General features: G+C 66.7%; 51 protein-coding genes and 2 pseudogenes (2 of these 53 only partly in view). 16 read left to right on the top strand and 37 right to left on the bottom strand.

Translation table 11 applies throughout. The features are described 5' to 3' along the window. Positions 1-710, bottom strand: the 5' portion of a protein-coding gene (locus tag BBJ41_RS03235) for a polyamine ABC transporter substrate-binding protein (protein ID WP_069745291.1). It extends 385 nt beyond the left edge of the window; 710 of the gene's 1,095 nt are visible here — the first part of the coding sequence; it begins with the start codon at positions 708-710; its stop codon lies beyond the left edge, outside the window. Between the two features lie 523 nt (positions 711-1,233). On the opposite strand from BBJ41_RS03235, the gene BBJ41_RS03230 reads away from it, so the two are divergent. The 4 genes and pseudogenes from BBJ41_RS03230 (at position 1,234) to BBJ41_RS03215 (ending at position 6,086) form a co-directional block, all read left to right on the top strand. Beyond that, positions 1,234-1,437, top strand: a complete 204-nt coding sequence (locus BBJ41_RS03230) for a DUF1289 domain-containing protein (protein WP_069745290.1) — start codon at positions 1,234-1,236, stop codon at positions 1,435-1,437. A gap of 719 nt (positions 1,438-2,156) precedes the next feature. After that, a complete protein-coding gene (locus BBJ41_RS03225; protein ID WP_236872050.1) occupies positions 2,157-2,735 on the top strand; it encodes a DUF1120 domain-containing protein in 579 nt (192 codons plus the stop codon). 115 nt (positions 2,736-2,850) lie between these two features. Then, positions 2,851-3,590: pseudogene (locus tag BBJ41_RS03220) on the top strand (fimbria/pilus chaperone family protein). Beyond that, entirely contained in the window at positions 3,591-6,086 is a 2,496-nt protein-coding gene (locus BBJ41_RS03215) for a fimbria/pilus outer membrane usher protein (RefSeq protein WP_083281790.1), read from the top strand. It abuts the pseudogene before it with no gap. Between the two features lie 62 nt (positions 6,087-6,148). Here BBJ41_RS03215 and BBJ41_RS03210 read toward each other — a convergent pair whose 3' ends face one another. The 3 genes from BBJ41_RS03210 to BBJ41_RS03200 all read right to left on the bottom strand — a co-directional run bounded on the left by BBJ41_RS03210 (position 6,149) and on the right by BBJ41_RS03200 (position 9,606). Next, entirely contained in the window at positions 6,149-6,790 is a 642-nt protein-coding gene (locus BBJ41_RS03210; RefSeq protein ID WP_069745288.1) for an OmpW/AlkL family protein, read from the bottom strand. Positions 6,791-6,855: 65 nt separating this feature from the next. Continuing rightward, complete coding sequence (locus BBJ41_RS03205; protein ID WP_069745287.1) at positions 6,856-8,046, bottom strand: NAD(P)H-dependent flavin oxidoreductase; 1,191 nt, start codon at positions 8,044-8,046, stop codon at positions 6,856-6,858. 123 nt (positions 8,047-8,169) lie between these two features. Continuing rightward, the gene (locus BBJ41_RS03200) at positions 8,170-9,606 is read right to left on the bottom strand and encodes an aldehyde dehydrogenase family protein (RefSeq protein WP_069745286.1); all 1,437 of its coding nucleotides are present in this window, start codon (positions 9,604-9,606) and stop codon (positions 8,170-8,172) included. Between the two features lie 207 nt (positions 9,607-9,813). Here BBJ41_RS03200 and BBJ41_RS03195 point away from each other — a divergent pair, with 207 nt between their 5' ends. Continuing rightward, complete coding sequence (locus BBJ41_RS03195) at positions 9,814-10,179, top strand: hypothetical protein (RefSeq protein WP_069745285.1); 366 nt, start codon at positions 9,814-9,816, stop codon at positions 10,177-10,179. A 211-nt stretch (positions 10,180-10,390) separates the two neighbouring features. On the opposite strand, the gene BBJ41_RS03190 is transcribed toward BBJ41_RS03195, so the two are convergent. Continuing rightward, positions 10,391-10,867 (bottom strand): YjjA family protein, encoded by a 477-nt coding sequence (locus tag BBJ41_RS03190; RefSeq protein ID WP_069745284.1) that lies wholly within the window; start codon positions 10,865-10,867, stop codon positions 10,391-10,393. Positions 10,868-11,151: 284 nt separating this feature from the next. Between BBJ41_RS03190 and BBJ41_RS03185 the strand changes: the two genes are divergently transcribed. Together BBJ41_RS03185 and BBJ41_RS03180 are read left to right on the top strand one after the other, a co-directional pair. After that, positions 11,152-11,703 (top strand): hypothetical protein, encoded by a 552-nt coding sequence (locus tag BBJ41_RS03185; protein ID WP_069747553.1) that lies wholly within the window; start codon positions 11,152-11,154, stop codon positions 11,701-11,703. A gap of 84 nt (positions 11,704-11,787) precedes the next feature. After that, positions 11,788-12,363, top strand: coding sequence for a polysaccharide deacetylase family protein (locus tag BBJ41_RS03180; RefSeq protein ID WP_069745283.1), 576 nt, complete (start codon positions 11,788-11,790; stop codon positions 12,361-12,363). Positions 12,364-12,374: 11 nt separating this feature from the next. On the opposite strand, the gene BBJ41_RS03175 is transcribed toward BBJ41_RS03180, so the two are convergent. Then, a complete protein-coding gene (locus BBJ41_RS03175; protein ID WP_175972664.1) occupies positions 12,375-13,376 on the bottom strand; it encodes a phosphotransferase in 1,002 nt (333 codons plus the stop codon). Between BBJ41_RS03175 and BBJ41_RS03170 the strand changes: the two genes are divergently transcribed. After that, on the top strand, positions 13,375-14,064 hold the full coding sequence (locus tag BBJ41_RS03170) for a cephalosporin hydroxylase family protein (RefSeq protein ID WP_069745281.1): 690 nt from the start codon (positions 13,375-13,377) through the stop codon (positions 14,062-14,064). The genes BBJ41_RS03175 and BBJ41_RS03170 overlap by 2 nt on opposite strands. On the opposite strand, the pseudogene BBJ41_RS03165 reads toward BBJ41_RS03170, so the two are convergent. The 6 genes and pseudogenes from BBJ41_RS03165 to BBJ41_RS03140 all read right to left on the bottom strand — a co-directional run bounded on the left by BBJ41_RS03165 (position 14,021) and on the right by BBJ41_RS03140 (position 20,769). Continuing rightward, positions 14,021-15,225 (bottom strand): annotated as a pseudogene (locus BBJ41_RS03165) (glycosyltransferase). The gene BBJ41_RS03170 and the pseudogene BBJ41_RS03165 overlap by 44 nt on opposite strands. 7 nt (positions 15,226-15,232) lie before the next feature. Further along, positions 15,233-16,285 (bottom strand): asparagine synthase-related protein, encoded by a 1,053-nt coding sequence (locus BBJ41_RS03160; protein ID WP_069745280.1) that lies wholly within the window; start codon positions 16,283-16,285, stop codon positions 15,233-15,235. Further along, a complete protein-coding gene (locus BBJ41_RS03155; RefSeq protein WP_069745279.1) occupies positions 16,282-17,160 on the bottom strand; it encodes a radical SAM protein in 879 nt (292 codons plus the stop codon). Before BBJ41_RS03155 ends, BBJ41_RS03160 begins: the two co-directional genes overlap by 4 nt. A gap of 12 nt (positions 17,161-17,172) precedes the next feature. Then, positions 17,173-18,183, bottom strand: a complete 1,011-nt coding sequence (locus BBJ41_RS03150; protein WP_069745278.1) for a phosphotransferase enzyme family protein — start codon at positions 18,181-18,183, stop codon at positions 17,173-17,175. Then, the gene (locus BBJ41_RS03145; RefSeq protein ID WP_069745277.1) at positions 18,184-18,933 is read right to left on the bottom strand and encodes an FkbM family methyltransferase; all 750 of its coding nucleotides are present in this window, start codon (positions 18,931-18,933) and stop codon (positions 18,184-18,186) included. A 243-nt stretch (positions 18,934-19,176) separates the two neighbouring features. After that, complete coding sequence (locus BBJ41_RS03140; RefSeq protein WP_069745276.1) at positions 19,177-20,769, bottom strand: ABC-F family ATPase; 1,593 nt, start codon at positions 20,767-20,769, stop codon at positions 19,177-19,179. 160 nt (positions 20,770-20,929) lie between these two features. On the opposite strand from BBJ41_RS03140, the gene BBJ41_RS03135 reads away from it, so the two are divergent. Then, complete coding sequence (locus BBJ41_RS03135) at positions 20,930-21,382, top strand: lipocalin-like domain-containing protein (RefSeq protein WP_069745275.1); 453 nt, start codon at positions 20,930-20,932, stop codon at positions 21,380-21,382. 6 nt (positions 21,383-21,388) lie between these two features. Here the strand turns inward: BBJ41_RS03135 and BBJ41_RS03130 are convergent, their stop codons facing one another. After that, positions 21,389-23,668: an AsmA family protein gene (locus BBJ41_RS03130; RefSeq protein ID WP_069745274.1), complete on the bottom strand. Its 2,280-nt coding sequence runs from the start codon at positions 23,666-23,668 to the stop codon at positions 21,389-21,391. 152 nt (positions 23,669-23,820) lie between these two features. Between BBJ41_RS03130 and BBJ41_RS03125 the strand changes: the two genes are divergently transcribed. Together BBJ41_RS03125 and BBJ41_RS03120 are read left to right on the top strand one after the other, a co-directional pair. Further along, positions 23,821-24,522 (top strand): ABC transporter ATP-binding protein, encoded by a 702-nt coding sequence (locus tag BBJ41_RS03125; protein ID WP_069745273.1) that lies wholly within the window; start codon positions 23,821-23,823, stop codon positions 24,520-24,522. Next, the gene (locus BBJ41_RS03120) at positions 24,519-25,322 is read left to right on the top strand and encodes an ABC transporter permease (RefSeq protein ID WP_069745272.1); all 804 of its coding nucleotides are present in this window, start codon (positions 24,519-24,521) and stop codon (positions 25,320-25,322) included. Before BBJ41_RS03125 ends, BBJ41_RS03120 begins: the two co-directional genes overlap by 4 nt. A gap of 27 nt (positions 25,323-25,349) precedes the next feature. Here BBJ41_RS03120 and BBJ41_RS03115 read toward each other — a convergent pair whose 3' ends face one another. The 3 genes from BBJ41_RS03115 to BBJ41_RS03105 form a co-directional block, all read right to left on the bottom strand. Then, the gene (locus BBJ41_RS03115) at positions 25,350-25,823 is read right to left on the bottom strand and encodes a PliI family lysozyme inhibitor of I-type lysozyme (protein WP_069745271.1); all 474 of its coding nucleotides are present in this window, start codon (positions 25,821-25,823) and stop codon (positions 25,350-25,352) included. Positions 25,824-26,070: 247 nt separating this feature from the next. Continuing rightward, complete coding sequence (locus BBJ41_RS03110) at positions 26,071-26,622, bottom strand: DUF6013 family protein (protein WP_069747552.1); 552 nt, start codon at positions 26,620-26,622, stop codon at positions 26,071-26,073. A 159-nt stretch (positions 26,623-26,781) separates the two neighbouring features. Next, the gene (locus tag BBJ41_RS03105) at positions 26,782-27,798 is read right to left on the bottom strand and encodes a zinc-binding alcohol dehydrogenase family protein (RefSeq protein ID WP_069745270.1); all 1,017 of its coding nucleotides are present in this window, start codon (positions 27,796-27,798) and stop codon (positions 26,782-26,784) included. Positions 27,799-27,922: 124 nt separating this feature from the next. Here BBJ41_RS03105 and BBJ41_RS03100 point away from each other — a divergent pair, with 124 nt between their 5' ends. Then, positions 27,923-28,864 carry a LysR family transcriptional regulator gene (locus BBJ41_RS03100; protein ID WP_069745269.1) on the top strand — a complete coding sequence of 314 codons (942 nt, stop codon included), beginning with the start codon at positions 27,923-27,925 and terminating at the stop codon, positions 28,862-28,864. 203 nt (positions 28,865-29,067) lie between these two features. Then, complete coding sequence (gene serB, locus BBJ41_RS03095; protein ID WP_069745268.1) at positions 29,068-29,913, top strand: phosphoserine phosphatase SerB; 846 nt, start codon at positions 29,068-29,070, stop codon at positions 29,911-29,913. An 80-nt stretch (positions 29,914-29,993) separates the two neighbouring features. On the opposite strand, the gene BBJ41_RS03090 is transcribed toward serB, so the two are convergent. The 5 genes from BBJ41_RS03090 to rimO form a co-directional block, all read right to left on the bottom strand. Beyond that, positions 29,994-31,175, bottom strand: a complete 1,182-nt coding sequence (locus BBJ41_RS03090; protein WP_069745267.1) for a cystathionine beta-lyase — start codon at positions 31,173-31,175, stop codon at positions 29,994-29,996. A 112-nt stretch (positions 31,176-31,287) separates the two neighbouring features. After that, positions 31,288-31,830, bottom strand: a complete 543-nt coding sequence (locus BBJ41_RS03085; protein ID WP_069745266.1) for a hypothetical protein — start codon at positions 31,828-31,830, stop codon at positions 31,288-31,290. Between the two features lie 18 nt (positions 31,831-31,848). Further along, positions 31,849-33,039 carry a beta-ketothiolase BktB gene (gene bktB / locus BBJ41_RS03080; RefSeq protein ID WP_069745265.1) on the bottom strand — a complete coding sequence of 397 codons (1,191 nt, stop codon included), beginning with the start codon at positions 33,037-33,039 and terminating at the stop codon, positions 31,849-31,851. Between the two features lie 69 nt (positions 33,040-33,108). Further along, on the bottom strand, positions 33,109-34,035 hold the full coding sequence (locus tag BBJ41_RS03075; protein WP_069745264.1) for a sugar kinase: 927 nt from the start codon (positions 34,033-34,035) through the stop codon (positions 33,109-33,111). A 3-nt stretch (positions 34,036-34,038) separates the two neighbouring features. Beyond that, positions 34,039-35,400 (bottom strand): 30S ribosomal protein S12 methylthiotransferase RimO, encoded by a 1,362-nt coding sequence (rimO, locus tag BBJ41_RS03070; RefSeq protein ID WP_069745263.1) that lies wholly within the window; start codon positions 35,398-35,400, stop codon positions 34,039-34,041. A gap of 310 nt (positions 35,401-35,710) precedes the next feature. Between rimO and BBJ41_RS03065 the strand changes: the two genes are divergently transcribed. After that, a complete protein-coding gene (locus BBJ41_RS03065; protein ID WP_069745262.1) occupies positions 35,711-35,965 on the top strand; it encodes a hypothetical protein in 255 nt (84 codons plus the stop codon). 71 nt (positions 35,966-36,036) lie between these two features. On the opposite strand, the gene BBJ41_RS03060 is transcribed toward BBJ41_RS03065, so the two are convergent. The 7 genes from BBJ41_RS03060 to BBJ41_RS03030 all read right to left on the bottom strand — a co-directional run bounded on the left by BBJ41_RS03060 (position 36,037) and on the right by BBJ41_RS03030 (position 44,386). Further along, on the bottom strand, positions 36,037-37,026 hold the full coding sequence (locus BBJ41_RS03060; protein ID WP_236872048.1) for a lysozyme inhibitor LprI family protein: 990 nt from the start codon (positions 37,024-37,026) through the stop codon (positions 36,037-36,039). Between the two features lie 259 nt (positions 37,027-37,285). Continuing rightward, positions 37,286-37,852: a polyhydroxyalkanoate synthesis repressor PhaR gene (gene phaR, locus BBJ41_RS03055; RefSeq protein WP_011549704.1), complete on the bottom strand. Its 567-nt coding sequence runs from the start codon at positions 37,850-37,852 to the stop codon at positions 37,286-37,288. A 119-nt stretch (positions 37,853-37,971) separates the two neighbouring features. Next, complete coding sequence (locus BBJ41_RS03050; protein ID WP_011352240.1) at positions 37,972-38,712, bottom strand: 3-ketoacyl-ACP reductase; 741 nt, start codon at positions 38,710-38,712, stop codon at positions 37,972-37,974. Positions 38,713-38,832: 120 nt separating this feature from the next. Continuing rightward, complete coding sequence (locus BBJ41_RS03045; RefSeq protein ID WP_069745260.1) at positions 38,833-40,014, bottom strand: acetyl-CoA C-acetyltransferase; 1,182 nt, start codon at positions 40,012-40,014, stop codon at positions 38,833-38,835. Between the two features lie 99 nt (positions 40,015-40,113). Further along, positions 40,114-41,976, bottom strand: a complete 1,863-nt coding sequence (gene phaC, locus BBJ41_RS03040; RefSeq protein ID WP_069745259.1) for a class I poly(R)-hydroxyalkanoic acid synthase — start codon at positions 41,974-41,976, stop codon at positions 40,114-40,116. 361 nt (positions 41,977-42,337) lie between these two features. Beyond that, complete coding sequence (gene pgeF, locus BBJ41_RS03035; RefSeq protein ID WP_069745258.1) at positions 42,338-43,171, bottom strand: peptidoglycan editing factor PgeF; 834 nt, start codon at positions 43,169-43,171, stop codon at positions 42,338-42,340. Positions 43,172-43,177: 6 nt separating this feature from the next. Further along, positions 43,178-44,386 (bottom strand): RluA family pseudouridine synthase, encoded by a 1,209-nt coding sequence (locus tag BBJ41_RS03030; protein ID WP_069745257.1) that lies wholly within the window; start codon positions 44,384-44,386, stop codon positions 43,178-43,180. Between the two features lie 41 nt (positions 44,387-44,427). Between BBJ41_RS03030 and BBJ41_RS03025 the strand changes: the two genes are divergently transcribed. Further along, a complete protein-coding gene (locus tag BBJ41_RS03025; protein ID WP_069745256.1) occupies positions 44,428-45,252 on the top strand; it encodes an outer membrane protein assembly factor BamD in 825 nt (274 codons plus the stop codon). Between the two features lie 107 nt (positions 45,253-45,359). Here the strand turns inward: BBJ41_RS03025 and BBJ41_RS03020 are convergent, their stop codons facing one another. From BBJ41_RS03020 to BBJ41_RS03010, 3 genes are all read right to left on the bottom strand, one after another. Further along, positions 45,360-47,603 (bottom strand): ATP-dependent DNA helicase, encoded by a 2,244-nt coding sequence (locus BBJ41_RS03020; RefSeq protein WP_069745255.1) that lies wholly within the window; start codon positions 47,601-47,603, stop codon positions 45,360-45,362. A 55-nt stretch (positions 47,604-47,658) separates the two neighbouring features. Beyond that, positions 47,659-47,874 (bottom strand): YdcH family protein, encoded by a 216-nt coding sequence (locus BBJ41_RS03015; RefSeq protein WP_006478692.1) that lies wholly within the window; start codon positions 47,872-47,874, stop codon positions 47,659-47,661. Between the two features lie 76 nt (positions 47,875-47,950). Beyond that, the gene (locus BBJ41_RS03010) at positions 47,951-48,706 is read right to left on the bottom strand and encodes a hypothetical protein (RefSeq protein WP_069745254.1); all 756 of its coding nucleotides are present in this window, start codon (positions 48,704-48,706) and stop codon (positions 47,951-47,953) included. Between the two features lie 160 nt (positions 48,707-48,866). Between BBJ41_RS03010 and BBJ41_RS03005 the strand changes: the two genes are divergently transcribed. Then, a complete protein-coding gene (locus tag BBJ41_RS03005) occupies positions 48,867-51,194 on the top strand; it encodes a Tex family protein (protein WP_069745253.1) in 2,328 nt (775 codons plus the stop codon). 96 nt (positions 51,195-51,290) lie between these two features. On the opposite strand, the gene BBJ41_RS03000 is transcribed toward BBJ41_RS03005, so the two are convergent. The 6 genes from BBJ41_RS03000 to hflC all read right to left on the bottom strand — a co-directional run. After that, positions 51,291-53,207, bottom strand: a complete 1,917-nt coding sequence (locus BBJ41_RS03000; protein WP_069745252.1) for a potassium transporter Kup — start codon at positions 53,205-53,207, stop codon at positions 51,291-51,293. 275 nt (positions 53,208-53,482) lie between these two features. Next, positions 53,483-54,079 (bottom strand): phosphoribosyltransferase, encoded by a 597-nt coding sequence (locus BBJ41_RS02995; RefSeq protein WP_069745251.1) that lies wholly within the window; start codon positions 54,077-54,079, stop codon positions 53,483-53,485. A 7-nt stretch (positions 54,080-54,086) separates the two neighbouring features. Next, on the bottom strand, positions 54,087-55,433 hold the full coding sequence (locus tag BBJ41_RS02990) for an adenylosuccinate synthase (RefSeq protein ID WP_069745250.1): 1,347 nt from the start codon (positions 55,431-55,433) through the stop codon (positions 54,087-54,089). Between the two features lie 113 nt (positions 55,434-55,546). Continuing rightward, positions 55,547-56,695 carry an ATP phosphoribosyltransferase regulatory subunit gene (locus BBJ41_RS02985; RefSeq protein WP_069745249.1) on the bottom strand — a complete coding sequence of 383 codons (1,149 nt, stop codon included), beginning with the start codon at positions 56,693-56,695 and terminating at the stop codon, positions 55,547-55,549. A 102-nt stretch (positions 56,696-56,797) separates the two neighbouring features. After that, the gene (locus tag BBJ41_RS02980; protein ID WP_009687995.1) at positions 56,798-56,989 is read right to left on the bottom strand and encodes a DUF2065 domain-containing protein; all 192 of its coding nucleotides are present in this window, start codon (positions 56,987-56,989) and stop codon (positions 56,798-56,800) included. Positions 56,990-57,025: 36 nt separating this feature from the next. Beyond that, a protein-coding gene (hflC, locus tag BBJ41_RS02975) for a protease modulator HflC (RefSeq protein WP_069745248.1) crosses the window boundary here: on the bottom strand, positions 57,026-57,234 show its 3' portion. Its footprint extends 691 nt past the window's final position; the window shows 209 of its 900 coding nt (coding positions 692-900); its start codon lies beyond the right edge, outside the window; its stop codon occupies positions 57,026-57,028.

Below are 57,234 nucleotides of genomic sequence, written 5' to 3'. Positions count from 1 at the left end.
CCGAACGCGAAGCAGATGTCGCCGCCGACCAGGTCGTTGATGTAGCCCGACGAGTTGAATTGCGTGATGTACGGGCGGATCTTCTTCAGCACTTCCATCGCGGCCTTGTAGTCGGCCGGGTTCGTGCTCATCGGATCCTTGCCGATGTAGTGCAGCGTCGCCGCGAACATCTGGTCGGGCGCGTCGAGCACCGACACGCCGCAGGTCTTCAGCTTCGAGATGTTTTCCGGCTTGAACAAGATGTCCCAGTTGTCGAGCGGGACCTTGCCGAGCGCCTGCTGCGCCTTGGTGAGGTTGTACGCGAGACCGGTCGTGCCGTATGCCCAGGGCACCGAGAACTTGTTGCCCGGGTCTGCGCCGGCGACGAGCGCCATCAGTTGCGGATCGAGGTACTTGAGGTTCGGCAGCTTCGACTTGTCGAGCGGCGCGAAGATGCCGGCGGCGATCTGCTTGCCCGCGTAGTTGCTGGTCGGCACCACGATGTCGTAGCCCGAGCTGCCGGTCAGCAGCTTCGCCTGCAGCGTGTCGTCGCTGTCGTAGTTGTCGTAGCGGACCTTGACGCCGCTCTGCTTCTCGAAGTTCGGGATCGTGTCCTTCGCAATGTAGTCCGACCAGTTGTAGATATTAAGCTGCGTATCCTTCGCCGCTGCCGCCGACGCACCCACGCACAGCGCGAGCGCTGCGAACCGGCCCACTACCTTTGCTTTCATCCCGTTCTCCCTCCGGCCGGACCGTGTGTCCGGCTGCCGTCTTGCCTCGTCACGGCGGCGCATTCTGGCGCTCCGCCCCTCGAAAACCCCGAAAACTACCATCATTCGCGTTCCGTCACAAAAAAATCATGCCGGTGTCGCGCAAACGGAACAGATTCCCTCCGACGGCCGGTCCAGCCGCCCGTGCAGCGGGCATTCCGGGGGAAATTCTATCGGGTAATCGGCGGCTGTCCACCGGGAAAAACAGGTGGCGGCGAAACGGCCGTCGGACATCGGCCGGGTGACATACCCGGCGGTCGCGCACGCCGCCGTTTTCACCGGTGAAATCGCGACGCTCGGCGGGCATCGCGCACCGGAGCCGGCCGCCATGGCCGCACCGTCACCGGCCGTGGCCCGTCATCGATCGCCGGTCCATACTGTCGCCACAACGCACCGGTACAGCACGCCGGCCGCACCCGCCCGACCACCCGGCGCCGATGCATTAAAATGACGGCCTGACGATTCAACTGCGCGAACCCTTCCGATGGCCTCCAATCTCCACGACCTGCCCGACAGCCCCTGTATCGGCGTGTGCTCGACCCTCTTCGACGAAGTCTGCAAGGGCTGCGGCCGCACGGCCGCCGAAGTGTCGAACTGGGTGTTCCTGAGCGACGACGAAAAACGCGCGGTGTGGGAGCGCATCACGCGCGAAGGCGTCGCGATGCGCTTCCAGTACGACAAGCTGTAATGCTTCCTGCGTCGGCGCATGCCGACGCGATGCACATCGGCGGGCTCGCCTGCCCGCGTGCGGGTCGCCCGTCGGCGACCGAACACCGCCGAGCGCGTGTGGCCACTCCCCAAGCGTTGGCCACGCCCCGCCTGCCTCTCTCCTTCCCTGCCTCCTGCGCTGACGCGACACACGCGGCGACATCCGTTTTCCTTCCGCCTTCCCGCCGCCCGCGAACGCCGGGGCAGGAATGACGCGATGCGTCTGCCGTCCCGATCGGCGATTAACGACCGACACGTCACGGCTCATCACTTTCGGTCTTCGATATCGTCCATCGAGATCCAACCCATACCGCTTTATCGTTATTGAAGTTGAAAAATATTGCATCTGACATTCGTAACGATCAAAACACCATTCATTCCAAGATAAGCCCAATTATTTTCATTAATAGAAAGAACGTAATTCGATAAAAATAATCCCGTAATTTTGTACATGTCCGATGTCAATTCCGCATTTCAATTGATAAATTCCAATCCGCTCACCAGAAACAGCGGCGAGCGAATTTCCTTCCATTAGTCAAAAAGCCGGATAATCGAATCCGTTTCGGCATTCCGGCTTGTTACCTGGAACTCGATCAAATGAAATTCATTAAGATGGCGAACCGTACGTCCGGCCTCCTGATTGCAGGTCTGCTCGCGATGGGCAGCACATCCGCGTTCGCCGACTCGTTCAACGTCAAGGTGATCGGCAAGATCAAGCCCGCCGCCTGCACACCGACCCTCGCCGGCGGCGGCACGTTCGATTACGGACTCATCGGCACCGCAGAACTCAATCCGACCGACCACACGCTGCTCGCGGTCCGTTCCGATTCGCTCACGATCACCTGCGATGCAGCCGCCCGCGTCGCACTGACGACGGCCGACAATCGCGCCGGCACCGGCGCATTCTCCGGCAATATCAATTTCTTCGACACGTCGTCTCCGGTCGCATGGCAATTCGGGCTCGGTACGGCTTCCGGAAAAAATATCGGTGCCTTTGCAATCCGGTTCAGAAAAAACACGTTCCAGGCAGATGGCGTGGCCGTCGAATCGATTTTTTCGAACACCGGCGGCGCCACCTGGGCCATATCCAACGGAATCACCGACAATACCGGCGGCTATGAATCCTGGGCAAAGAAGGGCCAACTCGTGCCGGTCGCAGCAAAGGTCTTCACCGGCACGCTCGACGTGCAGGCCGCCATCGACAAGACGTCGAATCTCGATCTGAGCCAGGAAATCAATCTCGACGGTCTCGCGACCGTATCGCTCGTGTACCTGTAATTCCGGTACGTCTGTTCCCGACGATTGTCCTTAGCGCCTCACCGGCGCTAACTGCGCCGCCGCTTCGGTAAAGCGGCGGCGCAACGCGTGCCCGCGCCAACAGGTAGCCGATTCCATGAACTCCTCTGTGATCCATTCCCTGCGTTTGTCGTTGTTCGTCCCTCTCCTCGGTTGCCTGATCGGCACGAACGCCGCACACGCGATGGGCGTCGTGCCCGATACATCCGTGGTGATCGTCGACGAGGCCGATGGCGAAGGAACGGTCTCGGTCAAAAACACCGACGATCAGCCGACGCTCCTTCATACGACGATCGAGCCGATCCCCGAAGACCAGACCGAGCTCGTCATCGTGACGCCCCGATCGCGCGCGTCGAAGGCGGCGCGGCGCAACTCGTCCGGTTCGTGCTCGCCGGAAACGAGCCGCTCGCAACGCAGCGCCTCGCCCGCGTGTCGTTCTCGGGCATTCCGCCGAAGCGCCAGGGCAGGAACGAGATCCGGACGATCCTGCGCCAGAACCTGCCCGTGCTCATTCAGCCGCGCGACCTTGCCCCCAACGATGCGCCGTGGACGTTGCTGAAGTGGTCGATCGAGGGCGGCGAACTGGTCGTGCGCAACGACAGCCGCTACGTGGTGCGTCTCGAACAGAAAGTACAGTTGCTGCCGACGCAACAGGTCGTGTCGCTGCCGGCGCCTTATGTGCTGGCCGGGCAGGCACGCAGGATCGCGCTCGCCGGCGGCGCCGGCGCGACGCCCGAGCGCGTCCGCCTGTTTCCCGCCACGGTCTACGGCTACTCGGTCGATCACTACGACGCGCCGCTCGCAACCGGTGCGGCCGATGCGGTCACACACCGGTAAGTGCCGCGCGCCGCTTCCGGGCCGGCGGTCGCGGGCACCGCTCGCAACCGGGACGTCCTGCTCGCGTTCGGGCTGTACCTCGTCGCAGGCAGCACACCGTGCTCGGCAACCTCCAACGCCGGCGGCATCGCGCCCGACACGCTCGAATTCGATACGGGCGCGCTGCGCGAGCACGGCATCGACGCCACGGCTGCCCGCTACTTCGAGCATGCGCCACGCTTTGTTCCCGGTACCGCATCCGTCCGGCTGACGGTCAACGGCCGGCGCGCGGGCCGCGCCGACGCGCGGTTCGACGACGGCGGCAACCTGTGCGCCACGCCGGCCCTGCTCGATGCGGCCGGCCTCGTCGTCCCCGATGCTTTCCGCGACGCCACCGTGCCGGCCACTGCCCCCGACGCCGCGCCGTGCGACGACTTTCGGCGCGTCTATCCGCAAGCGCTCGTCATGCTGCGTCCGGCCGACGGCGCCATCGACCTCGTCGTGCCGGCCGACGCGCTCGCGAAGGCCCGGCGCACGCCGGATACGTTCGAGCACGGCGGCTTCGCCGCGCTCGTCAACTACGATCTGCTCGCGATGACGACGCGCAGTCCGGCCGGCACGACGCAATACGGGCAGGTCACGACCGAAGCCGGGTTCAACGTGTCGGACTGGATCGTCCGCAGCAGCCAGATCGTCACGGCCGCGGACGGGCACGTCGCCATCGACCATCAAGTCGCCTACGCGCAGCGCACGTTCGCATCGCACGGCACGACATGGCAGGCGGGCCAGATCGTCCCGCGCTCGACGCTGTTCGCAACCGGCCGGCTGTTCGGCCTGCAGATGTTTCCGGACGAAGCGCTGGCCGCCTCGCCCGGGACTGCCGCGCGAGTAACCGGTATCGCACGCACACAGGCGCGCGTCGAGGTGCGCCAGCTCGGCGTGCTGATTCATGCGTCGCAGTTGCCGCCCGGCCCTTTTGTACTGGGCGATCTGCCGCTCGTCAGCGGCACGGCCGATCTCGATGTGACGGTCGTCGAGGCAACCGGCGACGCGCAGCATTTCATCGTGCCGGGCTCGTCGCTGTCCGGCGCGGGGCTCGCCGCCGCACAAGGGCTCTCGATCGCGGTCGGCCGCCTGCAGAACGAGGGATACGCGCAAGCGCCGTGGCTCGCGACCGCCACCCGCGGCTGGCAGATCCGCCAGCGCGCCCGGTTGAACGCCGGCGTCCTGGTGTCGTCGCCCTTGCAGTCGGCCGCGGCGAGCGTCGAATTCGCCCCGCTTGCCGGCGTCGATGCAGCCGTCGGCATCGACGTCAGCCGCACCGCCGGTGAGCGCGGCGCCCAGACCCGTGTCGCCCTGGCCAGCAACCAGGGCACGCCGTTGAGCGCCAGCGTGTCGTTTGCGCGGCGTACGGCCGGATACCGGGAGCTGACCGATGCCGTCCGTGCGCCGGACGCATTCACGTCGCCCTCGCACACGCAATTCGCTGCGGCGCTCGGCTGGCACGATCGCACGGTCGGCATGCTGTCGCTCAACTACTCGCGCGTCGGGATAGTCGACGGCCCCGACATGCAGCGGGTCGCCGGCACATGGGTCCGTCCGTTCGGGCGCGGATCGGTTTCGCTGAACGTGAACCGCACGCTTGGCGCCCGCGGCGCGGGCGGCACCCAGGTCTACGTGAGCATGACCGTGCCGATCGGCCAGCGCAGTGTCAGCGCTTACGCGAACGTCACCGGCGACGCGTTGCGCTCAGGCGCGCGCTATGCCGACACGTTCGGCCGCACCGGCAACTACAGCGTCTCGGCCGACTACGACACCGCGATCCGTTCGCCGTCGATACGCACGACGCTCAGCGCCACGCCGAATCATGTGCGCGCGACCCTGAACGCGAGCCTCGACGGCCCCGGCCGCTCCACGATCGGCGTCAACCTGCGCGGCGCGCTCGCGCTGCTCGAGGGTGTCGGCATGCTGTCGCCGTACGAGATTCGCGACACGCTTGCGCTCGCCAGCGTCGGCAATCGCGCCGGCATCGAACTCGCGACGCCGTCCGGCCCGGTCTGGACCGATCGGCACGGCCGCGCCGTCATCGCATCGCTGCCCGCCTATGCGCAGACGTTCATTCGGGTCAACACGAAAAGCCTGCCGCGCAATCTCGACCTGAAGAACGGCCTGCAGCGCATCGAAGCCGGGCGCGGCTCGGTCAGCCGCGTCGAATTCGCCGTCGAACAAACGCGGCGCGTGCTGCTCACCGTGACGCAAGCCAACGGCGCGTTGCTGCCGACACTGTCGACCGTCATCGACGACGGCGACCGGTTCGTGACCGTCAGCGGCGGCGAAGGCAAGCTGCTGCTCACGGGCGACCAGGCGACGAAGCCGCTGCGAATCGTATTGCCGGACGGCAAGCACTGTCGCCTGACGTTCGCGCTGCCGGACGTGCCGCCCGCCACGACGCGCTATTACGAACGGATCGATGCACGCTGCGAGTCATGGCTCGTCACCGCCGCGAGCGCCGGATAAAAAAAAGCGACATGCCGACCGGCATGCCGCCAACCCCAACTCTGTTCTTTTCCCGCTACGCGTCAGAACTTCATCCCGACGCCCACGCCGACGATCAGCGGATCGATATGCAACGTGCCGATGCCCTTGTCGCCGAGCGTCGCATCGGTGCTCATCCAGATCTTCTTCACGTCGACGTTCATGAACACCTTCTTCGTCACCTGCACGTCCACGCCGAACTGCAGTGCCGGGCCGAAGCTGCTCTTGTTGATCGACACGCCCTGCCCGCCGACGTTGAGCCCGTTGTTGTAGAAGTACGTGTAGTTCAGCCCCGCGCCGACGTACGGGCGCACCTTGCCCGCATGGTTGAAGTGGTACTGCAGCAGCAATGTAGGCGGCAGCACGCCCACGCCGCCGAGATTGCCGAGGCTCGACGTCAACTGATGCCGCGACGTGCCGAGGATCAGCTCGACGCCGAGGTAATCGCGGATCATGTACGTGAAATCGAGCTCGGGCACGATCGCGTTGTTCACGCCGACGTTGAGTGCGCCCAGCGTGTCGCTCGCGCGCTCGTTCGGCTGGATGCTGATCGCGCGCAGCCGGACCAGCACGTCACCCTGGTTGATGCCGTCGCCCGGCGACGCAGCGTGCGATACCGCCGGCATCGCGATGACGCTTGCCGCGACGGCGGCAGCGGTGACACAAGTTCGAATCGTTTTATGCATGGTACGGACCCCCAAAGAATGGTTTCCATTCTCCCTGCAGGGTCTTTTCGTCATCTTGATATCCGTCAAGCCAGCGTAAACGTGGGACGGTTTGCCGCAGGCTCGGCCGCACATCCCGTCAGCAGCAGGTCGAGCAAATCGCGCACGCTGCGGATCGCGCGGCCGAACGGCAACGCTTCGCGGCCGCGAAAGAACAGCCCGTTCGCGACGTCGCCGCGCAGCGCGGCCGCGAGCCGCGTGTCGATGCAGAAATGGCCGAACTTCTCGATGCCGTCGCGCAAGCCGCAGACACTCAGGCATTCGAGCGCGGTCGGACAGCGCTGCTTCAGCGCGCCGAGCTTGTTGCGGATGCGCGTCTCGTTGCGCAGGTAACGATCGAGCCATGGCGTCTTCACCGCGCGCGCGGGCAGCCCCGTCACGCTGACGAATTCGACGATGTCGTCGGGCGTCGCATCGGCGAGCACGCGCTTGAAATGCGGATGCGCGTCGCCCTCCTCCGTCACCGCGAACGGCGTTCCGACCTGCACGCCGTTCGCGCCGGCCGCCAACGCCGCGCGCACCGTGTCGTGGCTGTTGATCCCGCCCGCAACGATCAGCGGGATCGTGTCGCGCGCGAGGCCGAGCGACGCCATCACCTGTGCGGCCTCGTCGAGCACGCGCGCGAAATCGAAGCGTGGGTCATGCATGTCGTCGATCTGCGTGACGCCGAGGTGGCCGCCCGCGTGCGCCGGATGCTCGATCACGATCGCATCGGGCAGGCGCCCCTTCTTCATCCACTTCTTCAGTACGAGCGCGATCCCGCGGCTGTCCGACAGGATCGGGATCAGCGCGATGTCGTGGCCTTGCGTGAGATCGGGCAGGTCGAGCGGCAGGCCCGCGCCCATCACGATCGCGTCCGCGCCCTCGTCGCACGCGACGCGCACGTAGTCCGCCTGCGCGCTCACGGCCTTCATCACGTTGACCGCGATCATCCCGCGCCCTTCGCTCCAGGTTTTCGCGAGACGGATCTCGCGCGCCAGTGCGTCGAGATTCGCGGCTTCGAGCGTCGCGCGGTCGGGCTGCGCGCGGCAACGCGCGAGCAGGTCCGCATGATGATGGCGCAGGTCGATGCTCGCGATCGTGCCGACCGCGCCTTCGCGCGCGACGCTGCCCGCGAGACGGTGCGCGGAAATGCCGACGCCCATGCCGCCCTGCACGACGGGTAGCAAAGTGCGGCCGCGAATCGTCAGCGGCGGGAAGGAAGTGCGTACGGTCATCGGATATCTCGTCGGAACATCGGAAACGCGATGATCGACGATCCACCGAAGCGCACCTTGACGGCCGTCAATAAAAAAACGGCACGCGAGCGTGCCGTTTCCGGTTCATGCGGCGCGACGCGCTCAGGCCGGCTTCGACGGCTTGAGCTGCATCGACTTGTACTCGAGATACTCTTCGAGCCCGTACACGCCGTTCTCGCGGCCGTGCCCCGACTGCTTGTAGCCGCCGAACGGCGCGGCGCCGTTCCAGGTGCCGCCGTTGATGTCGACCTGCCCGGTGCGGATGCGGCGCGCGACGCCCATTGCACGCTCGTCGCTGCCGGCCCACACCGCACCGCCGAGCCCGTACGGCGAATCGTTCGCGATGCGCACGGCTTCGTCTTCGTCGCGGTACGTGATGATCGACAGCACCGGCCCGAAGATCTCTTCCTGCGCGATCGTCGATTTCGGATCGACCCGACCGAACACGGTCGGCTTCACGAAGAAGCCCTTGGCGAGCCCTTCCGGCAGGCCCGTGCCGCCCGTCACCAGTTCCGCGCCTTCGTCGATGCCGCGCTGGATGTACGCCTGCACGCGCTGCTGCTGCACGGCCGACGCGAGCGCGCCCAGGCGCGTCGCGTCCTGCCGCGGATCGCCGGCGACGTATGCTTCCGCCGCGGCCTTCGCGATCTCGCGCGCCTCGTCGTAACGCGCTTCCGGCACGAGCATCCGCGTGTGCGCCGAGCAGGTCTGGCCCGCGTTCAGGTAGCACGCGTTGACCGTGCCCTTTACCGCCGCCGCGAAATCGGCGTCGTCGAGGATCACCGACGCCGACTTGCCGCCCAGCTCGAGCGCGACGCGCTTGACGCCCGCGGCCGCCAGCTCGGCCACGCGCTTGCCGGCGCGCGTCGAGCCCGTGAACGACACCATGTCGACGTCCGGATCGGTGGCGAGCACCTCGCCGACCACCGGGCCGTAGCCGCACACGAGGTTGAACACGCCGGCCGGCAGGCCGGCTTCGTGAATCGCTTCGGCGAGCATGAATGCGTTCAGCGGCGCGACTTCGGACGGCTTCAGGACGACCGTGCAGCCGGCCGCAAGCGCCGGCGCAACCTTCAGCGTGACCTGGTTGAGCGGATAGTTCCACGGCGTGATCGCGGCAACGACGCCGACCGGCTCGCGCACGACGAGCGAATTGCCGACCTGCGCCTCGAATTCGAACGATTCCGCGAGCTTCGCGTATGCATTCCAGTTGTAGATCGGGCCGCCGACCTGGATCGCGCGCGACAGCTTGATCGGCATCCCGACTTCACCGGTGATCGACTGCGCAAGCTCCTCGCTGCGCGCCTGCAGACGCTCGACGATCTTGCGCAGGTAGCCGGCGCGCGTCGCGGCCGGCGTGGCCGCCCATGCGTCGAAGGCCGCGCGCGCCGCGCGGATCGCATCCTGCGCATCGGACGCGACGCCTTCCGGAATCCGGCCGATCACGGCCTCGGTGCCCGAGTCGATCACGTCGATCGTGCCGGTTCCGGCCGGTTTGCGCCATGCGCCGTCGATATAGAACTGGTCGTAGATTTTCATCGTCGCTTCCTGTCTCCCGGAAAACGGCCATTCTAGCGACTGTGGTGCAGCACCGCGATGACCCGGGCCGACCGGCCGCTTTGCCGCCTGCGGCATCCGCATCAGTCCCGGTGCGCCGCATGGCCCGCATCGTGCTATGTTTTTACTATCGGCGCCCGCCTTTGCAGGCCGCGCCACCCGGAATCGATGCCTTTCGTGAGCACTGCCATGACCGACGCATCCCACACCCTCGGCTCCCAGGATCGCCTGGAACTGCTTTGCTGGCTCACCTGCGGCAATCTCGGCGCGTTTTACCTCAACGAATCCTGGCCGGACGCGTCGTTCCAGGTCCAGGCCGCCCACCGCTGGCTCGACCGCCATCACCGCCAGGCCGACTGGCTCGCCGTCGCCAAGCTCGCGGCGCTCGCGCAGGACATCGCGAAGCGGCATGCGGGGTTCGTGGACGCGTCATGGGCACGCGACGCGGTCGAGGAAATCGTCGATACCGACGATCTCGACTATCGGGCGAAACTCGTGCAATGGGTGTACGAAGACTGCTGCAAGGCGCTGGCCGACAAGCGGCTGGCGGATTGACGTACGCCTGCCGGCGCACGGTGTCGTGCTGGCGGCGGCCGGTCGATCGACGTCGGGCCGGCCGCCGCGGAACATCGTCGCGGGCACCTCGCCCGACCTGACATTTCCCCTTCAACGGTTGCGTATGCCCGCAGGCGGGCGATGGCCGCAAGACGGCCATCGCGTGACGCATGAAGCCCGCCGCGCAGGCGCGCGGCGCTGGTGGCTTCGCTTACAGCAGTGACTTCGCCTGCGTCAGCACCTTGTCGCAGATCTGCCTGGTCACCTGCTGCTTCAGGCCGCCGCCGCCCAGATCGATCTTGCTGCCGTTGCCGGCGTCGAGAACGCCGCTCGCGCCGCTCGTGTAGCCGCTGTCGGACGACGCATTGCCGCCGAGCTTGCCCATCAGCGCGTCCTTCACCGACGACGCGCCGCCGGACGCACCGCCGAGATAGTTGTTCTGGATGCAGAACTGCAGCACGCCCGCAACGTTGCCGGTGCTGCCCGGCAACGCCGACGCACCGCCGCCGCCCGTCAGCGCGCCGCCGAGGCCGCCCAGGTTGCCGAGCGCACCGCCCGCGCTGCCGCCCGAATCGCCGCCGCCGACCTGCTTCAGGACATCGCCAAGCTGCGCATGGGCCACCGAAAACGGTGCAAGCAATCCGATCAGCGCGCCGGCAACGGTCGCGCGGTATAGACGTGCATTCATGTGAAGCCTCCCGGTTGTGACTGCATGAGTACCGCGAATCGAATTCAAGGATACTCAATCAACCCGCGCATGACAGCCTCCGTGCGCGGCCTGAAACGTCAGGCATCGTGATATCGCGGCGATTTGACAATACTTGACGGGCAGCCCGTTCGACACGCGGGCCGACTGCCCCCCGGTGCGCGATCGTCGTCCCGTGCCACCGGCGCGCGCGAAGCGTCATAGAATCATCGTCGACCGTGCGGATCATCCGGCCCGATCTCATCCCGAACAGGAAGGACATTCGCGTGGCGCTCGCCCATCGATTTCTGCCGGTTGCCGCCCTGTCGGCCGCGCTGATTGCCGGCTCCAGCCCCGCCCGTGCGACGCCTGCGGCGACGGCAGCCGCCGCATGTCCGTCGCCTTCGTTCGACCGTTATCCGGCACGCGCGGCACGCGCGCCGCGCAAACCGGCCGCGTCCCCGCGGCTCACGGGCAAGGAAGCGCGCCTGTATCGCACCGTCATTCGCGACGAATTCACACAACCGGCCAATTTTGCCGGCCACTATCGCGTCGCGATCTGGGGTTGCGGAACGGATTGCCGGAATTTCGCGATCGTCGACAAATACACGGGCGCGACGTACACGATGCCCGGCGTGCAGGCGATCGCCGGCGTGATGGGCAACGACGACGAGCGCGTCGATTTCCGCGCCGGCAGTTCGCTGCTGATCGTCGCGGGCTGCTTCAACGACGATTGCGACGACAACAACGCGAAGGCGGCCCGGTTCTTCTACGAATGGACCGGCACGCGGCTGCGCCTGGTCGGCTCGTGCCCGCTGGCCATCGAGCCGACCCGATAACCGCGCCGACCGATCCGCCGGACGCCGCCGGCGCGACTTGCGCTATCGTTCCTCCGGTACACCTCAACTGCGCGCTCATCCGCGATGTCAATTCACCTCAGTTTCGACGACGGCCCGGGCCCGTCGACGCCAGCCTTGCTCGACGTCCTGCGCGCCGCGTCATGCGAGGCGACCTTCTTCCTGCTCGGCCAGAACCTCGCGGGCGCGCTCGACGTCGCGGCAAGAATGGCGCGCGAAGGCCATCGGCTCGGCAATCACACGCATTCGCACGCGAGGCCGGGCGCGCTGACCGACGCCGAACTGATCGACGAGATCGACGCAACCGACACGCTGATTCGCGAAGCCTATCGCCTGGCCGGCATTCCCGCGCCGGACACGATCCCGCTGCGCCTGCCTTACGGGCTGTTGCCGCAGGACAATCGCACCGGCGTGCTGGCGCGGCTGCAGCGCGAACACACCGGCTGGACGGCGATCCTCGACGATTGGCATCGGCCGGCGCCTTCACCCGACGCACTGTGCAACGCGATGCGCGCGCATGCAGCCGACAGCGCGGCGCGGCGTCAGGACGTGCTGTTCTGCATGCACGACGGATCGCGGCATGGCGAAGCGCGCCCCAATACGGTCGCAGCCGTGCGCCTGTTCCTGAATCGGCAGGACTGACGCCCCGCCGGCTAGCCGCCGGGCGCCGCGCCGTCCAGCAACTGTCGCCAGCCGCCGAGAAATCCGATGCCCGGCCCCGGCATCCACAGGCCGCGCTGGGCGGCTTCCAGATGAATCAGCGTCTGATCCGCGCAGAACAGCGCCATCAGCGCATCGCGGTTCGCGCGCATCCAGTCCGGCGCGGCATCGGGCCGCGTCGCCGCATAGGCTTGCAGGCCGGCCTCCCATCGCCGCGCATCGAAGACGAAGCGATCGTCCCTGCCCGCATCGCGCGACAGCGCGAACAGCGCAAAGGCCGCCTCGAGCCATTGCGCACCCTGCCCGACATCGTCGAAATCGAGCACACCGTTCACCGTGCGGCCCACATACAGCAGGTTGCCCGCGTGATAGTCGCCGTGCAGCCAGTGCACCGGCCCCGTCAGCCAGCGTGCCGCGGCAGCGAGATGCGCGCCGATCCGCCGGATCACCGCGTCGTAATCGCCGCTCAGGCCGGCCGGCAGCGGCGGCATCGCGCGCGCCGACACGCGCGCATGGCGCGCAGACAGCCACGCGAGCGGTGCGGAATCGGTCGCGGGTATCGCCGCCAGCGCCGCATGCAGATGCGCGAGTGCGCGCATCGCGTCGATCGTGCCGGCCTGCGCATCGTCGGGCAGCCCGGGCGTGCCGTCGATATGCTCGAACAGGTGCAGCCAGCCGCCATCGGGCGCCTGCGCACCGGGTTGCGCGTCGACGGTCGGCCGCAGCCGCGGCAGCGCCGGCAGCATCGGCGCCGTGTCCGGACGGCCGAAATGGACGAGATGGCCGAGGATCGACACCTCGCGATGCACCTGCCCGACCGGCTTGCCGGACCACGACACGCGCAACACCGCACGCTCCGATTCGCACTCGACGAGATACGTTTTGTTAGTATGGCCCGACGACAGCGCCCGCAGGCGCGCCGGCCGGATATGCCAGTGCCGGTCAAGCCAGCGTTCCAGTGTTTCCACGTCACTCCTACTCGTTGCACCGACCATGTCAGAGCGTCCTTCGGCCCGCATGCGGGACATCAATATCGAATGGCTGACGCGCGCTGCCGAATTCGACCACCTGTTCCAGACGCGCTGGCTCGGCGAGCGCTTCTTCCATCTGCCCGGCGACATGCTCGCGCTCCAGGAGCTGATCTGGCGCGAGCGCCCCGACTGCATCGTGCAGACCGGCATCGCGGCAGGCGGCGGTGTCGTGTTCTCCGCGTCGATGCTGGAATTGAACGGCGATCGCGGCCGCGTCGTCGCGATCGAACCGCGCCTGCGCGACGACGTCAGGCAGCGTCTGCAATCGCACCGGCTCGCCGATCGCATGGTGCTGATCGAAGGCGAATCGTGCGCGGCCGACACGCTCGCGTCGGTGCGCGCGCAGATCCCCGACGGCGCCCGCGTGATGGCGATCCTCGATCTCACACATACGCATGCACACGTGCTGCACGAACTCGAATGCTATGCGCCGCTCGTGACGCCGGGCAGCTACGCGATCGTGATGGACACCATCATGGAGTATCTGCCCGAATCGATGTTCGACGGCAAGCCCTACGGCAAAGGCAACAACCCGGCGACGGCCGCGCGCGAATTTCTCGCCCGCGACGGGCGGTTCGAAGTCGACGAGGACATCGAGGACCGCGTACTCATGACGCTGTCGCCAGGCGGTTTCCTGAAGCGAGTTCGCTGATCAGGCGGGCCGCCTGCGCCGAGCCGTCGCGCGCGTAGCTCGCGCGAATCCGCGCCGCATGATCGCGCAACGAACCGGGGCGCAGCAGCCGTTCGAGCGCATCGGCAATCTCCGCCACACCGGCCTGCTGCAGATCCAGCCGGCAGCCCGCGCCGGCCTGTTCGACGAAATGCGCCGAATGGAACTGGTCGTTGCAGAACGGCGACAGCAGCATCGGCACGCCGCACGCGAGCGACTCCATCACCGAATTCGCGCCGCCATGGCTGACGAACGCGTGCGTGCGCCGCAGCAGCGCCAGTTGCGGCGCATAACGCACCGCGACGACCCGCTCGTCGCCGGCCGGCAGCAGATCCGAATCGACCAGCTCGCCCACCGACAGCACCAGTTGCGCCGGCGTCGCGCGCGTCGCGTCGATGACCTTCGCGAACACGTCCGGGTGGTAGTAAAGCTGGCTGCCGAGCGACATGTAGACGAGCGGACGATCGGCGTCGAGACGCTCCCACGGGAACGGTGCCTCGTCGCCGCGCGGCCCGGACGGCAGCGCGGGGCCGACCAGCTCGACACCCGGCGGCGGCGCGCCGACCAGCGCGTCGGTCGTGAATGCGAGCGTCAGGTGCGGCGACAGGATGTCGCAACCGCGAAAGCGCGCATCGAGACCGTAGCGCGCGAACAGGCGCGTGCGTTCCGGCGCGAGCCATCGCACCGTGCGCAGCAGCTCGGAATCGAGATCGTCCGGCAATACCGGATTCAGCGAATTCGACATCGCGACCCACGGCAACCCTTCCAGCTCGGCGGCAATCGCCGCCGCATAGAGCAGCGGGTCGATCACGACCACATCCGGCTGCCATTCGCGCAGTACCGCGCGAATGCCGTCCACCTGCGCGGGCGCAAGGTCGATCAGCAGCGTGCGGATCCAGTGCCGCAGCCAGTCGGCGTCGCGAATGTTCGCGGCGAAGCTCGCGCCGCGCGACAGGTCGTGGCGCTCGGGCGTCTCGCGCGGCCCGACGAACGCGAAGTCGCCGGCGCCGTCGAGCTGCGCGCTGATGTCGGCCGGCGCGTAGAACGCGACGTCGCAGCCGGCGGCGCGCAGATGCTGGGCCGGCCCGATGCAGGGATTGACGTGGCCCTTCTCGGCACCACGCAGAACAGGATGCGTTTCATGAGCGGCTCAGGTTGGGCGATGCGCGGCATCGAAGTGATCGAGGATCAGGGTCAGCGTCGTCCACAGCACGCGTTCGGTGTCCGCTTCCAGCGCGGGCGCGGCAAGACCGAGCATGTCGGCGAGCGCGCGCGCGCGGTCGCGATCGAGCAACGCGGTAAGGTCCATCGCCGGCGCGAGCCGCCCGCGCTTGGGACCGTGTACGAGACGATCCGGCAGGTTCAGGCGCGCACCGAGATCGCGCAGGCACTGCTTGTTCGGGTCCGGCGCGATGCTCGTCAGGTGCGCGACGACGGCAGCGTCGACAAACGGCGGATGCAGATCGACCGACGCCGCATCGAACAACGCATGACACAGCGGCAGATAGTTGGCCGACTGGTCGCGGCGCAGCACCTGATCTGCGCCGTCGCCGGTGATGGCCACCTCGACGCCGTCCGCTGCCATCGCCTCGGCCAGCAGCAGCTTGGCGACCGGATGCAGGTTGAACATCGGCTCCTCGACCGCATGGGTCGTTCGCGGCAGCGCGGCCACGAAATCGGCCTCGGTCACGCGCACGATCTTCACCGTCGCCTGCATCTGCGTGGCCAGTTCGAGCGCGGCATCGCGTTCGCAGTAGTCCGGCATGTCGGTCGCGAGGATGTAGGACGTCACGTGCTGCTGCGCGCCCAGCTCACGCAGCAACGCGAGCAGCAGCGCCGAATCGAGCCCGCCGCTCAGCGCCAGCGCGACGCGCTTGCCGCTGTCGAGCGCGCGTTGCAGCGACGCTCGCAGCACGGTTTCCAGATCGGCATGCTGCGGCCGTTCGGGAGCGGGTTGAACCGCGAGCCCTTGCGGCGAACGGAGCAGCGCATGCCCGGGTGGCACGGCCAGCACGTCGCGCAGCACCGTGCGGCCGACGAGGCGCGCTCCGCTCAGGTAGCCCGCGATGGCGGTCGCGTCCGGCGCACCGGCCGGCTGCCCCGCCGCATGCAGCACCGCGCCGATGCCGGATGCCGACACGCCGCTGCGCGGATGGTAGTGCAGACGATCGAAACCGAACAGGTCGCGTGTGCCGACGATCATGGATAACGAGCCTTCAAGGAGTCCACTTCGATGCGTTTGAGGATGCGATGCGGCGCCACCGGCGCGCTGCCGCCCTGGCAATGCAGGCAAGCTTCGAGCGGCGCCTCGCGCTGCAGATAGGCGAGCATCGCGTCGAGCATGCCCGCGTCGTCGCGCAGCGGCAGGCCGTCGCTCAGGAAATCCTTCTCGCCCTTGTAGAGCGTGTGGAAATGCGCGGGGCGCGTGCACGTGTAGAACATGCCGTCGCGAATCATATGGCAGCGCTCACGAATCCAGCAATCGTGATAAAGGCGCTGCGCTTCATCGCGATCCGTGCCGGGCTGTGCGCGATTCATCGTCGTGAATACGTCCTGCACCTTCCAGTTCAGGCGCACGTCGAAACGCGCGGCCTGGTGCTCGACATACGCGATCAGGTCGGGCGAAAGCGCCGGCTTCGGATAGCGCGAGATCGTCAGCGCATCCACCGCCTGCCAGAACGCGTCCGGCATCTCGCCGAGCTTCAGCCCGTTCGTCGTGACGGAGATCACCGGCGCGATGCCCGTCGCACGCACGCGTTCGATCAGTTCGACGAGCGCCGGATGCAGCAACGGTTCGCCACCGACCAGCTTGAACATGCGCGGGCTCAACACCTTCGCGGCCTTGCGCAGATCGGCCTCGATCGATTCGGGGCTCGCATGCCACTCGGGCAACAATGGCGACAGCGAGCAGCATTCCGCGCAGGTCAGGTTGCAGTGATCGACGATATGCGCTTCCAGCGAGCGTGTCCGGATGCGGCCATTTTCGACGCGGTAGTCGCGGTCCAGCGGCGGCGGAAAGACATGTTGCCGCTCGCCGGATGGCGGCGGATTCGTGGCCCGGCTCGAATTCTCGTTCACGTCAGCTTCCTGTCAGCTTCCCGCTTCCGCACAGCGGGAAAAGAAATCGATCAGTTGACCGCGCGCGTCCACCATCGCGGACGCCATCGTCACCGCCCCGCCCAGGTGCGCCGCGAAGCGCGACGGCTCGTCGAGCCAGCCTTGCACGACCCAGAGCTTGAGTGCGTGCTGCAGACACGCAGCGTCGACGGCCCAGGCGATATGCGCAGGATTCACCGACCGGACCCGCCAATAAGCGTGCACGAAGGCTTCCGCACGTTGAGGTGCCTCCAGCGGCAGATGATTCAGGCAACGCACCAGCTCGTATTCGCGCGGTGCGCCGATCGTCGCTTCCCAGTCGAGGATGAGCGGCGGTAGCGTGCCGGCATCTGCGTTGGCGTCTGCGAACAGATAGTTGAACTGGTTGTAGTCGTTGTGGATCGGGTGCTGCGGATCGTCGGCGGGAAATGCTTCGATGCTGCCCGGGTAGTAACGATCGATCATGCGCAGCGCGAGATCGACATAACAGCGCAGATTCGCGGCGCCGTCGACCGAACGCGCCCGATCGAGCGCGTCGAGCAGACTGCGGCGCATCCCGTCGGCATCGATTGCAGTCAGCCGCGCGCGCAGCGTATCGAGCGACGGCAGATGAAGCTGCTCGAGGCTCAAATGCAACGCGGCCAGGCTCGCGCCAAGCGCCTCCCATTCCGCCGGCGAAAACGTATCGTAGGTTCGGAATTGCCCGGCTTCCCAGCGCGTCACCATCGCGTGCGCGCCGGAGCCTGCCCACAACGGTTGGCCGACCATCGTGCGCTTCAGCGTTTGCACGCGGAAGCGCGCATCGCCATGCGTTTCGAAATGCGCGAGAACGGCGGCTTCCTTGGCCGCACGCCCTTGATGCTCCGGCGCATAGAGCTTGACCGCCACGCCGCCGTCATCGGTCGGCAGATGCCACACGCGTTCGCTGACCTGTCGCGGCGGCCCGCCTGGGCCGAGCGCGTACGCGTCACGAATCTGGTCGAAGGTGATGGCGAGCAGGTCCATTCAGATGTGCTCGGCCGGCCCGTGCCGATACGGATGACCGGTCAGGAACGTGTTGTGCCCGACGTAGCGCAGCTTGTACATCGCCGGCCGGAACAGCACCGACGGATCGTTGTTCGCGATGCCGAGCAGCGGGTACAGATCCTGCCGCACGAAGAACGCGTTGTTGCCCATGTCGTCGCAGCAGACGAGTTCATATCCTTTCTGCCTGCCGAGGTGCACGAGCGATTCGAGGCTCGCACCGTAGTAGGTCGATCCGTCCCATTCGTGGTCCGGGTTGAAGCACATGACCCAGCGCTCGGGCGGCGTGTAGTACGGGTTGTATTCGATCACGACGATGCGCGGCCGGTACGCTTGCACGCCGCGCCAGACCCAGTAGTCGTTGCCGTCGATGTCGATCGACAGCAGGTCGAAGTCGGCCGGCGTGTTCGCGTCCGCGAGCAGTTGATCGACCGTGTCGGGTTGGACGCGGTCGTGATGCAGGCGGACGTCGTCCGCGCCCGCGTAATGGGCGGCGAGCTTGCCGAAGCGGTATGCGCTGCCCTCCACCAGCAACCCCGCCCAGCCCTGCTCTCGCAGCAACAACGCGGTGTTGCTGTTGCGCAGGCCGTCACTCGCGCCGATATCGACACAGAAGCGGTTGACGGGTGCGATCCGCTCCATCAGCCGCGACAGGATGCTTTCCTCTGTGCCCTGCGCATACAGGCTTGGCGCAAGGCCGGACAGGTCGAGCGGGAGAGGATGGTCCTGCATCGAGGGGGGCTCCGGGGCGGGATGGGGATGGAGGGTTGGCGTTCGGAGGGTAATTTACCCGAAGTCGATTCACCGGAGGAAACTGGAATTCGCGACGCCGGTAGGTGTCGCCGGGAGCTGAAATGAAAAAGCCCGGATCGACAATGTTGTCGATCCGGGCTTGATGCGTTTTTTGCTGCCTCGCTCGATGTGCCCGGCTTCGTATCGCCTAACCACGACACATGAGCGAACACGTCAAGGCAATTACTCCTGCCCCTGGCTCGTCAGGAATTCCTCGTAATTGCCGCCGAAGTCGAACAGGTTGCCGTCCGTCTTCACTTCGATGATCCGGTTCGCCAGCCCGCTCACGAACTCGCGGTCGTGGGACACGAAAATCAGCGTGCCTTCGAACTGCTCGAGCGCGATCTGCAGCGACTCGATCGACTCCATGTCCATGTGGTTCGTCGGCTCGTCCATCAGCAGCACGTTGTGGCGGCCGAGCATCAGCTTGCCCCAGATCATGCGGCCCTTCTCGCCGCCCGACAGCACCTTCACCGACTTCTTGATGTCGTCCGACGAGAACAGCAGGCGGCCCAGCGTGCCGCGCACCATCGTTTCATCGTCGCCGTCCTTGCGGTACTGGTCGATCCAGTCCATCAGCGTGATGTCGTTCGGGAACTCCTCGTACGTGTCCTGCGGCATGTAGCCGACATTCGCGTTCTCGGACCACTTCACCGTGCCGTGTTCGAGCGCAAGCGCACCGAGCAGCGAGCGCAGCAGCGTCGTCTTGCCCGCGCCGTTCTCGCCGATGATCGCGATACGCTCGCCCGGCTGCACCGACAGGTTGAAGTTCTGGAAGATCGTGCGCTCGTACTTCTTCGTGATGTCTTCGGCGACCACCGCGACGTTGTGCAGCTTCTTCTCGAACTCGAAGCGGATGAACGGGTTCTGGCGCGACGACGGCTTGAATTCCTCGATCTTGATCTTGTCGATCTGCTTCGCGCGGCTCGTCGCCTGGCGGGCCTTCGACTTGTTCGCCGAGAAGCGGCGCACGAAGTCCTGCAGTTCGGCCACGCGCTCCTTCGCGCGCGTGTTCGCCGCGGCCTGGCGCTCGCGCGCCTGCGCCGATGCGAGCATGTAGTCGTCGTAGTTGCCCGGCCAGACCTTCAGCGTGCCGAAGTCCATGTCGGCCATGTGCGTGCACACCGAGTTCAGGAAGTGACGATCGTGCGAAATGATGATCATCGTCGAGTTGTACTCGTTGAGCGTCTGCTCGAGCCAACGGATCGAGTTGATGTCGAGGTTGTTGGTCGGTTCGTCGAGCAGCAGCACGTCGGGCTTCGAGAACAGCGCCTGTGCGAGCAGCACGCGCAGCTTCCAGCCCGGCGCGACGTCGCTCATCGTGCCGGTGTGGAACTTCTCCTCGATGCCGATACCGAGCAGCAGCGCGCCCGCGCGTGCTTCGGCGTCGTAGCCGCCGTATTCGGCGAACTTGCCTTCGAGCTCGGCCGCGTGCATGTAGTCGTCGTCGGTGGCTTCCGGGTTCGCGTAGATCGCGTCGCGCTCGGCCATCGCGGCCCACATCTCGGTGTGGCCCATCATCACGACGTCGAGCACGCGCACGTCTTCGTACGCGAACTGGTCCTGGCGCAGCTTGCCGAGGCGGACGTTCGGCTCCAGCGCGACGTTGCCGGCGCTCGGCTCGAGGTCGCTGCCGAGGATCTTCATGAACGTCGACTTGCCGCAGCCGTTCGCGCCGATCAGACCATAGCGGTTGCCCTCGCCGAATTTGACCGAGATGTTCTCGAACAGGGGCTTTGGCCCGAATTGCATCGTGATGTTGGCAGTAGAAAGCACGGCAGGTCCCGTTAAAGGATAAATCGACGGAAAACCGTGTATTTTAGCAGGTGTCGGAGAAACTGCCGACCACGTCGTTCCGGCAGTGCATTCCGACCCCGGGTCCGAGGCCTGCCAACACGACCGCACGCGCCCTACCACCGTCTTGCAGGAATCCCGCATGCTCGCCAGCCAGCTTCGCGAACAACTCGTCGGCGCATGGCGCCTCGTGTCCTACGAAGTCCGCCCGCGCGACGGCGGCGCGCTCGTCTATCCGCTCGGCCGCGACGCGCGCGGCTGGCTTCTTTACACGCCGGACGGCTACATGTCTGCCCAGCTGATGGCCGCCGGCCGGCCAGCCTTCGCGGAAGGCGACCTGCAGCGCGGCACCGCCGACGAGTACGCGGCGGCCGCGCGCGGCTACATCGCGTATTCCGGCCCCTTTCGCGTCGACGACGACGGCACGCTGACCCACGAAATGGACGTCAGCCTGTTTCCGAACTGGATCGGCAACGTCCAGCAGCGAGTCGCCGTGCTCGACGGCGATCGACTGCAGCTCGGCCCCGTCGCCCCGGTCCGGCTCGACGGCCGGGAGGTCGACATCGTGCTGCTCTGGGTGCGTGCGGGCCGCTGACGCCCGTCACTTGCCGGCCTTCGCGGCCGCCCGCTGCGCCGCCTTCGCGTTCATCTGCCCGAACAGTTCCGAGCACGGCACGTCCCGGTTGTTGCTCGGCGCGATCAGCGGAATCAGCGCCGCGAACGGGTTGATCAGCCCGAGCCCGACCATCGCGCCGGCGCGCAGCGCGAGCGCGGTCGCATCGACACCGACGTTCGGGTTCTTGAACGTGCCCTTCGCATACAGCGGCGAGCGCAGCGAGAAGATCCGGAAGCCCTTCGTATGCGGATGGATCTTCAGGTCGAGCGTTTCGTCGCGCAGGCTGATCGGGCCGTCGACGTTGATCAGCGCGTCGTCGGTATCGAGCGCGAACACCTTCGGGTCGAGGATACCGTTGGTCGCGACGAAGTCGATCGCCGCGCAGTTGATCTTCACGTCGTTGTTGCCGAACAGCTTTTCGTAGACGACGTTCGCGACGTTCAGCCCCGCCGCTTCCATCAGCAGCCGGCTGATGCGGCCGTCCGTCACGAGCGCCTTCACTTCGCCGTTCGACGTCGCGGCGAGCGCGGCCGGCGAGTTGCCGGTCGCCGACAGCGACGCGTCGCCGTTGATCTCGCCGAGCGCCGACTGCATGACCTTCTGCGTCGGGAACAGCTGCTTGAGCTTCAGGTGCCGCGCGGCCACCGTGAAACGGCCCTTCAGCGGCGTGCCGCTGCCGTCGAGACGCGCGGTCGTCGCGAGCGTGCCGCCCGCGACCCCGAACTGCAGCGGTTCGAGCGACAGCACGCCGTCCTGCATCACGATATGCGTGTACAGGTTCGTGATCGGCAGGTTCGCGCTCTTGACCAGCTTGCGGCCGGTGAACTTGACGTCCGTGTCGAGCGCGCGCCAGCGGTCGGTGCGGAACGTCTCGACCGGCAGCACGCGAGTCGACGGCTGGTGCGTCGTGTCGCCGCGCTTGGCCTTGCTCGCGGCGGTATCCGCGCCGATCACCGGCGCGAGATCGGAGAACTGCAGCAGGTTCGACACGAGCTCGCCCGACAGCTTCGGCCGCGGCTCGCGCTGCTCGTACACCAGCGTGCCGCCGAGATCGCTGCCGCCCACGCGGCCGTTGAAGTTCTCGTAGCGGAACGTGCTCGCGCGCCGCTTGAAGTTGCCGATCAGCCGCCCTTCGGTCGCATAAGGCGGCGTGTCGGGCAGCGTGATGCCCGTGAGCTGGTACAGGTGCGACATCGACGTGCCCTGCAGCCACAGCCGCAGGTCGATCGCCGCGAGATGCATCGGATCGGTCAGCGTGCCGACGATCGCGAGCCGCGTGTTGCCGGCCTTCACGTCGGCCTGCAACGGGAACGGCCGCGACGCGTCCTGGATCGCCAGCACGCCGCCGAGCTTGCCGGTCCCGCTGATGGGCACGTTCTTGTAGCGGCCGTCGACCTTCAGCCCGAACGCATAGGTCGGGCCGGACGGCTTCGCGGGCGCCGCGGCGGCGCTTGCGCCCGACGCGGCGGAAGCCGTAGAAGCGGAAGAAACAGAAGCCCCGGAAGAAGCCGAAGCAACGGAAGACGCCGTCGAAGCACCCACGGGCGACGCCGCGCTCGCCGCCGACGCACTCGAAGCGGCCTCCGCATTGGCCTTCGCGCTCAGCTGCGCGGCGCCGTGCTTGCCGACCCGCTGCGCGGACGCCGCGCGCGACGTCTGCTCCTGCTCCTTCAGCACGTCACCGAGCGGAATCGGCTGGCCGAGCGTATCGATCGCGACGGTCAGGTCGGCCTTCGTGATCGCGTCGCGATACGTGACGGTGCCCTTCGCAAAGCCGAAGCTGTCGAGCCGCACCTTCCACGGCGACGGCTGCGACGATTGCTTGAACGGGAAGGTCCACGTGTTGCGGCCGTCGGCCAGACGTTCGAGGTCGACGGCGGGATTGACCACGTCGATCGACGGGATGACGATCTCGTGCGCGAGCAGCGGCAGGATCGCGAGGTCGAAGTGCGCGGCGTCGAGCGTGACGAACTTGGGCGTCTTCGCCCAGTCGGGATTGCCGATCTCGAGCTGCGTCGCCGAAAAGCTCGGCCAGGGCACCCATGCGCGCCAGCCGGTCTCGCCGTCCGGGCGCCGCCAGCCGACCTTGAGGTCGCCGTTGATCGCGAACGGGCGGCCGAGTGCGGCACTCACCTGTTCGTTGACCCACGGCTTCGCGCGGTTCCAGTCGAACGTGAAAAGAAAGACGCCGGCCGCCGCGATGAGCACCGCGACGATACCGACGATCCATGCAGCCGATTTGCCGATGGCTCGGGTTAGCGTCATGGCGGTTCCGTTGTTGTTCTGAAGTGTTGCCGCATCATGCCGGGCCGCGTGCGTGGACGAACGGCGCACGACACCCGCGGCTTTTCGATCGGTATTATGACGCACGCCATGGTGACGTTTCGGCGCCATTAACGCTTTTTTTCATTTGTGACATGACAGCCCCCACCGGCCTCATCGATGCGCAGCGCATCACGCGGCGCGACGCCAGCAGCGGCAAGACCCTGCTCGCCCCGACCGATTTCAGCCTCGCAGCGGGATCGCGAATTGCTATCACCGGCCCGTCCGGGTCCGGCAAGAGCGTGCTGCTGCGCGCGCTCGCGCTGCTCGATCCGCTCGACGGCGGCCACATCCTGTGGCGCGGCAGCCGGATCCGGCGCGGCGCGATCCCGCGCTACCGGCGCAGTGTCGCGTATGTGCGCCAGCGCCCCGCGCAGATGGACGGCACGGTCGAATCGCAACTGCGCTATCCGTATTCGCTCGCGATCTATCACGACGTCGCGTTCGATCGCGCACGCGCCGAAGCGCTCGCTGCGCGTGCCGGCCGCGGCCCCGATTTTCTCGACAAGCGCGCGAGCGACCTGTCGGGCGGCGAAGCGCAGATCGCCGCGCTGTTGCGGGTGCTGCAGCTCGATCCCGACGTGCTGCTGCTCGACGAGCCGACGTCCGCGCTCGATCCCGAATCGGCGCGCGCGATCGAGGCGCTCGTCGACGCATGGTTCGACGCGGCGCCCGACACGCGCGCGTACATGTGGATCTCGCACGATCCGGCGCAGGCCGCGCGGATCGGCACGATGCGGCTCGTCATGCAGGCCGGCGTGCTGCACGCGGCAAACCCGACGGAGGCTGCGCAATGAGCCCGGCACTGCAGGACCTGAGCCTCGTCGACGTCGGCATCGCCGCCGCGCTCGTCGCGGTCAACGGCGCGATCTCGATGGCGCTGTCGCTCGGCCTCGGCCGCAAGCTTGCGCTCGCGGCCGTGCGCACCGTCGTCCAGTTGCTCGCGATCGGCTACGTGCTCGGCTGGGTGTTCGGCCATCCGCACTGGACCGTCGTGCTGCCGCTCACCGCGCTGATGACGCTGATCGCCGGTTTCGCCGGCGCGGGGCGCGGCAAGCGCACGTACCGCGGCCAGCGCATCGACAGCATCGCGTCGATCTGGTTCAGCAGCTGGTTCGTCGCGGCGGTCGGCCTGTTCGTCGTGATCCGCATCCATCCGTGGTACGCGCCGCAATACGCGATTCCGATCCTCGGGATGATTCTCGGCAATACGCTGACGGGCGTGTCGCTCGGCGTCGAGCGGATGATGGAAGAACTCACCGCACGCCGCGACCGCGTCGAGACCGCGCTCGCGCTCGGCGCAACGCGCTGGGAAGCCGCGCAGGACGCCGCGCGCCAGGCCGTGCGCGCGGGCATGCTGCCGACGCTGAACCAGATGGCGGTCGTCGGCGTCGTGAGCCTGCCGGGGATGATGACCGGCCAGGTGCTGGCCGGCCAGTCGCCGCTGCAGGCCGTGCGCTACCAGATCGTGATCATGTTCCTGATCGCGGCGTCCTCTGCGCTCGGCACCGTCGGTGCGGTGCTGATGACCTATCGCCGGCTGTTCTCGGCCGATCACCGCTTTCTCGCGTCGCGGCTCGAAGAACGCGCGCACTGACACGCGGCGACGCCGCGCGGTGCGCGATCAGCGCGTGGCGCGGCGCTTGGCGATCGCCTGCCGCAATGCGGCCGCGACGTCCGCGCCGGGCGCGAGCCCGTCGACCGACGCAACGAGCCGCACCGCGCGCGGCGTCGTCACATAGGCCTGTGCGCCGACATAGCCGCCGCTGCCGGCCGAACGCGTCGTCACGACGAGCGCCTGCGGCGCGCGTGCGCCGAGGTCCGCGGCGAACGCATCGGTGAGCGTGCCATCGCGCGGGTGCAACGCACCCGTCACATAGTCGTCCGTATCGAAGCCGGGGGCGGCATGCGCGGTCGAATACACGCGCACCGCGTAGCTGCCGGTCGAGCACGGTTCGAGCGCGCCGCTCGACACGACCGCCACCTGTTGCCGCGACGGCAGCTCGACCTTCTTCACGAAACTGCAATCGTCGGCGGCCTGCGCGTGCGCGGCGACAAGCGCAGCGGCCAGCAGCAGCATGGTCATGCGGAGTTTCATCGGGATGTCGTGACGGAAAGAGGATGACGCCGGCGAGCATAACGCGACGCCCGCATCACGTCACACAGGTCGCCGCGTGACGCGCATGGCGAATGGTCGCCATGCCGTTGCCGAAACGACGTACTGCGAAGAAGGCGGCGGAAAGCATCGTGACGGCGACACGAAACGGTCACGTGCCGCCTGGCTCGCCCCGCCAGCCGAATCCGTTGCGCGCGCACCGGACGAAACGCCGGCCCGCGCGCGCCGCTCAGTGCTTGATCGACACCGTCACTTTCGTGCCGTCGCTCATCGTGACGGACTTCGACCCGCCGTTGGTCGAAATCGACACCCACTTCACCTGGCTTACCGACACGACGTCCGGGCACTGCAACGACTTGCCGCCGGCCGTCACGCTGCGCGTGCCCTTCGGCGCGGCTGCCTGGAAGCTCATCTGCACGTTGGCGATCCCCTTCGCGTCGACGGACGGCGCGAGCCGGACCTGGGTCTGGCGCACCATCGCACCATTCTCGTCGCGCGGCAGGTTGTCGGCGTTCGGGCAGCCGCCCGGCATCGCGACCGCGCCACTCGGCGGCACCGACTTCCAGTTGAAGTCGTCCGTCTCGCCGGAGCGGATCTTGCGGGTCTCCTGCGTGTTGCCGAAGGTCTTCGAATCGACCTTGACGGTGTATTCGAGCTGTCCCGTACCGCCGCCCTTCAGGCTGCCCTTGACCGGCGGCGCCGCGAATACGCTCGCGCTGACGCACGCCGCCGCGAACACGACCGACCACGATGCGGCGACTGACAAGCTGCGTTGGCTCATGCTGACCTCCTTGTAATGCGGCGGCACGCGCGTGCCGCGCGGTTTTCGATGCATGATGCGTTGCCAGTCTACCGCCAAGCGGCATGCAATGCGCCGCAAACGCATCGGGTGTTACCCCGCTTGCGTTCGCGGCGTTGCAACCTTACGCGCGATGCCGGATCAGAACCCGCTCAGCACGAGCTTGCCGATCGAGCGCCCGGCTTCGAGCAACTGGTGCGCGCGCCGCACGTTTGCGGCATTGATCGTGCCGAGCTGTTCGCCGAGCGTCGTGCGCAGCGTGCCGCCGTCGACGAGCCGCGCGACTTCGCCGAGGATCCGGTGTTGCTCGATCATGTCCGGCGTCTCGAACATGGCACGCGTGAACATGAATTCCCAATGAAACGCGGCGCTCTTCGCCTTCAGCAATTCGACCGGCACCGGCTTTTCGTTCTCGACGATCGTGCAGATGCCGCCCTGCGGCCGGATTACCTCCGCCGCGGCAGGGAAATGGCGATCCGTGTCGTTGAAGATCAGCACGTAGTCGACGTTCGGATGCCCGGCATCGCGCAACTGCGCCGGCAGGTCGCCGAAGTGATCGACGACGGCATCCGCGCCGAGCGCGCGCACCCATTCCGCCGAGGCCGGCCGCGACGCGGTCGCGATCACGTGCAGCTTGCCGAGCGTCTTCGCGAGCTGGATCGCGATCGAGCCCACGCCGCCCGCGCCGCCGATGATCAGCACCGACTTGCCGGCGTCCGCGCCCTGCGGCGACACGCGCAGCCGGTCGAACAGCGCTTCCCACGCGGTCAGTGCGGTGAGCGGCAATGCAGCCGCAGCGGCGAAGTCGAGCGTGCGCGGCTTCAGCGCGGCGATCCGCTCGTCGACCGTATGGAATTCGCTGTTTGCACCGGGCCGCGTGATGCTGCCCGCGTAGAACACTTCGTCGCCGGGGCGGAACAGCGTGACGTCGGCGCCGACCGCGACCACCGTGCCGGCCGCATCCCAACCGAGCACGCGCGGCGTCTCCTCGACCTGCGACTTCGGCGCGCGCACCTTGGTGTCCACCGGGTTCACGGAAATGGCTTCGACCTTCACGAGCAGGTCGCGCGGGCCCGGCACGGGCTGCGGGAGCTCCACGTCGAGCAAGGCTTGCGGGTCGTCGATCGACAGATAGCGGGTCAGTCCAACGGCTTTCATCTCGGTACTCCTTTCAGGTAAACCGGGCGGGCTGCGGCGCAGCCCCATGAACGTCATCGTAGGCAACCCGATCTTTCGAGAAAACCGCTATATTTCCTGAAACATTTTCAGGAAATTCAGAATAATGTCGTCCGATCCGGTTCCGTGCCCCAACAAGCCGCTCGACCTGCTCGACGTCGCGCTGTTCGTGCGCGCAGCGCTGCTCGCGAACGTCACTGCGGCCGGGCGCGAGTTCGGCGTGTCGGCCGCGGTCGCAAGCGCGCGCATCGCGCAGCTCGAACGCCAGCTCGGCGCACGGTTGCTGCACCGCACCACGCGGCGTATCAGCCTCACGCAGGACGGCGAGATCTTCATGGCGCGCGCCGACGCGCTGCTGTCGGCCGCCGACGCCGCACGCGCCTCGGTCGGCCACGGCCGCAGCGAGCCGTACGGGCGGCTGAAGGTGTCGATGTCGTCGTCGTTCGGCCGCCAGCACGTCGCGCCGGTAATTCCCGCGTTCCTGCGCCGCTACCCGTCCGTGTCGCTCGACCTGCGGCTGTCCGACGAGATCGTCGATCTGGTCGACGACGGCTACGACGTCGCGATCCGCCTCGGCGCGCTGAAGGATTCGACGCTCGTCGCGCGCAAGCTCGCCGAGAACCGCCGCGTGCTGTGCTGCTCGCCCGCCTATCTCGCCGAACGCGGCACGCCGCGCCATCCGGCCGATCTTGCGCAACACGAATGCGTGATCCTCGGCGACCAGCGCGACTGGTCGTTCACCACGCCGCAAGGCCCGCTCACCGTGCGTGTCGGCGGCCGTCTCGTCGCGAGCAACGGCGAGGCGATCCGCGAAGCGCTCGTCGACGGCTTCGGGATCGCGATCAAGTCGACCTGGGACGTCGGCCCACTGCTCGCGAGCGGCGCGCTCGTCACGGTGCTCGACGACTATCCGTTCGCGGACGACGTCGCGATCTGGGCCGTCTATCCGAGCCGCGCGCACGTGCCGCTGAAGACGCTCGTGTTCATTGCGTTCCTGGCCGAGCATTTCGGTGATCCGCCTTATTGGGATCACGCGGACGGACGATAGGCGCCGGTGTCCGCGCTCGTGCCTCGGGCGTGCCGTTTCGAGCCCGGCCTCAGGAATCGTACCGGCGGCGACCGCCCCGCTCCGGCCACCCGGTACAATGGCGCGTTCGCGACGCAACGGCCCGAAGCCGAACCGGGCCCGCGTCCGCAGGCGGCCGCCCGTTGGCCGCGCACGCATTCCATTTGCCTCGCAACCATCCCGCCATGACCCACAATCTCGTCATCCAGAGTCTTTCGCCGCTGTCGGACGCCCATCACAAGCCGCTGCTCGCGCTGTCGCGCGGCACCCGCCTCGTGCAGACCGACGATCACGCGCTGCGCATCGAAAACGCGAACCCGGCCCAGCGCCTCGACATCGACGCGTACTGCGGCACGCATGCGCTCGACTTCGCGTTCGTCGAGGCCGGCCTCGCGCTCAGCGATTTCGGGCTCGTCGTGATGGACATGGATTCGACGCTGATCACGATCGAATGCATCGACGAGATCGCCGATTTCTGCGGACTGAAAACGCAGGTCGCCGAGATCACCGAGGCGTCGATGCGCGGCGAGATCCGCGATTTCAACGAAAGCCTCACGCGCCGCGTCGCGCTGCTGGCCGGGCTCGACGCGCACGCGCTGGAGCGCGTGTACGAGGAGCGGCTGCAACTGTCGCCGGGCGCCGAGACGATGCTCGCCGGCGTGAAGGCGGCCGGCATGAAGACGCTGCTCGTGTCGGGCGGCTTCACGTTCTTCACCGAGCCGCTGAAGGCGCGGCTCGGCCTCGACTACGCGCACGCGAACACGCTCGAGATCGTCGACGGCAAGCTGACCGGGAAGGTGCTCGGCGAGATCGTCAACGCCGACGTGAAGGCGCGCATGCTGCGCGATACGTGCGCGTCGCTCGGTATCGCGCCGAGCCGCGCGATCGCGATGGGCGACGGGTCGAACGACCTGAAGATGATGGCCGAAGCCGGGCTGTCGGTCGCGTTCCACGCGAAGCCCGTCGTGCGCGACGCGGCGACGGTCGCGTTCGATCACGTCGGCCTCGACGGGCTGCTGCGGCTGTTCTGATACGGCGCAACCGCCCATGAAAAACGCCGGCGCGATGTCGTATCGCGCCGGCGTTTTTTTACGTTCGTGATCCGCTGATGTCAGCCCAGCGTGGCCTGAATCGCGCGCTCGATATCCGCGCGCAGATCGGCTTCGTCCTCGAGGCCGACATAGAACCGCACCAGCGTGCCGCGATGCGGCCAGTCCGCACGCATCGACGCGACGTCATACGGCATCGCAAGACTGCACGCGCCGCCCCAGCTCCAGCCGATCGCGAACAGTTCGAGCGACTCGACGAAGCGGTCGATCTGCTCCGCGCTGTAGCGCTCGTCGAACACCACCGAGAACAGCCCGCCCGCACCCGTGAAGTCGCGCATGAACGACGCGTGCCCCGGGCAATCGGGCAGTTGCGGATGCAGCACCGATACGATCTCCGGCCGCGCCTTCAGCCACTGTGCGAGCGCGAGCGCGCTCTTGCTGTGCGCATCGAAGCGCACCTGCATGCTCGGCAGGCTGCGCAGCACGAGCGAGCAATCGTCGGCCGACACGCCGATCCCGCAGCGCATGCGCGCGAGCTTCAGCTTCGCCTGCAGTTCCGCGTTTGCGGTGATCGTCGCGCCCATCAGCACGTCGCTGCCGCCCGACTGGTACTTGGTCAGCGCCTGCACCGAGATGTCGACTCCGTGCTCGAACGGCTTGAACGCGAGGCCGGCCGAATAGGTGTTGTCGATCGCGGTGACGATGCCGCGCGCCTTCGCGGCCGCCGTGATCGCCTGCACGTCGGGCACTTCCATCGTCACCGAGCCGGGCGCCTCGACCCAGATCAGCCGCGTGTTCGGCTGGATCAGATCGGCGATGCCGGCGCCGACGAGCGGATCGTAGAAGCGCGCGGTGATGCCGAAATCCTTCGCGAGCCAGTTGCCGAAATCGGCGTTCGGCCCGTACACGTTGTCCGGGATCAGCACGTCGTCGCCCGCTTTCACGATCCCGAAATAGACGTTCATGATCGCTGCGAGGCCCGACGGCTGCAGCAGCGCATGCGTGCCGCCTTCGATCTCGGCGAGCCGTTGCGCGAGCGCGAGCGACGTCGGCGTCGCATGCAGCCCGTAGCGCCACTGGTTGTCGTTGTGCCAGACGAGCGCGCGCATCGTCGCGAGATCGGGGAACACGACCGTCGACGCGCGCGCGACCGGCGGCACGAACGAACGGAAGCCTTCAGGAATGACGTCGTCGGGTTGAACGATACGGGTTTGCAGCGCGCGCTTGGGAGTGGATGCAGTCATGACAGGAAGCCGGGCACGAGGCCGTTCGGTTGCGGAATAGGCCGCTAGGTTAGTCAAAATCGGCGCATTTGGCCCGGTACAATGCGCGCCGCGCACACCGAGCCAAATGCGCTCAGTCGTCGGTGCGCAGATTGACGACGCCGCCCACCGTCTCGATTTCCTGCACGCGGCCGTCGCGCACCTGCAGCGCCGTGCGCTTGCCCGGCGCCAGACGCAGCACGACCGGCTGCGGGTCCGATTCGTCCGAGTTCATCCGGTCGGCCTTCAGGTCGCCGGTCGCATCGAAGCGGCCGACCCATACGCCCGTGATGTTCGTGCCGTCGTTCGACTCCTCGATCTCGAGCGTGTCGCCGTCGCGATCGCCCGCGAGCAGCACGACCTCGCCCGTATCGGCGAACTGGTATTCGCCATGCACGCCTTCCTCATCCGTCTTCGGGCCGAGATGCACGACGATCGGCCGATCGCCGAGCGTGCCTTCGTAGCGCGGCAGGCGCGCGAACTCGGGGTTCGGCCGCAGCGGCCGCGCGAGCGCCGGCTCATCCTGCTGCGCGCCCGGCGCGACGGCCTGCGCCGCGACCGCGCCCGGCATCGCCATGCCCGCCGCCAGCGCGCCTGCGACGACGAGCGCCCGTTGCCATTCCGAATATCGACCCACCTTGCGTTGCTCCTTGCTTCAGATTCGCTCGAAAATCGCGGCGATGCCCTGCCCGCCGCCGATACACATCGTCACGAGCGCGTAACGGCCGCCGACGCGCTGCAGCTCGTACAGCGCCTTGACGGTGATCAGCGCGCCCGTCGCGCCGATCGGGTGACCGAGCGAAATGCCGGACCCGTTCGGATTCACCTTGGCCGGGTCGAGACCCAACTCCTTCGTCACCGCGCATGCCTGCGCGGCGAATGCCTCGTTCGCCTCGATCACGTCGAGATCCGCGATCGTCAGCCCGGCGCGCTCGAGCACCTTCCGGGTGGCCGGCACGGGGCCGATCCCCATGTAGGCCGGATCGACGCCCGCATGCGCGTACGCGACGAGGCGCGCGAGCGGCTTCGCACCGCGTTTCTCGGCGACGCCGCGCTCCATCAGCAACACGGCCGCCGCCGCATCGTTGATGCCCGACGCGTTGCCGGCCGTCACCGTGCCGTTCTCCTTCACGAACACGGGCCGCAGCTTCGAGAAATCATCCAGGCTCGCATCGTGGCGCACGTGCTCGTCGTGATCGAACACCACCGGCGTGCCCTTCTTCGAGCCGATCAGCTCGATGGGCAGGATCTGCTCCCTGAAATAACCGGCCTTCGCCGCATGCGACGCGCGGCGGTGCGATTCGAGCGCGAGCGCATCCTGCGCGTCGCGCGAAATGCCGTACTTCGCGGCGACGTTCTCGGCCGTCACGCCCATGTGGATCGTCTGGAACGGATCGTTCAGCGCGCCGACCATCATGTCGACCGCGCGCATGTCGCCCATGCGCTGCCCGAAACGCGCGGCCGGAATCGAATACGGCGCACGGCTCATGTTCTCCGCGCCGCCCGCGATCGCGATGTCCGCGTCGCCGAGCAGCACGCCCTGCGCGGCCGACACGATCGCCTGCAGCCCGGAACCGCACAGCCGGTTGACCGTGAGCGCCGGCGCATGCTGCGCGACACCGCCGTTGATCGCGGCGACGCGCGCGAGATACATGTCCTTCGGCTCGGTGTGCACGACGTTGCCGAACACCACGTGGCCGACCTCGTCGCCCGACACCTGTGCGCGCCGCAACACTTCGCGCACGACTTGCGCGCCGAGCTCGGTCGGCGCGATGTCCTTCAGGCCGCCGCCGAAATCGCCGATCGCGGTACGCACGCCGCTCACCACCACCACTTCACGTTGCATGATGCCTCCTGATCCTTCTTGTCGAATGAATCGATCGTGCGGGGCCGTGGCCGGCGTGCGGATGCCGCGTCAGCCTTGCATCAGGCGCTCCACCGCGTCGCGGTGCGGAATCGGCGCGACCGCGCCGTAGCCGGTCGTCGACAGCGCCGCCGCTGCATTCGCGTAACGCGCCGCCGCGAACGGATCGTCGCCCGCGACGATCCGCGCGATGAAAGCGCCACCGAAGCAGTCGCCCGCGCCCGTCGCATCGACGGCCTCGACCGTGAAGCCCGGCACGACGCGCCGCTCGTTCGGCGTCGCCACATACGCGCCTTCCTTGCCGAGCTTCAGCGCGACGACCTGCGGCCCATGCTCGAGCATCGCATCGACGATCGCGTCACGATTGTTCGCGCCCGTGAGCGCCGTCACGTCATCCCAGCTCGGCAGGCAGATATCCGTCTGGCGCAGAGCTTCACGCATCACCGCGCGAGCGCGCGGCAGCGGCCACAGCTTCAGGCGCAGGTTCGTGTCGAAGCTGACCTTCGCGCCGTTGCGGCGCGCGTGGTCGATCGCCGCGAACGCGGCGTCGCACGCGGTCGTGCTGATCGCGAGGCTGATGCCCGACAGGTGTACGGCCTTCGCCGCCGCCAGCGCGTCGAGCGGCAGGTCGCCCGCCGCATAGCGGCTCGCCGCGGAGCCCGCGCGCAGATAGTCGAACTGGTGGCCGCTGGCGCCGTGCGTGACGAAATACACGCCGGTCGGCGCCGCGCGATCGATCCGCACGTACGTCGTGTCGACGTGCTCCACATGCCACATGTCGGCCAGCAGGCGGCCGAACGGATCGTCGCCGATCGCCGACACGAAACCCGTCGACGCACCCTGGCGCGCCGCGGCGATGCAGAAGTTCGACGTGTCGCCGCCGAAGCCCTGCAGGAATTCGGGACGGCCCGGCTGCGACTGGTTGAATTCGATCATCGCCTCGCCGAGCGCGAGGATCTCCGGAAATGCGGCGGTCATCGCTTACACCTCGCCCCACAGATCGTGGCCGTCGGCGCCCGTGATCTTCACGGACACGAAATCGCCGACCTTGTAGCGCTTCGACGCCTTCGTCGCCGGCTCGACATAAACGACACCGTCGATCTCGGGCGCATCGGCTGCCGTGCGGCCGATGCCGCCTTCTGCGCTGACTTCGTCGATCAGCACCTTCACGGTCTTGCCGACCTTGCGCTCCATGCGCTTCGCCGACACTTCCTCGGCGACTTCCATGAAGCGCGCGCGGCGTTCCTCGCGGACGTCGTCGGGCAACGCGCCGTCGAGTTCGTTCGCGGTCGCGCCTTCGACCGGCGAATACGCGAAACAGCCGACGCGATCGAGTTCCGCCTCGCGGATGAAGTCGAGCAGCGTTTCGAACTGCTCTTCCGTCTCGCCGGGGAAGCCCGCGATGAACGTGCTGCGGATCGTCAGGTCCGGGCAGATCTCGCGCCACTTCTGCACGCGCTCGAGCACCTTCTCGGCGTTCGCCGGGCGCTTCATGCGCTTGAGCACTTCAGGGTGCGCGTGCTGGAACGGCACGTCGAGATACGGCAGCACGTGGCCCTTGAACGGGCCTTCGGCCATCAGCGGAATCACTTCGTCGACGCTCGGGTACGGATACACGTAGTGCAGACGCACCCATGCGCCGTACTGCGCGGCGAGTTCACCGAGCGCGGCGACCAGGTCGGTCATGCGCGTCTTGATCGGCTTGCCGTTCCAGAAGCCCGTGCGGTACTTCACGTCGACGCCGTACGCGCTCGTGTCCTGCGAGATCACGAGCAGTTCCTTCACGCCCGACTTGAACAGGTTTTCCGCTTCGAGCATCACTTCGGCGACCGGGCGCGACACGAGGTCGCCGCGCATCGACGGGATGATGCAGAACGTGCAGCGGTGATTGCAGCCTTCGGAGATCTTCAGGTACGCGTAGTGGCGCGGCGTGAGCTTGATGCCGGCTGCGGGCACGAGATCGACGAACGGATCGTGCGGCTTCGGCAGGTGCGAATGCACGGCCTGCATCACTTCGCCCACCGCGTGCGGGCCGGTGACGGCGAGCACCTTCGGATGGACTTCCTCGATCAGGTTCGAGCCGCTGGCGCTCGACTTCGCGCCGAGGCAGCCGGTGACGATCACCTTGCCGTTCTCGGTCAGCGCTTCGCCGATCGCGTCGAGGCTTTCCTGCACGGCTTCGTCGATGAAGCCGCAGGTGTTCACGACGACGAGGTCGGCGCCGTCGTAGGTGCCGGAGATTTCATAACCTTCGGCGCGCAGCTGGGTGATGATTTGTTCGGAGTCGACTAGCGCTTTAGGGCACCCGAGCGATACGAACCCTACTTTGGGGGATTGGGACATCTGGAATGTGGGGGCGTGGCAGCAAAAGCGTGAGTTTACAGCGATTTAGGGGCGGCGAGCCAAAAACAGGCGACCCGCAGCGGTGCGGATCGGCGGATCGGCGGCGCCGCGCGGCGGACCACCCGGCGCGGAACGGTTTGCGATATGCCCCTTTCATTTCGGACGTCGGGTTGCCGGCTTGCCCTGAGCGCCACGCTCGAACACCGGCATACGGTCGTCGGGCGGCACGCGTCAAATGGCGTTGCCCTCGACAAACTAGTGAGAAAATCGAACCCGTCGACCACTTCAATCCACCCACACCGGGGCTGACATGACCACCCACATCACGATCGAATTCACCGAACACGCTGCAGAAACCATCGGCGAGCAGACCAGCACCAGCTTTTCATACGACCAGGGCGCGCACGTGCCGCAACCCGGCGACTTCGTCGAACTCGAGAATTCGCGCCAGACGTTCCTCGTGATCGGCCGCGTGTTCTCGCTCAAGGCCAACTACAGCGCCGTCAAGCTCGTGCTCGACCTTCCGCCGTCGGACGACGAGCACGGATTCGATCCGGCGCAGTGACACGATCCGGGCCTGCGGCGAGCACGTAAAAAAGCCCGCCGAAGCGGGCTTGCACGCGATCCGACGCATGCTCACGGATAGCTCGACGCCTTCAGGCACCGCTCGAACCACACCGCATCGTCGCCATCGCCGATCGGCCACATTTCCGCATCGAGTTGCGGCAAACCGGTTGCCGGCGCGGGGGCACGGTTATCGTCTCCGGACGCTCCCGCACGCATCCACCCCGATTGCGCCCCGCCGTTATCGCACGCATGCCCATGCGCCTGCGCCTCGCAGAACGCCACCGGGCGCACTTTCCCGCCGTCCGTCGTGCTCACCGAGCGGTACTGATACACCGCGCCGGTCGCCCAGTCCTCGCTCTGGCTGCAAACCCGCGCCTGATGCTGCACGTGTACCGCGCCGAAGCACGCATATGAAACGTGCGCACCGCTCGCATCGTCGGGAATGAAATCGCAGTTTGCGTCGAATCCGGTCAGCGGGCCGCCCGTGTATTTCGCGAGCCACTGGCGCTCGGCCAGCGCTCGCGCGATCAGCCCCTTGCCCGACTGATCGGCCAGCATGGCGGTGCGCCGATCGATTGCCTTGCGCACTTCGTCGACGGCCAGCGGATGGCCATCGTAGTCGGCACTCAGACGGTTGTTGCGCGCGGCGATCCAGCGTCGCTGGCTACGGACCAGCATGTCGCGGATAGCGGCGTCCGGCGCGGCTTTCAGCACGCCCGAATAGGCCGAGTTCATGCGCGCATCGGCCGCCCGCAGCCCCGGGTTCGCACAGATGCGCTTCTCGATCGGCTGCGCGGCTTTCGCGCAATCCATCGCAAAGCCCGGCATGGCCAGGCCAACACCGAACATGAATATCGAAGCAAGACCGGCCAGCCTGCCGGCCGATGCCATTCGAATCCCTTGCATGCTCTCTCTCAGTCGATTTGTTTTTCTTGGCCGCGCCGCGTCGGCACGGTATCGAACTTCGCGTGGCGCCCGGGAACCGGTACCGTGCGTCGCCCAAGGCGGCGCCCGCGCCGCTTCGGGTACGGCAGGCAAACGGGCGACCGGCACGAGCACACACCCCTCGGGCACGGCACGTCCCGGCTTTCATTCATGTGCGGACTGGATCTCGATCGACCGGACAACGCTCATGCCCGCCCATACCCGGCGCGAGCATTCGGTGCCGACGATCATGAACGATCGTCGGCGATGTCTTCGTCAGGCAGCGGCCGCGCATCGCCGTGCCGAAGCAGACGACCGGCCGACCGGCGCCGCCCTGCTTCACGGCACCGACGCCGACGACTCGCGCCGCCGCTGCCGGCCCGGCCGCGAAACCTTACTTCTTTTCCGGTTCCGGCGCGCCCGGCTGCTTGAACGGGAACGTGCTGAACATCGACTTCGCCTGGTTCTGCATCTGTTCCTGCATTTGCACGAACATGTTCTTCGACTGCTCGATGTAGCTCGTCATCATCCCTTGCATCATCGGCGCCTGCATGTTCATGAACTGCGACCAGACTTCCGGATTCATTGCGTTGCCTTCGTACAGGTTCTTCGACTGATCCGCGAGCTTGTTCTGGATGTCGATGAACGCCTGGATATTCTTTTCCAGGTACGTGCCCATCATGCCCTGCATCGCGTGACCGTAGAAACGGATGATCTGCGACAGCATCGACGACGAGAACATCGGCACACCGCCGCTTTCCTCTTCGAGGATGATCTGCAGCAGGATGCTGCGCGTCAGGTCCTCGTTGGATTTCGCATCGACGACCTTGAAATCCTCTTGCTCCAGCACGAGCTGCTTCACGTCGGTAAGCGTGATGTACGTGCTTGTCTCGGTATCGTAGAGCCGGCGGTTCGGGTACTTCTTGATGAGCCGTTCGGCCGTCTTCTTTGTAGTAGTCATGTAACGCCTTTCAGTGCAGCGTAGCGCAAGTGACGAATCCCCGCCGCCCGAATCCGGGAGGCGGGGGCCTTCGGAACACACCCGGCTGCGCGGCCACCCGGCCCGCGCAGCCCGGGCGTTCAGCCCATGTGCAGGCCGCCGTTCAGCGAGAAGTCGGCGCCCGTCGCGAAGCCGGAATCGTTCGACGCGAGCCACGCGACGATCGAGCCGATTTCCTCCGGACCACCGAGACGCCGCACCGGGATCGTCGCGACGATCTTTTCGAGCACGTCCGGACGGATCGCCTTCACCATGTCGGTGCCGATGTAGCCCGGCGACACGGTGTTGACCGTCACGCCCTTCGTCGCGACTTCCTGTGCGAGCGACATCGTGAAGCCGTGGATGCCGGCCTTCGCGGTCGAATAGTTGGTCTGGCCGAATTGCCCCTTCTGGCCGTTCACCGACGAAATGTTGACGATCCGGCCCCAGCCCCGCTCGACCATCCCGTCGATCACCTGCTTCGTCACGTTGAACAGGCTCGTCAGGTTGGTGTCGATGACGGCGGTCCAGTCTTCATGCGTCATCTTGCGGAACACGACGTCGCGCGTGATGCCCGCGTTGTTGACCAGCACGTCGATCTCGCCGACTTCGGCCTTGACCTTGTCGAATGCTTCCTTGGTCGAGTCCCAGTCGCCGACGTTGCCTTCCGACGCGATGAAATCGTACCCGAGCGCCTTCTGATCCTCGAGCCATTTCACCCGGCGCGGCGAATTCGGGCCGCAACCCGCGACCACCTTGAAGCCGTCTTTCAACAGACGCTGGCAGATGCTGGTGCCGATGCCGCCCATCCCGCCCGTTACGTACGCAATTCGCTGAGACATAAATCTCACTCCATTTTTGGTTTCGAGAGCTGCAGGAGGCCCCCTCTGACTTCACGTGACGCCGGCCGAAGCCGCAATCGGCCGGCGCCCGGATTCGTTTCCCCGGTGACGGACGACCGGTTACGGGCGCTCGACCGCGAGCGCGACACCCATCCCGCCGCCGATGCACAGCGACGCCAGCCCGCGCTTCGCATCGCGCTTGGCCATCTCGTGCAGCAGCGTCACCAGGATCCGGCAGCCCGACGCGCCGATCGGGTGGCCGATCGCGATCGCCCCGCCGTTCACGTTCACCTTCGACGTGTCCCAGCCCATCTGCTTGTGCACCGCCAGCGCCTGCGCCGCGAACGCCTCGTTGATCTCCATCAGGTCCAGGTCGCCCGGCGTCCAGCCCGCCCGCTCCAGGCACCGGCGCGAGGCCGGCACCGGGCCCATCCCCATCACGCTCGGATCCACGCCCGCATTCGCATACGCCTTGATCTTCGCGAGCGGCGTCAGGCCCAGTGCCGCCGCCTTCTGCGCCGACATCACCAGCACCGCCGCCGCACCGTCGTTCAGACCCGACGCGTTCGCCGCCGTCACCGAGCCGTCCTTCGAGAATGCCGGCTTCAGCCCCGCCAGCGATTCCGCCGTCACACCGTGACGCACGAACTCGTCGGTCGCGAACTGCAGCGGCTCGCCCTTGCGTTGCGGAATCGACACCGGCACGATCTCGTCGTCAAAGCGCCCGGCCTTCTGTGCGGCTTCCGCCTTGTTCTGCGACAGCGCCGCGAATGCGTCCTGCTCTTCGCGCGTAATGCCGTATTCCTTCGCGACGTTCTCTGCCGTGATGCCCATGTGGTACTGGTTGTACACGTCCCACAGGCCGTCGACGATCATCGTGTCGACCAGCTTCGCATCGCCCATCCGGAACCCGTCGCGCGAGCCCGGCAACACGTGCGGCGATGCGCTCATGTTCTCCTGGCCGCCCGCGATCACGATCTCCGCGTCACCCGCCACGATCGCGTTCGCCGCCAGCATCACGGCCTTCAGGCCCGAGCCGCACACCTTGTTGATCGTCATCCCCGGCACTGCCGTCGGCAGCCCGGCCTTGATCAGCGACTGCCGCGCCGGGTTCTGTCCCGAACCGGCCGTCAGCACCTGCCCCATGATCACTTCGCTGACCTGCTCGGGCTTCACGCCCGCACGCTCCAGCACCGCGCGGATCACCGTCGCGCCCAACTCCGGCGCCGCAATCTTCGCAAGCGAGCCGCCGAATTTGCCGACCGCGGTCCGCGCGGCCGATACGATCACTACGTCCGTCATTTCCCTTTCCTCCAGGCCCGCACGACACGGCGCATCGCTACCGGCCCTGTTAAAAAAACTGCGGTGCGTCGGACAGCGTGCGCCGCTGTCCGGTTTTCGTCAATCGCGCTGCAACACGTAACGCCCCGGTGCCGCCTCGATCACCGGAAACTGCGCGGAACCGGGCTGCGCGGGCGGCGCCACCTTGCGGCCGCCGTACTGGTCGAGCCACTCGACCCAGGTCGTCCACCAGCTGCCCGGCTGTTCGGCCGCGCCGGCGAGCCAGTCGTCCGCGGATTCGGGCAGGTCGTCGTTGAGCCAGTAGCTGCGCTTCTTCTTCGCCGGCGGATTGATCACGCCCGCGATGTGCCCAGACGCGCCGAGCACGAACTTCAGCGGGCCCGTCAGGATCGACGTCGATTCGTAGGCCGTCTGCCACGGCACGATGTGATCCTCGCGCGAGCCGTAGATGAACGTCGGCACGTCGATCAGCGTCAGGTCGACGGATTCGCCGCACACGGTCAGCGCGCCCGGCTCGCGAAGCTTGTTCTCGAGATACGTATTGCGCAGGTACCACGCGTACATCGGGCCCGGCAGGCTCGTCGAATCGCTGTTCCAGTACAACAGGTCGAACGGCGCAGGCGTACGGCCCTTCAGGTAGTTGTCGACGACGTAGTTCCACACCAGGTCGTTCGGCCGCAGGAACGAGAACGTGTTCGCGAATTCCACACCGCGCATCAGCCCCGGTTGCGTGCCGTTCTTGCCGCCGATGGTCTGCTCGCGCATCTGCACGTGCGCCTCGTCGACGAACACGTCGAGGATGCCGGTATCGGTGAAGTCGAGCATCGCGGTGAGCAGCGTCATCGACGCGGCCGGATGTTCGCCGCGTGCGGCCAGCACCGCCAGCGCGGTCGCAAGCATCGTGCCGCCGACGCAGAAGCCGAGCGTGTTGATCTGTTCGCGGCCGCTGACCTGCTGCACGGCGTCGATCGCCGCCAGCAGCCCTTCGTTCATGTAGTCGTCCCACGTCTTGTGCGCGACCGATGCATCCGCATTGCGCCACGACACGAGGAACACCTGATGGCCGCTCGACAGTGCGTGCGCGACGAGCGAATTCTCGGGCTGCAGGTCGAGGATGTAGAACTTGTTGATGCACGGCGGGACGATCAGCAGCGGCCGCTCGAACACCTTGTCCGTCTTCGGCGTGTACTGGATCAGCTGGATCAGGTCGTTTTCGTAGACGACTGCGCCTTCAGTACACCCGAGGTTCTTGCCGACCACGAACTGCGATTCGTCGGTCTGCGAAATCTTGCCGCGCTGCAGGTCGCCGAGCAGGTTCATCATCCCCTGCCGCAGGCTTTCGCCCTGCGTCTCGAGGATCGATTTCTGCGCGTCGGGATTGAGGGCGAGGAAGTTGCTCGGCGCGGCGGCAGCCGTCCATTGCTGAACCGTGAAACGGATGCGCTCGCGCGTCTTCGGATCGGTCTGAAGCGCGTCGGCGAGCTCCTGCAGGTAGCGCGCGTTGAGCAGATACCACGCTGCCGCGAACGCATGCGCCGGCGACGCCTTCCACGCATCGCCGCTGAAACGGCGGTCCTTCAGTTCGGGCGACTCGAGCTTCGTGGCGGCCGCCTGCTGCATCAGCGTCACGCAGTCGCGCGCATAGTCGGCTTGCAGCTTCTGGAGGTGTTCGGGCGGGATCGCGGCAACCGGCAGTTTCAGCCCCGCGAACGGCGATGCCATGCTGCCCAGATCGGGCATCGACGGCAGCTGGAACGGAAACGAAGTCGGGAACTGGAATGTCGCGAACGGATTCACGGTGGCCGATGCCGTCGCGGCGCGCGCCGGATCAGCAAAACCGCGCCACGCGTTCAACCACGACTCGAACATCTGCTGCATCGGCTGGGCGGCCGGATCGAAGCCGGTGCTGCCCGCGGAAGTGCCCGCCTGAGCGGACGTCGACGAATTTTTCGATGCTGTCATTACCTGCCTTACCGGTGATTCGTGAGCGTCAATCGTGAAATCCTGCTCGCGCGCGGCATGCCGGCTGCGAGCCGGGCCGTCATGCTCTGGAGAGGCGTCTCCAGATTCTGCCGCAGTGCGGTATTTTTATCATTATCGTTTTCCCCATGTGAAGCGCCATGTCAAACCGCTGAACATTTCTGCGCGGAGATAATCCGTGCGCAACAGACGGGACAAGGGTTCCGGCGAAACATAAAACATTTTGGTCGACTTGACTTCGGGATTTTTCATTCAACTGCGCATGCAACGCCGCATTGTCGCCTGAATATCGAGATAAACCGATTTTGCGACGCAACAAAACCCTGCGCGCATGCGCATGCCGTCAATCCGCCAGCCAGATCGCCGCGGCCATGCGACCCGTCACGCGGTCGCGCCGGTACGAATAGAAGCGCGCCTGTTCGGTGACCGTACAAGCCGTTCCGCCGCTCACGTTCGCCACGCCCGCACGCGCGAGGCGCAGGCGCGCGAGCGCATGAAGATCGGCGAGAAACTTGCCGGGCGCGCCGTCGATCGGGACGAACGCACGACGGGTTTCATCATGCTCCGAGTGCGGAGCCGTGTCGAGAAACGCGTCGCGCACGTCGGCGCCGACCTCGAACGCCTGCGGGCCGATCGCCGGCCCGAGGTACGCATGAAGCGCGTCCGTCGCACCGCCCGCGAGCGCCGCGACGCGCGCCGCGGTCTGCTCGACGATGCCGGCCGCGAGCCCGCGCCAGCCCGCATGCGCGGCACCGACGGCACGGCCCTGCGCATCGCACAACAGCACGGGCAGGCAATCCGCGACCATCACGACGCAGACGGCACCCGCCCGGTCCGTGACGCTCGCGTCGGCCTGCACCGGCACCTCGTCGGCCGCCGCGATCACCACGTCGGCACGCACGATCTGTGCGCCGTGAACCTGCTCGAGCCATGCCGCGCTCGACTGGCCTGCCAGCGCGAGCAAGCGCGCGCGGTTCCCGGCGACATGGGCCGGATCGTCACCGGTATGCAGACCGAGATTCATCCCGCCCGGCAGCGCGGCACCGTCCTGCCAGCGCCCGTACGGGCCCTCGCTCACACCGCCGTCGCGCGTCGTGATCAGCGCGCGCACGCGCGGCGACACCTGCCAATCGGGCTGCACGCAGTCCTGCCACGTCAACGGCGCCAGGTTCGTCATCGGCACTCATTCCTCCTCATCGTCCAGGTCCGGCTCATCATCGTGATAGTCGCCGCCGAAATCATCATCGTCGTAGACACCGTCGTCGTCGTCGAATTCCTCGTCGCCCTGCCCGAAGCCGAGCGCCGCTACGAGTGCGTTCATATCGTCGGGCAGCGGGCAGCGCCATTGCATCGGCTTGCCCGTCACCGGATGTACGAGGCCGAGTCGCCAAGCATGCAGCGCCTGACGCGCGAACTCGCCCGGCAGCGGCGTGACCGAGCGCTTGCCGCGCGCGCGCCCGTACACGGGATCGCCGAGCAACGGGTGCCCGGCGTGCGAGCAGTGCACGCGGATCTGGTGCGTGCGGCCGGTTTCCAGGTCGCACTGGATCGCCGACACCGGCTGACGTTGCCACACGCATGTGTCAACCGTGCGGAAATGCGTGCGCGCGGGCTTGCCCGACGCACCGGTGACGACGGCCATGCGCGTGCGCTCGCGCGGATCGCGGCCGATCGGCGCGTCGATCGTGCCTTCCTCGGGCATCGTGCCCCACACGAGCGCGAAATAGCGGCGCTTCACCGTGCGGGCCTGCAACTGGCGCACGAGGTCCGTCTGTGCGGCCAGCGTGCGCGCCACCACCATCAGGCCGGAGGTTTCCTTGTCGAGCCGGTGGACGATCCCCGCGCGCGGCAGGCCGGCCGCCGCGTCGCCATAGCGATGCAGCAGCCCGTTGAGGATCGTGCCGCTCCAGTTGCCGGCTGCCGGGTGCACGACGAGGCCGGCCGGCTTGTTGATGACGACGAGCGCATCGTCTTCGTAGATGACGTCGAGCGGCACGGGCTCCGGCGTGAACGCGAGCTGCTCGGGCAGCAGGTCGGGCACGAGCTCGATCTTCGCGCCGAGCGGCACCGGCTGGCGGATCTTCGCGGGCGCGCCGTCGACCAGCACGCGCTGCGCCTCGATCCAGCTCTGCAGGCGGCTGCGGGAGAATTCGGGGAACAGCTGGGCGAGCGCCTTGTCGAGGCGTTCTCCCGCGAGCGACAGCGGCACTTCGACGACGCGCGGCGCGTCATCGACCGCCGCGGACGGCACCACGGGCGGCTGCAACGCGTCGCCGGCCAGATCGTCGTCGAGGGAATCCCCCGAGGCAGCGTCGGCGGGCCGATCGCTTGGGCTATAATCTTCGCGATTTGGTGTGCCCGGCTGGGCATTCTGCGAACTTGAACGGGTCATTTAGACTGGGTCACCGAGACTTGAAGCTAGGACATGCGAGCATGATGAATTCGACCAAACGCACGGCCAGAACCGCCGCCGCCCGGGCTGCAGCGGTAGCGGCCGCGGCCCTCATCGCCGGCTGCCACGGCTTGCCGCAGAAGCAGGACGAGACGGCTACCTGGTCGAACAACAAATTATACTCAGAGGCCCAGGACGCACTGTCCGGCGGCGACTGGGGCAAGTGCGCGAAATATTTCGAATCGCTGCAAGGTCGCGATCCGTTCGGCCATTTCGCGCAACAGGCGCAGATCAACGTTGCGTACTGCAACTGGAAGGATAACGAAGCGGCAGCCGCCGACCAGGCCGTCGACCGCTTCATCCAGCTCCACCCCGATCACCCGGATATCCCGTACGCGTACTACCTGAAGGGGATGATCCACTTCAACGACGATCTCGGGCTGTTCGGCCGCTTCTCCGGCCAGGACATGAGCGAGCGCGATCCGCAGGCACTGCGCGAATCGTACGACGCGTTCAAGGTCGTCGTCGACCGCTTCCCGAAGAGCAAGTACGCGCCCGACGCCGCAGCGCGGATGCGCTACATCGTCAACGCGCTTGCCTCGCACGAAGTGCACGCGGCCGACTACTACTACCGGCGCGGCGCCTACGTCGCGGCGATCAACCGCGCGCAGCTCGCGATCAAGGACTACAAGGGTGCGCCGGCGATCGAAGACGCGCTGCACATCATGATCCTGTCGTACGGCAAGCTGAACCAGCCGGAACTCGCCGAGGACACGAAGCGCGTGCTCGCGGGCACGTTCCCCGACAGCCCGTACGTCACGGGCCACTCGCGCCCCGGCGCGAAGAAGTCGTGGTGGCAGTTCTGACGCGCGTCCGTCGCACAAACAAAAAACCCGGCCATCGAGCCGGGTTTTTTTATTGACGCCGCATTCAGGCGGCGCAAGTGCGCGCGCGGCAATCGCCGCGCGTGCCGTCACATGCGTTTTTCCGAGCGATGCTCGTCGAAGAAATCCTGGACGACCGCGATCTCGCGGGTCCGCTTGAACGGCGGCAGGCTCTGCCAAATCCGGCGCCCGTAGGGTTTGTCGACGAGCCGCGTGTCGCAGATCATCAGCACGCCACGATCCGTCTCCGCGCGAATCAGCCGGCCTGCGCCCTGCTTCAGCGTAATCACGGCCTGCGGCAACTGGTGCACGGCGAACGGGCTCAAGCCCTTCTTCGTGAGCGCGTCGAGCCGTGCGGCCAGCACCGGATCGTCCGGCGGCGCGAACGGCAGCTTGTCGATCACGACGAGCGACAGCGCATCACCGCGCACGTCGACACCTTCCCAGAAACTCTGGCTGCCAACCAGGATCGCGTTGCCGTACGCGCGGAAGCGATCGAGCAACTCGGTGCGGCTCGCATCGCCCTGCACGAGCAGCGGCGTATTCCAGCCGCGCGCCTCGATCACGTCGCGCAGCTTCGATGCGATCCGGTCGACCGCACGCAGCGTCGTGCACAGCATGAACACGCCGCCACCGGACGCCTCGATCGCCGGCAACGCGGCATCGAAGACAGCATCGGTAAACGCCGGCGAAGACGGCTGCGGCAAGTTGCGCGGCACGTACAGCAGCCCCTGCGACTGGTAATCGAACGGGCTCGCGAGCGTCATCGAGCGACGCGAGCTCAGGCCCATCTGCGCCGCGTAGTGCGTGAAATCGCCGCGCACCGACAACGTGGCCGACGTGAACACCCACGCACGCGGCACGCCCGCGCGCTGCTTGGCGAAGATCGGCGCAACCGACAGCGGCGTTTCGTGCAGCTGGACGGTATGCGCGAACACTTCGACCCAGCGCACCTTCTCGTTCGGATCGCCGTCGGACGCCTTGTCGCCGGCCGCCGCCGCGTCGGCCTGCGCGGCCGCCTCCGCCGCGCCGGGCGCGACCCAGCCGGCCAGCAGATCCTGAAGCTCGCGTGCGCGCCGCAGGCACGCGCCGAGCGATTCCGCCCGCTCGGCCTGGCTTGCGAGCGCCGACGCAAGCGCGTCGAGCGCGGTCTCGAGTGCGTCGAGCGCGCCGAACATCGGGTGATCGTCACCGAGCTGGGCGAGCGACATGCGTACGATCTGGTCGTTCGCAAAGGCAAGGCGCAAGTCGCGCGCCGCACGTTCGAGATCGCCGCCGAGCTTCACCCACTCGACCGCATCGCGCGCATGGCTCAGGCCTTCGGCCACGGTGTCGCGTGCGAGCTCGAGGATCTGTGTGGTCGACAGCGTCTCGCCGAAGAACAGCGTCGCCGTTTCGGGCAACTGATGCGCTTCGTCGAAGATGATCGTGTTCGCGTTCGGCAGCAACTCGGCCATCCCCGTGTCGCGCAACATGATGTCCGCGAAGAACAGGTGGTGGTTCACGACGACGACGTCGGCCTGCTGCGCCTCGCGCCGCGCCTGCATCACGAAGCATTCCTTGTAGTGCGGGCATTCCTGGCCGAGGCAGTTGTCGCGCGTCGACGTGACCATCGACCACACCGGCGCCGTTTCCGGCACGCTCGCGAGCTCGGCCTTGTCGCCGCTCTTCGTGATCTTCGCGAAGCGGACGATTTCCTGCAGGTAGGCCGTGTCCTGCCGCGACGGCAGGCGGCCGTTGTCGGCCGTGCGTTGCAGGTAGTAGTGACACAGGTAGTTCGCGCGCCCCTTGAGCATCGCGACCGTCACCGGCACCGCGAGCGCGTTGCGCACGGTCGGAATGTCGCGCTGGAAGAGCTGGTCCTGCAGGTGCTTCGTGCCGGTCGACACGATCACCTTGCCGCCCCACAGCATCGCGGGCACGAGGTACGCATAGGTCTTGCCGGTACCCGTACCGGCTTCGACGATCAGCGTGTTGTCGCCTGCGTCGCCGTCGGACTCGGCCGCCGTGGTGTCAGCGGCCGGCTCGGCCGCCTTGTCGCCATCGCCGAGGCGGCGCGCCGGCCGCTTGCGGGTTTCGAAGATTTCCGGCTCGGGCATCCGGCGCGCGGATGCTTCCATCGCGGACGCGACCGCACGCGCCATCTCGATCTGCGACATACGCGGGTGATAGCCGTCGAGTGCGCGCGCGAGCAACCCGCCTTCGCCGAAGATCGTGTCGAGTTCGTCGACACGCTTGCGGCTCAGCTCGAAGGTGCCTTCGGGCGCACGAGCGCGCCCGGTGGACGACGCGTCACGCCGGGCATCGGGGTTGGCTTCAAGCGGTGAATTCAAGGCAAGCGTTCCTGTGTCCAGCGCCCGGGCGGCGCCGGCGCTTGCCAGGCCGCGCTCAGGCGCGCTTATCCGGTTCCAGCTGCGATTGCAGCAGTATGATTTTGTCCTTGGCCGCCAGCTTTTCCTTCTTCAGCCGGTGCAGCGTAATGTCGTCGATGTCGGAGTGCCCTTCCTTCAGCTCGATCTCCCGAGCGAGTTGCTGGTGCTGCTCCTGCAATGCAGCCAAACGGTTGTGCAATTCCTGCTGCTGTTCCGTGTGACGGTTTTGCATATTCGCCTCCTCATCGAAGCAGCGCGCCGGCGGCGTGCCGACGCGCACGAGACTGATTCCGGGTCAATCCGACACGTTACTGCCCCTGCTGCTGTTGCTGCTGCTTGGCCTTCTCGGCCGCTTCCTGCTGACGCCGCTCGACATCGGCCTTGTGCTGCGCGGCTTCCTTCTGCTTCTGCTCGTAGCGCGTGGCGTTGTCCGAGCGCTCCTGCGCCTTCTGCGCCGCCTGCTGGTGCGCCTGGTCGAGCTTGCGCTGGAAGTCGGCCTGCTTCTGGTCGTATGCCTGCTTGCTCGCAGCGCGCTGCGGCCCTTCCGCACCGCGCTGCGCCTGCTTCAGCGCATTCTGCTCCTGCTTGTCGCGGAACGCAGCGGCGTTCGCGGCATCGTTCGCCGCGCGCTGCGGCGCTTCCGCCGCATTCTGCGCCTGCTTCAGCGCTTGCTGCTGGTCACGCTGCTGCGCACGCACCGCGCGCTGCTCGTCGTTGAGCGCAAGTTGTTCCTGGCGAATGCTGGCCCGTTCGTCGCGCATCTGGTCGCGTGCCTTGCCGAGACAGTGATTGACGAAGAACTTGCTGTAGCAATCGTGCTCGGCCACCGCATAACGATAATCGTTTTCGGCGGAGCGTTGATTGAGCACTTTTTGACGGGCGTCGAAATCCGGTGCGGCGGAGGCCGCGACGGGCACCGCTGCGGGGGCATCTGGCGCGGTTGCGCCCGAGGCCTGCGCGAACGCGCCGGAGGGCCCGGCAGACAAAGCCGCGGCGAGCGCTGCGCCGAGCGCGACGAGAGAAATGCGGGAAGTTGGCAACGTCGTAGGAAAGCTGCGGGACATGTGTCAAATTCTATCACCCCCGGCTGGACGCTCCGCCATTTATGGCAAAATGCCCCGCTTCACTCACCCGCGGCATCTGGCCCGTCGGGCCCGCCACGCAGCCCGCCGCTTAGGGCCTGCCGGCCCGCGCCGCGATTTCAGCAGGCAGATCATCCACGACATGACGGAAACCGTAGCACTCAAGATCGTACAGCGCATCGCCACCGAACTGTCCGTCCAGCCGCGCCAGGTCGCGGCGGCCGTGCAACTCCTCGACGAAGGCTCGACCGTTCCGTTCATTGCCCGGTACCGCAAGGAAGTGACCGGCAACCTGGACGACACGCAGTTGCGCCAGCTCGAGGAACGCCTCCTGTATCTGCGCGAGCTCGAGGATCGCCGTGCGTCGATCCTGTCGAGCATCGACGAACAGGGCAAGCTGACCGACGAACTGCGCACCGCGATCGAAGCGGCCGACAGCAAGCAGGTGCTCGAAGACCTTTATCTGCCGTACAAGCCGAAGCGCCGCACGCGTGCACAGATCGCCCGCGAAGCCGGCCTCGAGCCGCTCGCGCAGGCGTTGCTCGCGAACCCGCTGCTCGACCCGCAGGCCGAGGCGGCCGCGTATGTCGACGCCGACAAGGGCGTCGCCGACGTGAAGGCCGCGCTCGACGGCGCGCGCGACATCCTGTCCGAACAATTCGGCGAGACGGCCGAGCTGCTCGGCAAGCTGCGCGACTACCTGCACAATCAGGGCGTCGTGTCGTCGGCTGTCGTCGAGGGCAAGGAAAACGAGGAAGGCGAGAAATTCCGCGACTATTACGACTACGCGGAAACGATCAAGACCGTGCCGTCGCACCGCGCACTCGCGCTGTTCCGCGGCCGCAACGCGGGCGTGCTGACGGTCAAGCTCGGCCTCGGCGAAGAGCTCGACGCGCAGGTGCCGCATCCGGGTGAAGCAATGATCGCGCGCCATTTCGGCATCGCGAACCAGAACCGCCCTGCCGATAAATGGCTGTCGGACGTGTGCCGCTGGTGCTGGCGCGTGAAGGTGCAACCGCATATCGAGAACGAGCTGCTCACGCAATTGCGCGAAACGGCCGAAACCGAGGCGATCCGCGTGTTCGCGCGCAACCTGAACGACCTGCTGCTGGCCGCGCCGGCGGGCCCGAAGGCCGTGATCGGCCTCGACCCGGGCCTGCGCACGGGCGTGAAGGTCGCGGTCGTCGACCGCACCGGCAAGGTGCTCGCGACCGACACGATCTACCCGCACGAGCCGCGCCGCGACTGGGACGGCTCGATCGCGAAGCTCGCGCGCATCGCTGCGCAGACGCAGGCCGAGCTGATCAGCATCGGCAACGGCACCGCGTCGCGCGAAACCGACAAGCTCGCGAGCGAACTGATCGCGAAGCATCCTGAACTGCGCCTGCAGAAGATCGTCGTGTCGGAAGCCGGCGCGTCGGTCTACTCGGCGTCCGAGCTCGCCGCGAAGGAATTCCCTGAAATGGACGTGTCGCTGCGCGGCGCCGTGTCGATCGCGCGCCGCCTGCAGGACCCGCTCGCCGAGCTCGTGAAGATCGAGCCGAAGGCGATCGGCGTCGGCCAGTACCAGCACGACGTGAACCAGCGCGAACTCGCCCGCTCGCTCGACGCGGTCGTCGAGGATTGCGTGAACGCGGTCGGCGTCGACGCGAATACCGCGTCGGCCCCGCTGCTCGCGCGCGTGTCGGGCCTGAACGCGACGCTCGCACGCAACATCGTCGACTACCGCGATGCAAACGGCCCGTTCCCGTCGCGCGAGCACCTGCGCAAGGTGCCGCGCCTCGGCGACAAGACGTTCGAACAGGCCGCCGGCTTCCTGCGCATCAACGGCGGCGAGAATCCGCTCGACCGCTCGTCGGTGCACCCGGAAGCCTACCCGGTCGTCGAGCGGATGCTCGCGAAGATCAACAAGCGCATCGACGACGTGCTCGGCAGCCGCGAAGCGCTGTCGGGCCTGTCCCCGACGGAATTTGTCGACGAACGTTTCGGCCTGCCGACCGTGCGCGACATCCTGACCGAGCTGGAGAAGCCGGGCCGCGATCCGCGTCCGGAATTCAAGACCGCGACGTTCCGCGAAGGCGTCGAAAAGGTGTCGGATCTCGTGCCCGGCATGACGCTCGAAGGCGTCGTGACGAACGTTGCCGCATTCGGCGCGTTCGTGGATATCGGTGTCCATCAGGACGGCCTCGTCCACGTGTCCGCGATGTCGACGAAGTTCATCAAGGACCCGCACGAAGTCGTGAAGGCCGGCCAGGTCGTCAAGGTGAAGGTGATCGACGTCGACGTGAAGCGCCAGCGCATTGCGCTGACGATGCGTCTCGACGACGACGCGGCGGCGCCCGGCATGTCGTCGCGCGGCGGCGGCCAGGATCGCGGCAACGCGGGACGCGGCGCGGCACGCCCGCAGCGTTCGCGCGAGCCGGAACCGGCCGGCGCGATGGCCGCGGCATTCGCGAAGCTGAAGCGCTGAGCACGCGTATTCCGGCAAAAGAAAAGCCCGCCTGACGGCGGGCTTTTTTTCGTTCCGGCGCAGCTGCGCAGGACGCGCGCAGCCATATCCGGCCGGTCAGATCTCGATCTTCGTGCCGAGCTCGACGACGCGGTTCGCCGGAATCGAGAAGAAGTCGGTCGGCTTCGCGGCGTTCTGGTGCATCCACGCGAATACGCGCTCGCGCCAGATCGACATGCCCGGCAGATGCGTCGGCACGACCGTTTCGCGCGCGAGGAAGAACGACGTGTCCATCAGCTCGAACGTCATGTCGTGCGTGCGGCCGAATTCCTCGAGCACGGCCTTCACGTCCGGCGTCTCATTGAAGCCGTACTCGGCCTTGACGATGTACAGCCCGCCGCTCGCATCACGCGAGCTCAGGCGCTTGTCGTCGCGCACGTAGGGAATGTCGCGCGTGACGAACGTCAGGAAAATGGTCCGCTCGTGCAGCACCTTGTTGTGCTTCAGGTTGTGCAGCAGGCTGACGGGCACGAGCTTGTCATTGCCGGTCAGGTAGATCGCGGTGCCCGACACGCGATGCGGCGGATGCGCGAGCAGCCCCTGCAGGAACGGCTCGAGCGGAATACCGTCGGCCGCCGTACGCTCCTTGACGATATGGCGCCCCTTGTACCAGGTCATCAGCAGGAAGAACAACAACGCGCCGATGCCGAGCGGCAGCCAGCCGCCCTGCGCGACCTTCAGCAGGTTCGCACCGAAAAAGCCGAGGTCGATCGCAAGGAACACCGCGATGATCGCGCCGACGAGCAGCCGGTTCCAGTTCCACACCTTCACCATCACGACGCAGGCGAGCACGGTCGTGATCACCATCGTTGCCGTCACCGCGATGCCGTATGCGGCGGCGAGGTTGTCGGAGCTCTTGAAGCCGACCACGATACAGAGGATCACGAACAGCAGCAGCCAGTTCACGACCGGCACGTAGATCTGGCCGATCGCGAGTTCGGACGTATGCAGCACCTTCATGCGCGGCACGTAGCCGAGCTGGATCGCCTGCGACGTCAGCGAATACGCGCCCGAGATCACCGCCTGCGACGCGATCACGGTCGCGACCGTCGACAGCACGACGAGCGGCAGCAGCCCCCATTCGGGCGCCAGCAGGAAGAACGGGTTCTCGATCGCCTTCGGGTTCTGGATCAGCAGCGCGCCCTGGCCGAAGTAGTTCAGCACGAGCGACGGCATCACGAGCCCGTATGCGGCGAGGCGGATCGGCTTCGCGCCGAAGTGGCCCATGTCCGCGTAGAGCGCTTCCGCGCCGGTCAGCACCAGCACGACCGAACCGAGCACGACGTAGGCCTGCAGCAGGTGATCGGCCATGAACGACGCCGCGTAGTACGGGTTGATTGCCGCGATGATGCCCGGCACGCGCACGATGTGGTACACGCCGAGCGCCGCGATCACGACGAACCACACCACCATGATCGGGCCGAACAGCTTGCCGACCAGCGCGGTGCCGTGACGCTGGATCCAGAACAGCGCGATCAGGATCACGATCGTGATCGGCAGCACGAGGTGAGACAGATGCGGCGTCGCGATTTCGAGCCCTTCGACCGCAGACATCACCGAGATCGCCGGCGTGATCACCGCGTCCCCGTAGAACATGCACGCGCCGAATATCCCGAGCGCCATCAGCGCGCCAGCGACACGAGTTTTCGAATCGAGCGGCCGCAGCGACAGCGCCATCAGCGCGAGCACGCCGCCTTCCCCGTTGTTGTCCGCCCGCATCACGAACAGCAGGTATTTGACGCCGACCACCAGGATGATTGCCCAGAACAGCAGCGAGATCACACCGAGAATCGAGCCTTCGGTGAGCGGAATGCCGTGGGAGGGGCTGAACGCCTCCTTGAGCGAATACAGCGGGCTGGTGCCGATATCGCCGAACACGACGCCGATGGCTGCTATCGCTAGCGCCCGCATCGAGTGTTGTTGCGTCGAGTGCGGCGCATGTGCGGCGTCGGTCGCGTGGATCGTGTCGTTCATATGAAGCGTAATAATCGGGTCCGGGTCGGACAAAACGAGCGCTATTCTACTCGCGCCCCCGTGAAACGCCGCCCTGCTCTGTTGCCGTGAAACCACGTGATCCACGCTGCGCATGCAATCCGGTGCGAGCTGTGGCAGGGCTGCCATCATAGCCGGGGCGGCGCCGTCTGCCTACCGGATACGCAGGAAACGCCGCGCCGCACCAACGGCGCCCCAATGAAAAACGGCGCCGCAAGCGGCGCCGTACAAGGCTTTCCTTCGATCAGCCGGGTTACTTACGAACCCGAACCGTCGCGCTGGGCGCGACCGCGCTTGATCCATGCCTCGAGATTGTGCGGGCGAACCGTATCCCACTCCTCGAACGGCTGATGAATCCACGGATTCGTCGGCAGATACTGCGTGTGATAGTCGGGCTTGACCTTCGAGCAACCCTTGTACCAGAGCACGGCCGAACGCACGGCCGTCACGGCCGGATAGCGCTCCTTCAGGTGCTCCTGCACGCGCGCGAGCGTGACGCCCGAATCGACGAGGTCGTCGACCAGCAGCACGTTGCCCGCCAGGTTGCCGCGCGTCATCGTGATGTACTGCGCGATGTCGAGATCACCCTGCTCGGTGCCGGCCGCTTCACGGTACGAGCTCGTCGCGAGAATCGCGAGCGGCACGTCATAGATGCGCGACAGCTGATCGCCTACACGCAGCCCACCGCGCGCGAGGCACAGGATCTGGTCGAACTTCCAGCCCGATGCGTGCACTTGCAGCGCGAGCAGCTCGATCAGACGGTGATACTCGTCCCAGCCTACCCACAGGTTCTTGTCGTCGTTGCGCGGATCGGTCATCAAGTCTGCCGCGGTCATCGTCATTTGCTGCGTCATCTGGAAATTACACCTTGAACGGATGGCGGAGCAGGATCGTTTCGTCGCGGTCCGGGCCCGTCGACACCATGTCGACCGGCACACCAGCCACTTCCTGGACACGGGACAGGTATGCCTGCGCGTTCGCCGGCAATGCTTCCCAGGTCTTGATGCCGACCGTGCTTTCCTTCCAGCCGGGGAACGTTTCGTACACAGGTTCGCAACGCGCCACGTCGGCTGCGCCACGCGGCAGGATGTCTGCATCCTTGCCGTCGATCTTGTAGCCGACGCACAGCTTGACTTCGTCGAGGCCGTCGAGCACGTCGAGCTTCGTCATGCACAGGCCCGACACGCCGTTGATCTGGATCGAGCGGCGCAGCGCGGCGGCGTCGAGCCAGCCGGTGCGGCGCGGACGGCCGGTGACCGAACCGAATTCCTTGCCGACGTTCGCGAGCGTGACGCCGACCTGGTCCTGACGCTGCGGGTTATCCGCATCGTACAGCTCGCTCGGGAACGGGCCCGAGCCGACGCGCGTGCAATAGGCCTTCGTGATGCCGAGAATGTAGTTCAGCTTCTGCGGACCGACGCCCGCGCCGGCCGATGCCGCACCCGCGACGCAGTTGCTCGACGTGACGAACGGATAGGTGCCGTGGTCGATGTCGAGCAGCGTGCCCTGCGCGCCTTCGAACAGCAGGTTCTGGCCCGCGTTGTTCGCGTCGTACAGGCGGCGCGACACGTCGGCCACCATCGGCTTCAGGCGGTCGGCATAGCCGAGCATCGTGTCGAGCGTGGCCTGGAAATCGACGGCCGCGCCACCCAGGTACTGGGTCAGCACGAAGTTGTGGAAATCGAGGTTTTCGCGCAGGCGGTCGGCGAAGGTCTTCGCGTCGAACAGGTCCTGCACGCGCAGCGCGCGGCGGCCGACCTTGTCTTCGTACGCGGGGCCGATGCCGCGGCCCGTCGTGCCGATCTTGCCCGCGCCCTTGCGCGCTTCGCGCGCCTGGTCGATCGCGATGTGATACGGCAGGATCAGCGTCGTGGCTTCGGAAATGAACAGACGGTCGCGCACGTTCACGCCGGCCTCTTCGAGCTCGCCGATTTCCTTGAACAGTGCTTCGGGGGACAGGACGACGCCGTTGCCGATGTAGCAGGCGACGCCTTCACGCATGATGCCCGACGGAATGAGGCGCAAGATCGTTTTCTTGCCGCCGATGATGAGGGTGTGGCCGGCGTTGTGGCCGCCCTGGAAACGCACGACGCCCTGAGCGTGGTCCGTCAGCCAGTCGACGATCTTGCCCTTGCCTTCATCACCCCATTGAGTTCCCACGACGACGACATTGCGCCCGGGAGTCACGTTCACTGCGCTGGCAGACATGTTGATTCGTTAGCTGGTTAAAAACGTATTCTACCTATGTTCGCGGGCGATTCCGAATTTTTCCGTTTCGCTTCAACGATATGCACGCCGAAGCACGGCCCGCGAACGCCTGTTTATCGGGGTTCGACCACCCATGCGCCGTTGCGCTCGACGAGCGAACGGTCGCATGCGAACTCGTCGAGCACGTGGTCGTGGCCCGGCAGCGCCTGGATCACGACCTCGCCCGCATCGCGCAGCGCCGCGACCGCAGCACGCAGCGCATCGTCCTGCGCCCACGGTGCGAGAATCGCGGTGCCGCGCGCCTCGACCGGCGAAATCCGCGCAAGCTCGCGCAGGTCGAGCGAGAAACCCGTTGCCGGTCTGGCGCGGCCATACGCCTGGCCGACGTGGTCGTAGCGGCCGCCGCGCGCGATCGCGTTCGGCACGCCGTCGATGTAGGCACTGAACATCGCGCCGCTGTGATACGCGTAACCGCGCAGGTCGGCGAGGTCGATCGCCACCTCGGCCCCCTTCGCCTGCGCGGCGAGCTGTGCCAGATCGTCGAGCGCCCGCGTGATTTCGGGCAGAACCGGCAACCGGGCGCGCGCCTCGGCAAGCACGCTCGCATCACCGTAAAGGTTCGGCAGCGCGCGCAGCGCGGCGCGCGTATCGGCACCCAGATCGTCAGTCAGCTCGTTCAACAGCGGCACGTCCTTGCCCGACAGCGCGTCGTACAGCGACTCGCCGCGCTCGGCAGCCTGCGCGTCGCGTGCCAGCAGCGCCGCGAGCACGCCCGCATGGCCCAGGTCGAGACGGATGCTCGACAGGCCGGCGAGATGCAGCGCGTCGAGCATCAGTTGCTGGATCTCGAGATCGGCTTCCAGCCCCGCATGCCCGTAGATTTCGGCGCCGATCTGGATCTGTTCGCGCGTCGCGTGCAGGCCGCGCGGACGCGTATGCATCACGTGGCCCGCATAGCAGAGGCGTGTCACGCCCTGACGGTTCAGCAGGTGTGCGTCGATACGCGCGACCTGCGGCGTGATGTCGGCGCGCAGGCCGAGCGTGCGACCCGACAGCTGATCGACCAGCTTGAAGGTGCGCAGGCGCAGATCGGCGCCGCCGCTCGTCAGCAGCGACTCGAGATACTCGAGCAGCGGCGGCATCACCATCTCGTAGCCGTACGAGCGGAAGCGGTCGAGCAGCCTGCGGCGCAGCTCCTCGATCTTGCGCGCTTCCGACGGCAGTACGTCGGCGATATTCTCGGGAAGTAACCAGGTCGACATCGGTACGGTCCTACGACGGGGAAACAGCGCGCGACAGGCGCGCCGAGAAATGAATCGGAAATTCGGAATCGGGCGGGACGAACGGCGGATGCGCCGTCCGGATCAGGTGGCGAGCAGCAGCAGCACGAGCCCGAGCGCCATCACGATCAGCCCGCCGATCCGGATATGATGCGGCGGCCGCTCGGCTATTCTACGAAACGTGTCGCGCCAGGCGACGGGAAACACGAAGGGGAACGCCCCCTCGATAATCAGCATCAGCGCTACTGCGAGCAACAACGAGCCAGCCAGATCCATGCGAGCGACGGCGCCGCTCGTCGCGGCGCCCCAAGGTCAATGTTTGCGGGGAGCAGGCGCCGCCGGTGCGGCACCGCCCGTCGGGCTGCGCATGAAGCGGAAGAACTCGCTGTCGGGATCGACGACGATGATGTCGTTGCGCTTGAACGTGTGCCGGTAAGCCTGCAGGCTCGCGTAGAACTGATAGAACTGCGGATCGCGGCCGAATGCGTCGGCGGCAATCGTCGCAGCCTTCGCATCGCCCT

This window comes from Burkholderia stabilis, from assembly GCF_001742165.1.
GTDB lineage: Bacteria > Pseudomonadota > Gammaproteobacteria > Burkholderiales > Burkholderiaceae > Burkholderia > Burkholderia stabilis.
This window is presented reverse-complemented; position numbering and strand designations above follow the sequence as displayed.

Coding starts and splice junctions, on each gene's coding strand:
- BBJ41_RS03230 (WP_069745290.1), top strand. CDS start 1,234: ATGGCCTCCAATCTCCACGACCTGCCCGACAGCCCCTGTATCGGCGTG.
- BBJ41_RS03210 (WP_069745288.1), bottom strand. CDS start 6,790: ATGCATAAAACGATTCGAACTTGTGTCACCGCTGCCGCCGTCGCGGCA.
- BBJ41_RS03205 (WP_069745287.1), bottom strand. CDS start 8,046: ATGACCGTACGCACTTCCTTCCCGCCGCTGACGATTCGCGGCCGCACT.
- BBJ41_RS03200 (WP_069745286.1), bottom strand. CDS start 9,606: ATGAAAATCTACGACCAGTTCTATATCGACGGCGCATGGCGCAAACCG.
- BBJ41_RS03195 (WP_069745285.1), top strand. CDS start 9,814: ATGACCGACGCATCCCACACCCTCGGCTCCCAGGATCGCCTGGAACTG.
- BBJ41_RS03190 (WP_069745284.1), bottom strand. CDS start 10,867: ATGAATGCACGTCTATACCGCGCGACCGTTGCCGGCGCGCTGATCGGA.
- BBJ41_RS03180 (WP_069745283.1), top strand. CDS start 11,788: ATGTCAATTCACCTCAGTTTCGACGACGGCCCGGGCCCGTCGACGCCA.
- BBJ41_RS03170 (WP_069745281.1), top strand. CDS start 13,375: ATGTCAGAGCGTCCTTCGGCCCGCATGCGGGACATCAATATCGAATGG.
- BBJ41_RS03175 (WP_175972664.1), bottom strand. CDS start 13,376: ATGGTCGGTGCAACGAGTAGGAGTGACGTGGAAACACTGGAACGCTGG.
- BBJ41_RS03160 (WP_069745280.1), bottom strand. CDS start 16,285: ATGATCGTCGGCACACGCGACCTGTTCGGTTTCGATCGTCTGCACTAC.
- BBJ41_RS03150 (WP_069745278.1), bottom strand. CDS start 18,183: ATGGACCTGCTCGCCATCACCTTCGACCAGATTCGTGACGCGTACGCG.
- BBJ41_RS03145 (WP_069745277.1), bottom strand. CDS start 18,933: ATGCAGGACCATCCTCTCCCGCTCGACCTGTCCGGCCTTGCGCCAAGC.
- BBJ41_RS03135 (WP_069745275.1), top strand. CDS start 20,930: ATGCTCGCCAGCCAGCTTCGCGAACAACTCGTCGGCGCATGGCGCCTC.
- BBJ41_RS03130 (WP_069745274.1), bottom strand. CDS start 23,668: ATGACGCTAACCCGAGCCATCGGCAAATCGGCTGCATGGATCGTCGGT.
- BBJ41_RS03125 (WP_069745273.1), top strand. CDS start 23,821: ATGACAGCCCCCACCGGCCTCATCGATGCGCAGCGCATCACGCGGCGC.
- BBJ41_RS03120 (WP_069745272.1), top strand. CDS start 24,519: ATGAGCCCGGCACTGCAGGACCTGAGCCTCGTCGACGTCGGCATCGCC.
- BBJ41_RS03115 (WP_069745271.1), bottom strand. CDS start 25,823: ATGAAACTCCGCATGACCATGCTGCTGCTGGCCGCTGCGCTTGTCGCC.
- BBJ41_RS03110 (WP_069747552.1), bottom strand. CDS start 26,622: ATGAGCCAACGCAGCTTGTCAGTCGCCGCATCGTGGTCGGTCGTGTTC.
- BBJ41_RS03105 (WP_069745270.1), bottom strand. CDS start 27,798: ATGAAAGCCGTTGGACTGACCCGCTATCTGTCGATCGACGACCCGCAA.
- BBJ41_RS03100 (WP_069745269.1), top strand. CDS start 27,923: ATGTCGTCCGATCCGGTTCCGTGCCCCAACAAGCCGCTCGACCTGCTC.
- serB (WP_069745268.1), top strand. CDS start 29,068: ATGACCCACAATCTCGTCATCCAGAGTCTTTCGCCGCTGTCGGACGCC.
- BBJ41_RS03090 (WP_069745267.1), bottom strand. CDS start 31,175: ATGACTGCATCCACTCCCAAGCGCGCGCTGCAAACCCGTATCGTTCAA.
- bktB (WP_069745265.1), bottom strand. CDS start 33,039: ATGCAACGTGAAGTGGTGGTGGTGAGCGGCGTGCGTACCGCGATCGGC.
- BBJ41_RS03075 (WP_069745264.1), bottom strand. CDS start 34,035: ATGACCGCCGCATTTCCGGAGATCCTCGCGCTCGGCGAGGCGATGATC.
- rimO (WP_069745263.1), bottom strand. CDS start 35,400: ATGTCCCAATCCCCCAAAGTAGGGTTCGTATCGCTCGGGTGCCCTAAA.
- BBJ41_RS03065 (WP_069745262.1), top strand. CDS start 35,711: ATGACCACCCACATCACGATCGAATTCACCGAACACGCTGCAGAAACC.
- phaR (WP_011549704.1), bottom strand. CDS start 37,852: ATGACTACTACAAAGAAGACGGCCGAACGGCTCATCAAGAAGTACCCG.
- BBJ41_RS03050 (WP_011352240.1), bottom strand. CDS start 38,712: ATGTCTCAGCGAATTGCGTACGTAACGGGCGGGATGGGCGGCATCGGC.
- BBJ41_RS03045 (WP_069745260.1), bottom strand. CDS start 40,014: ATGACGGACGTAGTGATCGTATCGGCCGCGCGGACCGCGGTCGGCAAA.
- phaC (WP_069745259.1), bottom strand. CDS start 41,976: ATGACAGCATCGAAAAATTCGTCGACGTCCGCTCAGGCGGGCACTTCC.
- pgeF (WP_069745258.1), bottom strand. CDS start 43,171: ATGACGAACCTGGCGCCGTTGACGTGGCAGGACTGCGTGCAGCCCGAT.
- BBJ41_RS03030 (WP_069745257.1), bottom strand. CDS start 44,386: ATGACCCGTTCAAGTTCGCAGAATGCCCAGCCGGGCACACCAAATCGC.
- BBJ41_RS03025 (WP_069745256.1), top strand. CDS start 44,428: ATGATGAATTCGACCAAACGCACGGCCAGAACCGCCGCCGCCCGGGCT.
- BBJ41_RS03015 (WP_006478692.1), bottom strand. CDS start 47,874: ATGCAAAACCGTCACACGGAACAGCAGCAGGAATTGCACAACCGTTTG.
- BBJ41_RS03010 (WP_069745254.1), bottom strand. CDS start 48,706: ATGTCCCGCAGCTTTCCTACGACGTTGCCAACTTCCCGCATTTCTCTC.
- BBJ41_RS03005 (WP_069745253.1), top strand. CDS start 48,867: ATGACGGAAACCGTAGCACTCAAGATCGTACAGCGCATCGCCACCGAA.
- BBJ41_RS03000 (WP_069745252.1), bottom strand. CDS start 53,207: ATGAACGACACGATCCACGCGACCGACGCCGCACATGCGCCGCACTCG.
- BBJ41_RS02995 (WP_069745251.1), bottom strand. CDS start 54,079: ATGACGCAGCAAATGACGATGACCGCGGCAGACTTGATGACCGATCCG.
- BBJ41_RS02990 (WP_069745250.1), bottom strand. CDS start 55,433: ATGTCTGCCAGCGCAGTGAACGTGACTCCCGGGCGCAATGTCGTCGTC.
- BBJ41_RS02985 (WP_069745249.1), bottom strand. CDS start 56,695: ATGTCGACCTGGTTACTTCCCGAGAATATCGCCGACGTACTGCCGTCG.
- BBJ41_RS02980 (WP_009687995.1), bottom strand. CDS start 56,989: ATGGATCTGGCTGGCTCGTTGTTGCTCGCAGTAGCGCTGATGCTGATT.